The organism is Akkermansia sp. N21169 (genome assembly GCF_029854675.1).
Lineage (GTDB): Bacteria > Verrucomicrobiota > Verrucomicrobiia > Verrucomicrobiales > Akkermansiaceae > Akkermansia.
The window spans coordinates 1-57,671 of the sequence record NZ_JARWNC010000027.1; the positions used below are offsets into that span (position 1 = coordinate 1).

Genomic DNA, 57,671 nt, shown 5'->3' on the forward strand with positions numbered 1-57,671 from the left:
GGCACAATCTTTGCGGAGGCGAACACGGAACTCCGCAGCGGAGCGACCTGGGCGAGCGGCTCGCTGGGTTACCGGTACAACTTCTGATTGGAAGTCGGAAGACAAGAAAACAGGAGTCCGTCTTTCCTGTGTGGGGAAGGCGGACTCTAATCTTGTTCCGGTAAAATATTAACGCATTATTAACTGATAAAATCTAATTCTCTATTTAGTATTTAAAATAGATGACAATGAAGATGAAACGATTACTGATCCTATTTGCCTTTACCATTCATGGACTTGCCAGTGGGGCGAGTGTTCTTGTTGAAGCGGAAAGCTTTTCTGACAAAGGCGGTTGGAAAGTGGATCAACAGTTCATGGACATCATGGGATCTCCCTATCTGCTGGCACACGGTCTGGGAAAACCCGTCGCTGATGCGACGACTTATGCCCAGTTCCCCACAACGGGAAACTATACATTGTATGTGCGTACCTATAATTGGACTTCACCCTGGTACAAAGGGGAAGGGCCGGGAAAATTTACCGTTTCTGTGGATGGGAAACCGGTACAAGCTACATTGGGCATGACAGGAGATGACTGGATGTGGCAAAAGGTCGGTCAGATCAAGATCAATAACCCTCGTGTTAAAATCGTGCTGAAGGATATGACGGGTTTTGATGGCCGTTGCGATGCCTTGTTCTTTACCGATAGTGATGAAGCTCCGCCGGAATCTGCCGATGAACTGGCGAATTTCCGCAAGGCGTTGGGTGTTGGAGCCCTGAAGAAGGAGGAACGCTTCGACTTTGTCGTGTGTGGTGGTGGTTTGGCAGGCATGTGTGCGGCCGTTTCGGCAGCAAGGCTGGGGCTGAAAACTGCCTTGATCAACGATAGACCCGTCCTCGGAGGGAATAACAGCTCGGAAGTCAGGGTTCATCTTGGAGGTCGTATCGAAATCGGGCAATACCCTCGTCTGGGGAACATGATCCGTGAATTTGCTCCCATGAGGGCAGGCAATGCCAAACCGGCTGAATATTATGAGGACGAAAAGAAGCAGAAGTGGATCGAGCAGGAAAAAAATGTGACTCTCTTCCCCTCCTGCCGCGTCAATCAGGCCTCTACCGAAGGCGGCGTCATTACTTCCGTGACGGCTCAGCACATTGAAACCGGAGAAAAGATACGTTTCCTGGCTCCACTTTTCGCCGATTGCACCGGCGATGGCACTGTCGGATATCTCGCGGGCGCGGATTACCGTACGGGACGCGAAGGAGAAAATGAGTTCAAGGAAGTTACCGCTCCCTCCAAAGCGGACAAGATGACGATGGGTACCTCCGTGCAGTGGTATTCCACAACGGGTAAGGGAACAGTTGAGTTCCCGCGTTTTTCATACGGAGTTGATGTGAATGAAGACAATGCCGAGAAGGTGACGATGGGCGAATGGAATTGGGAAACCGGGATGAACATGGATCAGTTGCAGGATGCGGAGCAAATCCGTGACTACGGGCTGATGATCGTCTATTCCAACTGGTCGTTCCTGAAAAATGACTTCAGCAACAAGGAAGCCTACAGGAACCGTGATCTCTCCTGGGTGGCCTATGTGGCCGGGAAACGGGAATCCCGCCGCCTTCTGGGCGATATCATTCTGACAGAAAACGATTTGACAAAGCGGGTACCCTATCCGGACGGGACTGCTTCCTCTTCCTGGAGCGTTGACTTGCACTATCCTGATACAAACAATCTGAAAAAATTTCCCTTTTCTGCCTTCAAATCGGTGGCAAAGCATGCCGTGATTCACTATTATCCGATTCCTTATCGCTGTTTCTATTCCAGAAATGTGAAAAACCTCTTCATGGCAGGCCGCAATATCAGCGTTACCCACGTTGCCCTCGGAACTGTTCGCGTAATGAGAACAACCGCCATGATGGGCGAAGTTGTCGGAATGGCAGCCTCTATTTGCAACAAACACAAAACTTTTCCCCGCGAGGTATACAATTCGCACCTGGAGGAACTCAAAAAGCTCATGGAGGCGGGAATGGGAAAGGCAAAAGGGAAGAGTAATCAAACGTATAATCTTGGTTCAACTCTTTCCAAGTGAATACTGAGGATATCGCCTGACCACGGATTGGCGATTCAGTCGCTCAAGAATCAGCCGTAAGAGTCATCAAGAGATCTTTTTTACTGAGCTGTCCTTTCTTCACAGGAAGGGCGCTCTTGTTTTTTGCTCTTTGGACGATTTTATTAGTCACTGAATATAAGTGTTTTTTGAAATTTGTCAATCATGCGGAAATTTTTTATTTCAACAGGAAAAACGAACGAATTTGAAAAATCTGATAGAGGGATAGAAATTCGTATTACTCCCTAAATCTACGAGATTACGACTCTCTCTCATCCTTCCATCCTCGCTTGGGGCCTGCTATTCGACTGTTCAGGCTGCCACCTGGAAATGGATTGGTACAGCTACAGGCGAACTTACTACAACCGTATGGAATACATCTGCAAATTGGGATCCTGCCTTTTCCGGTAATATTAACTGTGGCCCTCAGTACCATGTCGGTACTCAATTGGATCCTTATGAGTTATTCGAATTATCAGGGGCATGGACTTGATCTTTTTCTGCTCTTACATTTGAAGGTTGTAGATTTATGATGAAAGTTAAAGAAAAAAATTTGACACTGGCTGGAGTAACTGCAAAAATTAAAGGAAAATGTTATTTAAATGTTGACGTAACTCAAGAAATATGAATTTTTTACAGCATATTTCAAGAAAAACATTCCATCCTACTCACTTTAATCCAAACATTTCGTTGCCGTTGCATGCCAGCCAGACGCACCGGGAGTAAACATGTGCACATTGCCATCCGCAACCCCGGCAATGAGCGTTCCCATTACCCGGTGCTGGAAAAAATGCAAGTCCCCGGCAGGACTTGATTTTTGGTAGGCATATGCTCTGACATACTTGTCCTGGGCATTTTTGACCACCAGATTCCCTTTATTGTCAAATTGATAGGACCAACCACTCTTTTCTTTCCACGTACCAAGCAAACGTTTGTCCGGCCACGAGAAACCGGGCTTCCCTGCCCCTTCGAAACGAATGCCCCAAGCCTTTTTCAGCGATTCAATATATGTATGAAGCTTCAAGGCTTGATCGCCATGGCCCGCCTGCGACTCTTTTTCCTGTATCTGTAACAGATCTTGAATGTATTTTTCCTGCAAGGGAACACACTGGCGGTTGTACTTTTCCACATATTCGCAACGAAGAGAGGTCAACGGACTGCTTTCTTCAATTCCTCTGGATTTCTGTCTTTCATTTTCATCTTCAATCCGTTGTAGAGTGGAAAAGCTATTCCCGCAAAATTGAGCGACGGACTGATCCCCGTACAACAGCCACACCCGGTGATAATTTCCCGTAAAAACGAGAATTTCAGACGATGATTTGGCGGTATCCACAGACTCGTTCGTCGTCATTTCCTGTCCGTTCCCTCGAATCTGGTAATGAGTTCCCTCCGCATCCACCCAGTGTTTGATATTCAGCCGCTCTTCGTTCCATCGCCCTGTAAAAGCACACGCTGAAGCCTTCATCAAAAAATGGGGATCCTTTGCGGTATTCTCCAATTCATCCTTGATCTGGCGAGCCAAGTCGATATCCGACATCGCTATGCACTTCTGAAGCGAAGCCTGGAGTTTCGCCCGATAATCGGCAGTAATCCTGGCTCCCACTTCATCATATTCCCGATTGAACGATTCCGACAACCGAGAAGCGGACGAAGGGACATCCCCTTCAGCGCCTCGGGAGGCACAACAAAAGCAAAACAGGAACATGAAAAGAAACAGGAAGGATTTCATGATATCGATTTCATTATCCAATGAACACAATCGGTAATCAGGAAGCGGAATACATGGCAATTCTCTGCCAGAAGGTATTGTTAGGCTCGAACATATACATCTTGTTCCCTACACGGGCAATATAACGGACAGGTTCATACAGGTTCGACCGAACCCGAAACACGTTGCCATGGGGAGATACGCCATCCAAAGTCAACGTCAATTGCGTCTTTCCGTCCTTGGTATGTGCCACCATATTTCCCCTGTTATCCAGTTTGTAATACCAATCGCTGGTTGTTTCCCTCCATACACCTGGGAAAGTTTTACGAAACCTTTCCGCATCGGAAAGAGCCGGGACATAAGCCATATATCGATTCGTCTTCGGCAAATTCTCCATATACCGGGAAAGTTCCATAGCTCCGTCGATATCCCCCCGGACCGTAAGTTCCTTCTGCATCTTTTGCAATAACTGAGTGAATTTGGAGGCCAATGGAGCGCACAGACGGGTGCAAATGGAATAGTGGGATGACAGCAAACCGTCTATATCAGCCATATCTCCCAGCATCGCCTCGGGAGACACCGAACCCGCTTTGCGATTCAAGCGGGTAATCCGATCATTCCCGAACATGACCGAGCGATCCGTTTCAAACCTGATCCAAACACACGATCCCTTTTCAGAGACCAGAATATCGCCCACCGACAAGAAAGGATCCAGCCCAAAATCCGGACGCACATCGGAAGACCATGCCCAATAATCATAATGCATCCGGTCAGAGCCGAGCCTATGTAAGCGGTTATTATGATGCTCCACCCAGTCTCCGCCGAAAAAGCCGGGACCGGCAGCCACATTCCAATAAACGGGATTGATAGGATCTGCCGTCCGTTTATCAAGCAGTTCCTTAATCTTAACCGCCCGATCCATCATTCCAAGAGCTACATACTTCTCCTGAAGAGCCTGCAGTTTGCGTACATGGTCTGCATCCGCCCGGGCACAGACGGAAGCACACCGTCCGATAAATTGAGATTCCAACGTAGCTACCTTCTCCGGAGCTGACTCCCCAGGGAAAGCGGCAACCAAAGCGCAACAGGCTAATATAAGGAATTTGAAATTCACCATGACTTATTATCAATATAGAAAAAAAGCGAGACAGGTCAATAAAAACAGCAAGTCGTTTTGCTCCCTTGGAGATCCCAAAAACAACATGGCATGCCTTGCATTCCGACAGACTCTTCTACATTAAGAATTCATCGTTTAGTGCGCTTAAATCATCAATCTTAGGACAAAAAAGGGACTGACCCGTTTGACGGCATTGAGGAAATACCGGACACGACGGTCAACCAGGAAGCCCTCTACCGTAACGGATACTGGATGAACTTTTAGTTGCTTTCTATGTAAGAAATACATTAACATCGCGTAATTAAAAAACAAAACGGATCTTTCTCTCCTCTGAAACGACACAAAAAAATGAAAAAAAACATATTCATCATCATGCTTGCCGCATGGGCCGTTTCTCCGCTAATGGGACAGGATGTTCAGCAAATTGCAGATACTCTTTCCATTCCGCAGATCAAAGCCGGAACAAAGCGATTTCCTATGCCAGTAGCTCCCGGTGCCCAGATTAAAATTTTGGGAGCTGACTATGAGCAAATCATTAACAGCAAGGGTGATATATCACCCGTCATTTCAGATACACCGGTCAATATCAGCTTCAAAGTAACCAAGGACGGCAAAGAGGCCATCAGCAAAGACTATGAAATCATACTCAAGGCCCCCGAAGCCGAACAGGGCAACCCCAAACCCCATGTCATTCCGGAGATTTTGCAATGGAAGGGAGGCCAGGGAGAATATAAACCGGGCGATACCATCACCATCGCCTGCCGGGAAAATGAGTTTTCGAAACTTGTTGCAGCCGATATGGAAGACGTGCTGGGCCGTAAGGTCAAGCTCGTTTCCCCAGGATCCAAAGCGGACATTTCTTTTTCCCTGTTGAAAGGAAGCAATATCGGCCAGGAAGGCTATAAACTTTTTGTAACTGCCAACGGTATCCGTATTGAAGCGGTTTCCATAACCGGTCTGTACTGGGGAACACGCACTCTTCTGCAAATGCTACGCCAGAATCCTGAAAGCGTGCCTTGTGGCGAAGCCGTGGATTTCCCCCGGTACCAGGTACGCGGATTCATGCTTGATATAGCTCGCACTCCCTACCCTCTCAGCTATATCAAGGAAGTAATCCGCACCATGTCCTGGTACAAGATGAACGATCTTCACCTGGTCATCAACAACAACTACATCTTTCATGAACAATACGTAGACAAGGGACTTGATCCATTCAAGGAAAGCTACTCCGCCTTTCGTCTGGAATCCAATATGAAAGGGAAAGACGGAACGCCCCTCACGGCAAAAGACCTGTTCTACACCAAAAAGGATTTCGCAGAGCTGATTGCTTACGCCAAGCGGCACGGCGTCCATATCGTACCGGAATTCGATACTCCCGGACACGCCCTCTCCTTCACACGGGTGCGTCCGGATCTCATTTACAAAGGCCCTATGAACCATGAAAAGCGCCGCTGCGAGATGTTGGATGCAGCCAATCCGGAGACTCTCGATTTTGTAGGCAAGGTATTTGACGAGTATTTGATGAAAGATCCCAAACTGGGACGTCCGGTGTTTGCCGGGTGCGATGTAGTACACGTAGGAGCAGACGAATTCTACGGAGACAAGGAAGACTACCGCCACTTCGCCGATTTCGTGCTCAATCATGCTCTCAAGCGCGGTTATACCCCGCGTATCTGGGGAAGCCTCAGCGCCAAACCCGGCAAGACGCCCGTCGTAGTCAAGGGCGTTCAAATGAACCTCTGGAGTGCGGGATGGATGAAGGCATGGGAAGCAGTCAACCTCGGTTACAACGTTATTAATACCAACGACGGCGCACTCTACATCGTCCCCTACGCCAACTATTACCGCATGGACAGAAACCACAAGGGAATCTACGAAAACTGGATTCCCAATCGCATCGGTAATGAAACACTGCCCTCCGGCCACCCTCAGCTTATCGGTTCCACCTTTGCCATCTGGAATGATGAAACAGATCTGAAGCATTCGGGATATGCCCCCTATGATATCTGGAACACGATTTCCGGTTCCATCGATGTACTCAGCCAAAAGATGTGGGGAAAAGCCAAAACTCCGGACTCTTTCGAACAGCATCGGGAACTTGTGTCTGCCATCGGAAATGCTCCCCGTACCAATCCACTCTATAAATGGAAGAACGCACAACCGTTCTCCATTACTCCCGGAAAATTACCCCAAAAACTAGCCCGACCCTCTCTCGGCCCCAATTACCACCTTACCATGGAGCTTGAGCTGGCCTCTGCTCCGCAAGGCAAGGAACAAGTCCTGTTATCCGCTCCGGAAGGCGAGTTACTGGCTGTCATGAAGGACGGTACCATCGGTTTCAGACGTGATGATTCCCTGGAATTTTCCTTCGGGGCCAAATTACCCGTCGGGAAAAAAGTCAAACTGGAACTCATCGGAGAGCCGGAGAAGACCCAGCTCCTGATTGACGGCCAGCCTGCCGGCACCATGGTGCTTAAAAGCTTCCGCAATCCGGATGAAAACTTTGCACCTCGGACCAAAGGACTGCGTTCTACCTTTATCCTGCCTCTGCAGGTTCTCGGTTCCTCCTTCCAAGGCAAAGTGTACAACCTCAGTGTTCAGCCATAAAAGTCAAGGCCACTGATTTTACTTGTTTCCAACTACCAACGCCGCTTCACGGAATAAATTCGTGAAGCGGCGTTGGTGCATCTCATAAAAAGCAAAACTCCCACCTTACACAATCTCTGTTTCCCTGCCTGGGTTGCTGCCATATTTTCAGGACATTAGTATTGAGATAGATGCACAGGAAGCATAGAGTTCTTGCCTGTATGAGCAGAATCGAACAATATGCCAATCCGCAAGTGCTGGATCTCGTGGCGTATGAACCGGGAAAACCGATCGAAGAAACAGCCCGCGAACTGGGTCTAAAACCCGAAGATATCGTCAAACTGGCTTCCAATGAGAACCCTCTGGGGCCGTCTCCGAAGGCTATCGAAGCCATTCGAAAAATTGCCGGGCAAGTCCATATCTACCCCGATGGCGCCGCATTCAGACTCCGCTCCGCCATCGCCGACCGTTACGGCGTCCGCTTTGAGGAAACGGCTGTCGGCAGCGGCAGCAGCGAAATCATCGAACTCGTCTGCCATGCCTTCTTGAACAAAGACACGGAGGTCGTTGCCGCCCGTCACGCTTTTTCCATGTATCCCATCATGGCCAAATTGTTCGGAGCCTCCTATGTAGAAGTCCCCAACAAACCGGATTGGACCCACGATCTGCAGGGTTTCCTCCATGCAATCACGGACAAAACGCGTATCGTCTTCATCACCAATCCGACCAATCCCATCGGCACAGTCGTCACCCAACAAGAAATCGACGATTTCATGGTCAAAGTCCCCGATCATGTCGTCGTTTGTTTTGACGAAGCCTACCACGAGTTCTGCGACTCTCCCGCAGACACGTTGAAATATGTCCGAGAAGGTCGCAACGTCGTTGTCCTGCGCACTTTCTCCAAGGTATACGGCCTCGCTGGTCTCCGCATCGGTTTCGGGCTGGCTCCCCAATCCATCTGTTCCCTCCTGCACAAGACAAGAACGCCCTTCAACGCTCATATCGTCGCCCAGGAAGCGGCTCTCGCCGCTCTGGAAGACCAAGAGCATATCCGCAGGACAGTTGACAATAACCGTAAAGAAATGAAGCGCTACGAACAGGCTTTTGCCGACATGGGGCTGGAATGGATCCCGAGCCAGGGCAACTTCGTCCTCGTCAAAGTGGGAGAAGGTCGCAAGGTCTTCCAGGACATGCTCCGACAAGGCGTCATCACACGTGCCCAGGACGGATACGGCCTACCGGAATGGATCCGCATCACCATCGGCTTGCCGCAGGAAAATACCAAGTGCCTGGAGGTACTTAGAGCTGTCCTCGGCAAATAAGTCGTCATACATTCCCGCCCAACCGAAACAGACGAAAACAGAACTGCTTCCAATCATCCCCGGAGTCCGGCAAGGATCCGGGGATGTTTTTAAGCAGCCGGAGTCGGCAGAATCGTCCCTTTTTCCATCTTCCGAGCCACCAAACCGGCTCCGACCGTTGCCAGTCCACCGATCAGGAACACGGCCTGGGGCCCCCCCGTATACGTCCAAATCAGCCCGCCGATAATGCCGTAGGCAATAGATGCCACATGGTTCACGGCGATTCCCGTGTAAATGCAAGAGCTGATATCCTCTGGTTTTTCACTGATGCGGGCCACATAGGTACTGCGGGCCATCCCCATGGCAAACAAGAGGTTGTCCAGAACGAAACAAGCAGTCACCACCCCAACTGCCCACTGATGGGAAAGAACAGACGGGGCAAAAGCATATGCCAGGCAAAGAAGGGAAAGAGCAATGCTATCGAAAATCGTCACATTGCGCTCACCATACTTCTTGATACTCCAACCAATCAACGGTTGAGTCACCAACCCGATGACCCCGGCCAGCAAAAGCGTACGTCCCATCTGAGTTGGGCTCTGTTGCAGAGTACTGACCATCAGCCAGAATCCGAATGTCAGATACAATTGTTTGCGGATACCGTGCAGAATTTCCAGTGAATAATACACCTTGTAGCGCTTGCGGAACATAAAACACTCCCGCCATCCCCTGCGCTTCGGAAACACAGGAGTTTTCACGCGGGAAAGAAACAATGCGGCAACCAGGCACACCAAAGCCGTCACCGTAAAATCAACCCCGAACGAAGTGTTGAATTTCCATTTAATCCACACCACCAGAGCCCCCAGCAATGAGGCAGCCGTTCCCAGCGCCTTCATCTGCCCCAGTCTGAGGCTCCTGTTTTCCGGACGTGCCGTGTGCATGACGATGGAATCAATCGTCCCCATCAGAATATGCTGACCAAGACTCACCAGCATGATCCATGCCGACAACGTCCACATGCTGCACGCATCATCCAGCCGGGAAAGTACCAGCATACCCGCCGTCATCAACAGACACGCCACGGAAGCTATGCGTACCTCATTCATAAAAAACAGGGCACTTGTCACAAATAGAGTCAAAATGCCCGGCAACTCACGGGGCAACTCCAGAAAACCACGTTCCTCGGCATTCAAATGATGAGCGTCACGCAAGAAATTACTAAACACCAAATCGTACATTCCCGCTCCGTACTGACCCAAAAATAAAGCGATCAGGACAAAAACCATCGTTTTGCGAATTACTGGACTGCCGGTCATTGCGGAGCGACTATCCCACAGCATCTTCCGAGAAGCAAAAGTATTTCATACAGCCTAACAGAAAGTCGTCTACCATTGTCTCATTTCCATGAGACTCTGGTCCCTCCATCCATCATACCTTGATTCCGCAGGACTTGTCGCCCTATGGAGGGAGGGGCTTCTCGCCAGGAAAGTCCTCTCCGGAAATACACGAGGCTACCGCAACCATCCTCAATTGGAACGGTTCAAACACCACCCCGATCCCGTCGATCTCCTCGACGGGTACCTCACCTGCGTTTACGAAGAAGCCATCCGCCGAGGATTCCGTTTCAACAAGGATAAAATCCACTGCCATGACCTCACCCGGCACATCCCGCTACCCGGCGGGCAGTTGGACTACGAATTCCGGCATCTCATGGACAAACTGAAATTTCGCACCCCGCACCAATGGTTTAAACTCAGGGAAATATCCGTTGTACAACCGCATCCTTTGTTCTACATTATAGAGGGTTCCGTCTGCGACTGGGAAATTATCGATAGAAGCCGATCGTCATGAAACTGTTCTCCACCATCCGTTCTTCCATCCGCCGGGCAGGCGTCATCGACATTCATGTCCCGCCCATGCCGGACTTCGACCTGAACCGTTATACAGGGCATTGGTACGAAATCGCCCGCCTGGATCATTTCTTCGAACGCGGACTGGCACGAGTCACTGCCAATTACACCCGGAGGGAAGACGGCAAAATACTCGTCATCAACCGAGGATACGACCCTGTTCAAAAATGCTGGAAGGAAAACCAGGCTACCGCCATCCAACAAAAACCGTCGAACTACTTCCGCGTATATTTCGTCCCCCTCATCGGAGGGGCATATCGCATCCTCGGACTCGACAAGGACTACAAATGGGCCGTCATCTCGGGGGGGAGGTCCGATTATCTGTGGTTTCTCTCCAGAATGCCATCTGTTTCCTCCGAAACCTGGGACACCATGGTGGAAATCGCCAGAAACTCCGGATACAACATTGCCGAACTCATTCCTGTCAGCCAGGGAGCCCAACCGCCTTCCGACATGCCGGAAAACACTCCGTCCCATCGCATGACATAAGGCCTCATTTTGGACTTGTTCCAACCATCCGGGAACCGTAGCTTTCCCTGGTCGAGGACATGAATACTCCCCTTCCACACACCGTTCCCGGGTACTATCGTCTTTCTGCCTGCGCCTTCTACTTTATTCAGGGTCTCGTCTTCGCCAGCTGGGCAAGCCGCATTCCCGACATCAAACAAGCCCTTCATCTCAACGATGCCGCACTGGGCAGCCTCCTCTTCATTATCCCTTTAGGACAAATGACAGCCATGGCCTTTTCAGGTTATGCCGTCGGTAAATACGGCAGCCGGAAAATGGTCACCCTCGCCGCGATCCTTTACCCGGGTACCCTCATTCTACTGGGGCTGGCACGAAATGTCACTGAATTGACGGCAGCTCTCTTCCTCTTCGGGATGGCGGCCAACCTTAGCAACATTTCCATCAATACACAGGGCGTCGGCGTCGAACGTCTCTACAAACGCAGCATCATGGCAAGATTTCACGGATTGTGGAGTCTGGCCGGATTTATAGGCGGTCTCATCAGTACCTGGATGGTCAGTTGTCATCTTAAGCCTCTGGAACACTTCTGTTTCATCTTTGCCTTCTGTATCGTCCTCCTTCTCGCCATGCATCCCTTCATGCTCCCCCGGGACCCTAAAACAAACGGAGCAACAACACCAAACGGCAAAAAGAAAATCTTCACCAAACCGGACAAATACGTCTTCCTTCTGGGAGTCATTGCTTTCGGCAGCATGGTCTCCGAAGGAACCATGTTCGACTGGAGCGGCGTTTACTTCGAAAGCGTCATCAATCCCGGCCCCGACCTTGTCCGCCTCGGTTACATTGCCTTCATGTGTACCATGGCTATAGGGCGCTTTACAGCCGACCGCCTGATCATCCGTTTCGGCGTCATCCCCATCCTCCAGATCAGCGGCGTCACCATAGCCGCCGGTCTCATTCTTTCCGTCCTTTATCCTCACATCATTGTCTCGTCGCTCGGATTTGCCCTCGTCGGCTTCGGCACGTCATCCATTATTCCCATGTGTTACAGTCTGGCCGGACGTTCCAAAGCCATGATCCCCAGCGTCGCCATCGCAACCGTATCCAGCATCGGTTTCCTGGGATTCCTGATCGGCCCCCCCATCATTGGCTTCATCGCCCATGCCTCCAGCCTCCGCTGGTCCTTTGTCCTGATTGCTGTCATCGGCTTCATGACCACGCTCATCGCGCCGAAACTCAGGAAGTTTTAAAACATGGGGACATACCCATGACGCAGTTTCGAGGTATCCATGCAAGATTTGTTTGGCCCGAGCCCAGTTCATGTGCTAATAACAAGAAGAGACATCCGTATCTTGCCCCTTACAATGAAAAACTCCCTATTTACACTCACACTGCTTGCCTCGTGCTCCATCGCATCGCAGGCAACCGCCTCATCCGACCATCCCACTTCCAACTACCTTTGGTACGAGCAACCCGCCAAGCTTTACGGACATTCTCCCATGGGACGGGAAAATTTAAAGACTGCCGGTAACAACAACGGGAATCCATGGGAATCCGAAGCCCTGCCTATTGGAAACGGGCGCATCGGAGCCATGGTCTTTGGAGGCGATAAAATCGAACGGCTCGCCCTCAACGAAATCAGTCTATGGACCGGCGGAAGCGTATCCACGGATGCTTACAACTATGGTCCCAAGTCCGGAAAGGAAGATTTTGGTGCTTACCAACCCTTCGGAGACCTGCTCATCACTTTCCATAACGACCAGCCCACCGAAAACTACGAACGCAGCCTCGACCTTACCACCGGCATCGCAAAAACAAGTTACACCAGCAACGGAGTCAATTACACCCGCGAAGTCTTCGCCAGCTATCCCCACCAGGTCATCGTCATGACCTGTAAAGCCGATAAACCCGGTCAGCTCAACGCCGACTTCATCCTCAAACCCGCTCACGACGCCAAAGTCACAGCCGTCAGCTCCGGGCAAAACAACAAGCTCACCATCTCCGGAACCCTGGCAAACGGAGAAGAATTTGAAGGAGTCGTCAGCATTATCCCCAAAGGAGGTACCGTTACTGCTACCGGCGGATCCAAAAACGTTTCCGTCACATACGAAAAACGTTACGCCGAATGCAATCTGGATACCATCCCCAAACTTGTCGTCAAAAACGGCAGCGAATGCATCGTTATTCTTTCCATGGCAACCGACTACGTCATGGACCATTCCAAAAACTGGAAAGGCGAATCGCCCCAGAAGAAAAATAACTTTTATATGGCAAAAGCTCTGCGAACCCCTATTGCCGAGCTAAAGAAAGCCCACATCGACAACTACAAAGCTCTCTTCGACCGCGTCAAACTTAACCTCGGCAAAACCGACGCCGAACTTGCCTCTCTTCCCACCGACAAGCGCCTGAAAGCTTACAAAACCCGCCTGGATAACAACACCACGAAGGGAGCTGGTCAAGAACGCCTCTATACGGTGGAAACCAACGATCCGGAACTAGAGGAAACTCTCTTCCAGTACGGACGCTACATGCTCATCTCCGGTTCTCGTCCCGGAAACCTCCCCGTCAACCTGCAAGGTCTTTGGAACGATATGGTCTCGCCTCCATGGGCCAGTGACTATCACAATAACATCAACGTCCAAATGTGCTATTGGGGAGCAGAACCGGCAAACCTCTCCGAATGCCATATCCCGCTTGTCAACTACATCAACGCGATGCAGGATCCGCTCCGCAACTTCACCAAAAAGCAATTCAAGCCTGAAAACGGCAAAGAAACGCGCGGATGGACCGTCCGTACCTCCCAAAACATCTTCGGAGGACATGCCTGGCAATGGAATATTCCCAGTAACGCATGGTACGCTCGCCACCTCTGGGATCATTTCGCCTTCACCTGCGACAAAAACTACCTTAAAAATGTCGCCTATCCTATCATGAAGGAAGTTTCCGAATTCTGGGAAGACAATCTCAAAGAACTCGGAGACAAGGGTGAAGGTTTCTTCAGTGCCGAAAAAAATATCAATCGAGAAGAACTTGCCGACATCAAAAAAGGCACTCTCGTCGCTCCGAAGGCATGGTCTCCGGAACACGGGCCGCGTGAAGATGGAGTCTCCCACGACCAGCAACTCATTTGGGATGTCTTCACCAATACTATCACCGCCGGCAATGTCCTCGGAGGAAACCAGGCTTTCTCCAAAGAACTCGCTGAAAAACGCGACCGCCTTGCCAAGCCAAAAATCGGCAAGGAAGGCAATCTTCAGGAATGGATGATCGACCGCATCGCCAGAACCGACCACCGCCACACATCCCATCTGTACGCTGTTTATCCCGGCAACGAAATCAGTATGGAAAAAACGCCCGAACTCGCCAAAGCAGCCCGCAATTCCCTCGAATGGCGCGGTACGACCGGCGACTCCCGCCGTTCCTGGACCTGGCCATGGAGAACAGCCCTCTGGGCTCGTTTCAAAGAAGGCGACCGCGCCCACGATATGGTCGCAGGCCTCCTCCATCACAATATTCTTCCCAACATGCTGGCTAACCACGCCCCCATGCAAATGGACGGTACCTATGGTATCACCGGAGCCATGTGCGAAATGCTCGTCCAGTCCCACACGGGAGATTTCACTAAAATGCCTGAAATATCCCTCTTGCCCTCCCCAGCCAAATCATGGCCAAGTGGTTCAGTCAAAGGCCTCAAAGCCCGCGGAAACATCACCGTCGACTTCGATTGGAAGGATGGAAAAGTGACCACCTACAAACTCACGTCCCCTCTTCGCCGTCCTGTCAAACTCACCGTCAACGGCGAAACTAAAACAGTCACACCCGAAGAATCGAACATCAAGAAGTAACGACTTCACAGTCTCACACTTCCACTCTCATCCACAAGAGCTGCCCCTCCCATCCTCGGAGAGGCAGCTCTTTCGGTTTTTGTAAACCACCCAACAATTTTTACATCACATACTCCGCAAACTGTAATACCTAGCTGTAACACCTAGCCAAATTCCCCGAAAAGGAAAAGCCCGTAAGTTTTTGTACTTACGGGCTTTATGATGGCATCTCCTGCTGGATTCGAACCAGCGACCCACTGCTTAGAAGGCAGTTGCTCTATCCAACTGAGCTAAGGAGACGTTGAACGGGAGACAATATACAGAAGAGAAAGTCGGATGGCAAGTCTGAAGCCAGGGGCATGAAGTTTCGTATTTTATGCAGTCGTCCAAGGCGAATAGAGAAGAACCAGGGGTTCTTGATAGGAGAACATGAGGGAACGCTCTTCGGGGGTGGCATCCAGATATCCTTGGAGATGAAGAAGGCCGTGGACCATGTAACGGAACAATTCCCGCTCCCAGGGTTCTCCGAAAGTTGCGGCCTGACGAAAGGCAGTATCGAGACTGATGATGAGCTCTCCCATTCCATCCCCATGGGGGAAAGTAATAACGTCGGTTGCGGAAGGATCGTTCAGGAATCTGGCATGAATATCGGCAATGGTCTGATCGTCAACGATGGATATTTCCACTGTTTCCAATTCGCCCAGAACATGATCCGGTCCACGAGGTATTTTGAGAATATCATCCAGGCAATGCTCTAAAGCTCGCGCCAAATCCCGCAGCAAGTCACCGGACAAGCAAGAATTTTCAACGTGGGAATAAAGTTCCAGAGCTGGTTTCATCATTCGGATTTACCTCCCGGTATCGGGTAGTTGGCCAAAATGGAAGGATCGCTCTTTCCCGGAGGTACGGAGGATTCTACGGTCTCCGACTTAGACTCCGCAGCAGGGATAGCAAGAGACTCTTTCCCCTCATCTTCCGACGGTTCCGAGGTATTTCCCTTCCCATCTTCTGCATTCAATTTTTCGAGACAGTCCGGAGTCTTGTCTGAGTCAGGAGAAACCTCGTCCTGCCGTTTTTCCTCCAGCGCGATATCAGGATCAACGGATTTTTCTGTCGAGGGAGAAGCATTGGAGGGAGAATCGGATTGTTCTTCTGCTTTTTCCGATGCACCATCCTCTTTGTCGGGAGAATCTTCCACAGATAATGTCTGGGATTCTTGCTTCTGGCTGCCTTTCTTTTCTTCCTGAGGATAGGCAATGCGGCTGTGGCGCATGTTTTTGATTGTGGAGAGGAAAACATCTCGCACGGTTTTCAAATCGCCGAAGGTCAGTCCGCTGGCATCCAGATGACCATCCACAATCCGCGCCTTGATGACCTTGTCAATCATCTCGCGAAGGGCTTCCATCGTCGGCTCATGCAAGGAACGAGTCGCACTTTCCACGACATCAGCAAGGCTGACGATACCAATTTCACGCGTCTGGGGACTGGGACCGGAATAGCGGAAGTTTTCTTCCAGCACTTCGGGGACATCATCGGCATTGGCTTGACCTTTCTCTACTTTTTCGAGCATTTCCTTTCGGTATTCCATAGCCTTCCTGTAGAAGAAATAGGCAAGAGTGGTACCATGGTGCTGCTGGATGACATCGATAATCTGGCGATTGAGTTTGTTTTCCTGGGCTAAGGCAACCCCTTCGGAGACATGTCCCATAATAATTCTGGCACTCATGTTCGGTGTCAGTTCATCGTGTGGATTGGGTTCCCCATCGGAAATATTTTCGATGAAATACTGAGGATATTTTAGTTTCCCGATATCATGGTAATAGGATGCAACACGGCAGTAGTTGGCATTGGCTCCAATCGCTTCCGCAGCCGCTTCGGCCAGCTGGGCCACCATGAGGCAGTGGTGGAAAGTCCCAGGAGCCGTTAATTGCATTTCCTTGAGCAGTTTGTGATTCATGTCGGAAAGTTCCAGCCATGAAATAGGTGTAACAATCTTGAAAAGAGCTTCCATGACGGGCAGAACACCACTAATCAAAATGGCCAGAATAATGCTGACCCCGAAGGAAGCAAAAATTTCATATGCCAGAATATCTATCTCAGACCTTGCGACATTGAAGTTGATTGTATTCAACATGGAGCCCATCAGAAAGACGACGACTCCCGACAACAACCCGGCCCTCAACAACTGAGCCCGGCTGCGTAGATTACGGGAAAGGAGCACGGTAAGCATTCCGCTGAGCATACTCACAGCCATATAGTTCATCCGGTATTCGTCGGAGACAAAGGCAAAACCGAGGAGTGAGACGGCAAAAGTGGCAAATGATCCCATGGCCGGACCAACCAGGACAGTGGCTACCATAGGAGCCAGGATGTACGGCAAGATCATCCGGGAGATAGCCAGAGAACTTTCGTCATTGTCCATCAAACTCCGTATGAGAACAATCAAGCCCAAATGAATAAGAATACTTCCCCATGTAACAGTAAAGACCTTGTTACTCCAAAAACGGGAACCGGACGCAATCCAGTACACGGGCAGCAATGCTACAGACATGCCGAGCAGCCACAAATCGGAACGAATCACCCCCCAGGTCGTCAAGTCCTTGTTAATGGGACTTCCTGTAAAAATGATGAGCAGAAAAGCCATCATGAAGAAAATCTGGGCAAAAAGCAGAATTTTATTCTGGTTCATGCGCTCAGCCCAGCTGTCCCCATACGCAGTGGCAGTATGGGGAGAGGAAACGGATCTTGTTTCCACGGGGTCATTTCCTCCTTTGATCATTGGACTTTGGTGAAACATGGTTTTATAAGTTCGGCAAAAGGAAGGTCAATACTCCATTGCAGAGAGAGACGCTCCATTCGCATTCCGTTCAACGGGACGCTCAATGAGAATCCTCGTTAAGATCGGGTATCTTCCCCAGTCGATCCATTTCCTCTTCGATCATGGGATTGACACCGCACTCCAGCATTTCTTTGGCAACCCGCAAGGCATTACTAACAGCCAGGCCGGACGATCCACCATGGGCGATGATAGACACACCATTAACACCCAAAAGAGGGCTTCCTCCCACACTTTCGTAGGAAAGACGATCCTTCATGGCCCGGAAGGCACCGGAGCATATGGCGGCGCCGGCCATACGGATAGGAGATTTCTTGATTTCCCTCTTCAGCCAGTTAGAGAAAGCTTTGGCAGTTGCTTCGCAGGTTTTGAGAAGAACGTTTCCTGTGAAACCGTCCGTCAGAACGACATCCACTTCGTGTTCAAACAAATCATGGCCTTCCACATTGCCGAGGAAGTCGAAAGGCAGGCGTCCCTGTTCTTCCATATGCTTGAGAAGGTGGAATGTCGCCTTGGCAAATTCATTACCCTTCTCGTCTTCCGAACCGTTGCTCATCAGACCTACCTTGGGACGAGGCTTTTTGTAAATCTTGTTGGCAAGAACGCTGGCCATCACGGCATAGCCGACCACATGGCGCGGCTTGGCGTCGGGATTTGCCCCCGTGTCCGTTACATTGCAGACTCCGTAGTCATTCGGCAACTGGGAGACGATGCCGGCGCGTTCGACACCTTTAAGCAAACGCAGTTTAATAGTTGAGGCAGCAACGGCAGCCCCTGTATTACCAGCGCTGACAACGGCTTCCGCCTCACCCGACTTCACCAGGTCCACAGCTACCGACATAGATGAATTTTTCTTCTGCCGGACGGCTAGGAGACCGGATTCGTTCATCTCCACCACTTCCATGGCTGGCACGATTTCGATGCGAGGACCGGACAAGCCTGCCGCATCGCAAGCTGCACGAACAACCTCCTCCCGACCAACCATGTAGATTTTATCGATCTTGGGGAATGCGTCCAAAGCTCGTTGGGCGCCTTCAATATTGATACCGGGGGCGTGGTCTCCCCCCATCACGTCGAGTGCTATTTTCATTCAGCCAATAATCCTCTTTGTTCGCGGACGTATAGCAAAAAAACAGGCCGCTATGCAAAGCAAAACGGCCGGAGAGATGAAAAAGAAGCGACGGAATCTCCCGGATCCCGCCGAATAGGTAACAGACAGTACGATCAGGCTTCCGCCTTAACCGTGATTTCCTTGCCTCCGCGGGTCGTATAAGTGCCGCAAACAGGACATGCGGTGTGACCGGGGACGCTACTGCCACACTTGGGGCACTGGCGGAGCTTGGGAGCACGCCAAGCCTGAGCGGCAAGGCGGGATCTCTGCTTCATCTTGGACGTTCTGCGTTTGGGTGCTGCCATGACTTTAAATCGTTAGTTGGTGAATTTACTGGTCACCGAGGGCATCAAGGGCGTCCCATACGCCTCTTTCACCGTTCGGGGCAGAAGTGTTTACACCTGTTTCCCCCTGTTTGTCCACTCCAAAATGCTCATTTTTCATGACACAGGCTTTGGATGTATCGGAATCTTCACAATGCGGGTAGGCTGGGAACTCAAGTATAATCTCTTCCCTCAAGGCATCTGAAACGTCCACAATATTTTGATTATCAATTTCTATACTCGTTGCAAAATCATTCAGGGGCAGAGTCATTGGGAAATACTCAAGACACCTGACACAACGAAATTCAAACGGAGCCGAAATTTTACCTTGGAGGAAAAGTTCCCCCTCAAACCGACGGGCTGTCAGGTTAAAGCTCAAATTGCCGATTGAATGGACTTCATCGTCATCAATGCCGAAGATTTCTCCATCCAGCTCACCGGAAAATACCTTGCCTTCTTCCGGAAGAGTTTCTAAATCGATACGAAGTCTTTTCATACCTGCTGGGTACACCAAGATAGAGAACTTGGCAAGAAGGGATCATGGCTCAGAGAGCTACCATGGGAAGAATCCCGTCAACATAAACTCAATCCGAGTATAATCATGAGGGGGAAAATTGCTCTTGACGAAGTCTATCTGCACCAGCATAGGTTACAGCAATTCCCTGTCCTTCCGTTCCATGCTTTCCATTCAAGAAATTCTGTGTGTGATGATCAGCGGCGCCATTGGCGTACTGGCTCGCTATCTGATCTCCATCTGGGCCGTCTCGAAAATTGGCACGGGATTTCCGTACGGAACATTCATTGTCAACATTGCCGGATGTTTCATCATGGGGGTGTTCATGGTTCTTTCTACGGAACGATTCATTGCGAGCCCGTATGCCAAACTCATTGTCGGAGTCGGTTTCCTGGGAGGATTGACCACGTTCGGCTCCTTCAGTTACGAGACGCTTTACTTGTTTCAAAACGGCCAGATTCTCAAAGCCGGGTTGAATTTGTTCGGCAATGTCGGCATCGGCTTGTTCGCTACTCTGGCGGGCGCCGCCCTGACCCGGCTGGCCTTGTAAACGAATATGACCGCGGATTTGCCTGCAATCCGCGGTCATAAAGAAACAATCGGCCCGCCAACAATCCAGCCGAAACATCTTCCTAGCCCGGAGGCCATTGAAGAGAACGACCTCCCAGAATGTGCAGGTGAAGATGAGGAACAGCTTCTCCGGCATCGGGACCGTTGTTGATCACAACCCGGAAACCACCTTCGTCAAGTCCTTCCTGACGGGCTATATCTCCTACCTTGAGCATCAGATGCCCTAAAATCACCGCATCGTCAGCCGTAGCTTTCTCGATACGGGCAATCGGTTTGCGAGGGACGAGGAGGAGATGAGTCGGCGCTTTCGGATCAATGTCCCGGAAGCAACAGCACATGTCGTCCTGATATACGATGGAAGCAGGAATCTCCCCATCGTAGATTTTTTCAAATAATGTTTTTTCGCTCATAATAAATTGTTTCAGAATATACAGCTCGTTACTTCCGGGAGAAGGAGGCACGTCTCAGGCGATCCATCATCGCCGCACCGAGACCGTTCTCGGGCAGGGATTCCGCCACAATAATGTCTATTGATTCGTCTTCATCCATCTGACGCATCAGTGCAAACAGGCGCACGGCAGCTTCCGACAATCGACCGCTGCCCGGGCTTAATACGTAAACCTTGTCCCATGAACAGGAATCCACCAGGGGAGAGTCCCCCTCGAAAGTCAATAAACCGTATCTGACACCTTCTTCGGGCTCAAAAGCTTCGTCCTTCGGCAAAAGGATCATCTTTTTACCCGGGGCATAATGGCTGGACAACTGCCCCGGTGCATTCAACACGACTTGATTTTCAGGATTTTCCTTCTTCTTGGAGGGTTTCTTGCGAATGACCTTAACCAGGTTCCTAAACTGTTCTCTCGTTACAGGCCCTTCACGAAGAAGTTCCACGGCAGGTTTGCCTTTTTCATCAAGAACGGGTTTAACGATCGTACTTTCCAGCCCTTCTGAACAAGCTCCGGCATCAAGGACCATTTCTATCCTGCCACCCAGTTCCTTGATGACGGCAGCAGCACTCGTCGGACTGATACGGCCGAATCTGTTGGCGCTCGGCGCTGCAATAGGATTTCCCAATGCCTTGGCTACACCACGCATCACGGGATGGGCCGATACGCGGACGGCCACCGTATCCAGCCCGCCCGTCACAATATCCGGCACTGCATCCGTCTTGGGAAGAACCATGGTAAACGGTCCCGGCCAAAACTCGCGGGACAATTTTTCGACAACTTCCTTGAGAGCATCAGGAATATTTGCCACGCGCGGCAAATCGCGGGCACTCGCCAGATGTACAATTAACGGATCGAACTTCGGACGCTCCTTCGTATCGAACACTTTAGCCACCGCATCAGGATTCAGGGCATCCGCTCCGAGGCCATACACGGTTTCCGTTGGAAGGGCGACAAGTTCGCCTTTCCCCAAAGTTTCAGCGGCAAGAACGTAAAGCTTGCGGTTGTCCTCCAGGGAATCTACCTCATAAATCCGGGTTTCCATACGCATATCCATGCATCATGAAGCACTCTGCGTCAAGTCCACTGACACCGAAGAACGGCTTTACCGGCGTTTCTTGATTGACCGTCCGCATCTACTCCATCATCATATTTGAGCATTGTAAATACTCCGCATGAAAAAGACTCCCTTCACAAAACTCATTTTACCTCTTGCCGGAATGGCGGCCTTCCTGGGATTCTCCCAGCTTGCCCGTTCCTCGGAAAGCTTCGAAACCGCTCCGCAAGGAGCGCTATCCAGTTTCCAGTCGCAATATGGGACCATAACCAGCGCTCCGGATAATGCCGCTATCATCGGCAAGGCAAAATCCGGCAAGAATGGCCTCCGCATTCTGGGAGGCACAGGGAAAAGCATCAAACTCGACTTGAAGGACTCTCCCAAAGTCGATGTTTCCATGAATGCCTGGGCCGAACGCTGGACATCCAAACCTCCGTTTCAACTGACTATCACGGCAGAAACGCCATCCGGCGAGAAAACCATTTACCAGAACAGCGACTCCATCAAAACCGGAGGGCTCAATTCCAAAATCGAGGCCCAGATTCCCGCAGGAACCAAGTCCCTTACATTCAGCCTGAATTCTGCTGATAACGGAGGCATGATCATGGATGACCTGTATATTGTTCCTTCCTCTCCAATGGTATTCAAGGAGATCTCAAGCAATGCCCCGGTCATTCCCGCCATGATCAGAAGAGACTTTAACCCGGTACTTCGGATCGACATTGCTACAGAAGGCGGTTTGAAGCCTTTGGAATTGACGGATGTCTATCTCAAATTCGACGGAACAACCGACATGAAAGACATTAAATCCGTCCAACTCGTCCGCGGAAATGAAAAACCCGGCGATCAGGCCGGTGAACCTTTCGGCGCGCCCGTCACCCCCAACGGATCATCCAAAGATCTGCGTCTAACCGGCAAAATGCCATTGGAATCGGGTATCAACAGTTTCTGGGTCAATGTCCTGCTCAAGGATACAGCCAATATAGGCCACCATATTTCACTCAAGGCAACAGGTGCTATCGTAGGCCGCAAACCCGCTAAGATCCAAGAACCGGCAGTAGCCAACCAAAGGATCGGCTACACGGTCGCCCAACCGGGAGACAAAGTCACACCTGGAAATAGAGTCTCCAAGTCATTCCGTATCCCGGGCCTCGTCCGTACCAATCAAGGAACACTCATTGCCGTCTACGACATTCGCTACAACCACCATGGTGATCTTCCGGCAGATATTGACGTAGGCATCCGTCGTTCCGAAGACGGGGGACAAACATGGTCACCCCTTCAAATCGCCCTTTCCTGCAAAACTCTAACGGGTAAAAAAACAAGCGACGGATGCGGAGATCCATCCATCCTCGTCGATCGCAAAACCGGCCGTATCTGGGTCGCCGGAGTCTGGAGCCGGGGGTTCCATCCCATCTGGAACAGTAAACCCGGATCTACAGCCCCAGACGATTGTGGACAATTTGTTCTGGCATACAGTGACGACGACGGGAAGACATGGTCTGATCCAATCAATATTACCGAACAAGTTAAAAACATCGAAACCGGTACCGATTCCGACTGGGGCGCCCTGTTCCAAGGCCCCGGTAATGGCATTTGCCTGAAAGACGGCACTCTCGTCTTCCCCGCCCAATACTGGGCCGTAGACAAAGTCGGCGAAAACAAAACGGCACGCCGAGGACACTCCACCATCGTTTATTCCCAAGATCACGGCAAGACCTGGCACTGCGGAACGGGCTTCCGTCCCAACACATCCGAATGCCAGGTAGTCGAACTTAAGGACGGTTCCATCATGATCAATGCCCGCGATGAATCCCGCAGCGGGTACAGGGTCGTGTACGTCACGAAAGATCTCGGGAAAACGTGGACAGAACACCCGTCCTCGCAAAACAAAAACGGCAAGGGACTCATGGAACCGGGGGCATGCCAGGCCAGCATCGAACGCGTCTTCGACAACGGCCCGGCCAAAGATGCCTTTTTCTTCTCCAACCCCGCCAGCCATAGTGGGCGCAACCATATGACGATCAAAGCATCCATGAACGAAGGCGCTACTTGGCCGGAGAAATTCAGCCATCTTTACGACGAACGCCCCGGCTTTGGTTACTCCGCCCTCTGCCCGGTAGACTCCCAGCACATCGGAGTTTTATATGAAGGCAATAATGGGTTCATCTATTTCCTCAAATTCCCGTACAAGGAACTATTGGCTCAATAAACCGATATCTTATCACAACGTTTCCTCCGGTTCCCTCCGGAGGAAACGTTTTTCACCGGCTTCCTTTCTCAGGCAGATTGCACATGCGATTCATTTCTTTGACACTCACTCGTTTCTGCAGTAAAGAAGCCAGCCATTCATCCGTTTCCGGAAGACGATTGTATTTCACCAATGCTGCCGGATTCGTCAACCGTGTAAACAAAAGTCGTTTACAGGAATCCAAAGAAACGCTCTTCACTCCATATCCCATACCCTGATTGGAAGACCAGAACCGGAGAGTCGGTTTCCCTGCCTTATCCCGTTCCAAACCGAGGAAAACGACAAAATGCCCAAATTCCCGGGATCCTATTTCATCTGTCCAGAAAATCTTGAGGAAATCTCCCGGAAAAGCTTTGGATACATCCGTAAAATTCACGCCGAATCCCAAATCTCTAGCCCATTTCGCCATTCCCGGACCATTGGCATTCATCCTTCCCCAGGCGCCGCAACCATCCGGTTGGGGAAACCTCGGGGCCAAATATTGCCACACATTGCCGGGTAAACGCATCCCGATCGCCTTTTCCCAATGCTGCAGAGTCAGCAGAAAAACAAAATAAGCGGCCTCCGAGCAAAACGACGGAGTCGCCTTCCGGGGATTCAGGCGAAGATTCTCCGCACGGGCATTCCATGAGACCGCCTCCGTACACATCCGTTCCAGAGCTTCCCGGGAAGTGGAGTAGCCTCCTCCCCGGGGCATGGATGCCACCGCCTTGAGTACCATTGCATTCAGATTCACACGCGGAACAGGTTTGGATGCGGCAGTTGCGGTTCTTGAAGAAGTCTCCACGCGAGGAGCCGCCTGTAACTGGACAGACGTCAACAAAACACCTGAGAGGATAACCATGATCAAGCGGACAAAAGACATCGATATAATCTTATACAATCCAGTCTCCATCCACCAAGTCCATTCCGTGCCTTCAGCAATAAATGCAGAACCGAAATAATACGTCAAAAACTCCTTTCCATCCCATTTTTCAATTGATATGTTTCCTTAGTAACCGTTCCCGACGTCGTCATGAAATTATTTACCTCCCTCCTGACATTTGTACTCGTCTTTGCAAATTTCCCCTCCCTCGCACAAGCCCGGGATTCCTCATCTACACGGCAAAAGCCCAATATCATTTTCTTCCTCGTTGACGACATGGGATGGCAGGATACATCGCTCCCTTTCTGGTACGACAAGCAGGGGAAGCCCAAAAAGACTTTCCTCAACAAACGGTACAGAACCCCCAATATGGAAAAACTAGGGCAGCAGGGCATGGTCTTCACCAATGCCTACGCACAACCCGTCTGTTCTCCCACACGTGTCAGCCTGATGTCCGGTATGAATGCAGCCCGCCACCGAGTCACCAACTGGACTCTTCAGCGCGACGTCAGTACGGATGCTTCCAGTCCGGTCGTACTTCCCCCCGGTGATTGGAATATCAACGGCATCCAGCCCGCCGGCACCAAACCCAGCGGAAAAACCAAAAAGCCACTCACGGGAGAGCCTATTTCCTACACAATGAAAAAGCCCTATGTGGCAGCAACCGGTCTCCCCTTCCTCCTCAAGCAACAGGGCTATACAACCATCCACTGCGGCAAGGCCCACTGGGGTACGCGCGACACCCCCGGGGCGGATCCGCTCAACTTCGGCTTTGACTTCAACATCGCCGGCACGGAAATCGGTGGCCCCGCCGACTACAGAGGCTCCCAGAAATACGGGAAAGGGCCCTTCCACGTTTGCGGACTCGACGAAAATAATTATTACGAAAACGATACCTTCCTCACGGAAGCACTCACCCGGGAAGCACTCAGCAGGCTGGATGCCATCCGCAAGGATCCGAATACTGCCAAGAAACCCTTCTACCTCTACATGTCGCATTACGCCATCCATGCTCCATTCGATCAAAGAGGGTATGACAAACGCTTTGCCGACAACTATAAGGATCCCAAGGACGGCAAACCCTGGTCGGACAATGAAAAACGGTATGCCGGCCTCATCGAAGGCATGGACAAGAGCCTGGGAGACATCATGGACTACCTCCGGGCCAACAATCTGGACAAGAACACCATCATCCTCTTCATGGGAGACAACGGCGGCCTTGCCATCAGCGGACGACTGGGCAACCAGCTCGCCAACTTCCCTCTTTCATTCGGTAAAGGCTCCGGAAGGGAAGGAGGCATCCGAGAACCGATGATCGTCTCTTGGCCAGGTGTCACCAAAGCCGGTTCCCGAACCGATACTCCCGTCATTGTAGAAGACTTCTTCCCGAGCATTCTGGAAATGGCAGGGGTCAGGAATCCCCGCACGGAACAAAAGATAGACGGTATCAGTTTCGTGCCGCTCTTGAAGGGACAAAAAACCGCCCAGAACCGCCCCCTGCTCTTCCATACTCCCAACATCTGGGGAGAAGGAGCCTCAAACCACAGTTGTTATTCACCCTTCTCCGCCATCCGGCAAGGGGATTGGAAACTGATCTACTGGCATCCGACCCAGAAGTTCGAACTATTCAACATTGAAGAAGACATCAGCGAAACCAACAATCTGGCAGAGAAATATCCCGATCGCGTGCGCTCCATGGCATCGACCATGACGAAACTGCTCAAAGAGCGCAATGCTCAAATGCCCACCTATAAGGCCGGAAATGCATTCGGGGTTCCAGCCGGAACCCCGGTACCGTGGCCGGACAAAGCTTCCATAAATATCACGAAACCCTAAGTCCTGCCCCTGCTTCTTACAATGACGCAAGCCATGCATCCAAAGAATAAGCTCCCGGACCAGTCAGGCACAAGGCAAGTGCAGCTCCTGCAAAAAGGATGTGATACTCGATTCCTTCCCCAGCCTGCTTGCCGGACCAATTGCTGAAAAATCCATTCCGGACATGAAGACGCATGGCCGTCAGCATCAGAATAGCACACCCCAGGGCGGCAAGACGTGTCATTAATCCCAGAACAAGAGCTGCAGGAGCCAAAAATTCCGTCAGCATGGCCACAACAGCCAATGGAGCAGGAATGCCCATATTCCGGGTAAATGCCTCATAGGTGCCGCTCCATCCGCCACCGCCGAACGCGCCCAACACTTTCTGGGCGCCATGAGGCCACAATACAACTGCAAGAGTAATCCTCAAAACGAGTTGCCCTACTGATTCCATATTTCCGAACAAGATTTGATTGAACCATTCCATCGTCATTTTTCTTTCTCCGGTTATCTTGACGGAATAGACATATCCACCTCTCCGGTCGTTCAACGCCTGCTCTTTCTTCCTTCGTATTCTTTTCCGGGCAGAAATGCGCCAGAACGATTATGTCTGAGAAATGGCAATCATCCTGAAGATATTCATGATAGAAAATTCCAAAAGCCCTTCCCCTCGATTCCGACAGGCAGGGCAATTATCTTCCCAAGTTTCTTCTTCCCGTATGAACATCACATCTCAAAAACTCGCCTATTGGTTCATCACCAAGGCAGAGTCCATTGACAGGCCCCTGACGCCAGCCAAGTTAATTCACCTGTCAGTACTGGCCTGCCACGAATATCTGCGCGACTTCGGTATCCCCCTTATGAACGAATCCACCGAAGCATGGGAAAACGGGCCCGTTCTGCCTACCCTCTATCACGAATACAAGGAACAAGGATTCTGCCATCCTATCGAACATACCAGCCGTCGGCAATCGCCCCTCGAACATGACGATCAAATAGAGGCTTTCCTTGAAAGTATCTGGAACAAATACGACAAGTACACAGCACGCCAGTTAGCCCGGGCCTCCACCCGCCCCGGTACTCCATGGGACATCACCATTCATTCCTCGGAATCATTTCGCCATCCTGCAATTGGAGAATCTGCCATCCTTGCTTATTATTCCTCTCTCCGTCCCTGAAAATCACACGAACGCTATCAAGAGCCATGCCAAGAATCATCGAAATCTGCGCCAATTCCGCCCAAAGTTGTCTGGAAGCCGAATTGGGAGGAGCCGCTCGCGTCGAACTCTGCGCCGGAATCCCGGAAGGCGGGACAACGCCCAGTTATGGTGAAATCCTGACAACCCGGGAACTGGTCAACCATATCGCTATCCATGTGATCATCCGTCCGCGTGGAGGAGATTTCCTGTATACAGAGGCTGAAATCCGCTCCATGCTGCACGATATCGAAATATGCCGCCAGCTCTGCATCCAAGGAGTCGTGTTCGGTTGCCTCACCAAAGAGGGAGATCTCGACATGCCCCTGATGAAACGCCTCAAGGAAGCAGCCGGCCCCCTCTCCGTCACCTGCCACCGTGCCTTCGACGTTTGCCGGGATCCATTCCAGGCTCTGGAACAACTCATTGATCTGGGATGCGACAGAGTACTGACTTCGGGCCAGCAACCCGACGCAGTCAAAGGCATTCCCATGATCTCCCGCCTCGTACAGCAAGCAGGAGACCGCATCATCGTCATGCCGGGATGCGGAGTCAGGGAGACCAACATCGCTCAAATTGAATCGGAAACGGGAGCCAGGGAATTCCACACTTCGGCTCGCAGTACAATTTTCAGCAAAATGGAATTCCGCAATGAAAATGTTCCCATGGGCAGTTGCGCCGTTACCTCCGAATTTGAAACCGTCGAAACGGATCGCAACAAAGTTGCCGCCTGTGTCAATGCGTAAACAGCCTCGCATTTTCCCGATAAAATACAAAAATGCCGCTATCTTCAGGGTTTCAGCTTGAATCCTGAGCCTCATTAGTCCTTTAATGAGGACGATATGAGATTTATACTCCTTCTCCTGTTGCTCATCTCCGGGGGACTTGGCTATTGGTTCCACGAATCCTACAGGAAAGAAGCGGGCATTCCCGAGCTTCAACTAAAAATCCGACAAGCAGGAAGCGACCTGGAACGCATCGATTCCGATATGAAACGCGTCCACGATGAAATCCTGAAACTCGACAAAGCATTGGCCGAAAAAAAAGAAGAATTCGTCGAACAACGCAATATTCAGGAGATAGCCATCCAGGGCAAACGGGGAAAACTCATCCAAAAACAAAAGTCTCTGGACGAACATCGCCTCCTCGTCGACAAAAAATACAAAAAGCTTCAGGAAAACCTCAATGACAAGATCCAATCCCTCCGCGGCGAACTGGATGCTACTATAGCCAAAGACAGAGAAGCCATCTTCAACCGGGAACGCAGGGAAAACAATGTCTCCCATGCCAGCAAGGTAAATCCAAACTGGCCGGCACAGAAAGCCAGGCTCGTCGCCAATATGAACGCAAAACATGACCGATTGAAGAAGATTCAGGAAAAAGAGGAAAACAAACTGATCTTCCAACTCGAACAAGCCGAAAAGACCTACAGGGCATTCCAGGCAAAAAACAACAGAAACCAGCAGGAGATCTCCAGAGAGATCGACAATCTCTCTTCCATCCAACAGGAGGCGGACGAAACAACCTCTTTCCAACATACAAAAAACCCAGTTCCCTCAGTCAGCTCTCCCCTCCTGCAGAAACGAACCGACCTCGCCCTCCAGCAGAAAAAGCTCCAAAATAAATATGATATCCTCAATCGCGAGGCTAATTACAAAATGCAGAAGGCACTTGAAGAAAAAGAGGCCAAACTCGCCAATATCAAGACATGGACTTACATCATCTGCGGATTTTGGGGACTTCTGACCCTATTCGCCTTCAGCGGAAGCTCCCGCCGAGAAGCATGAAATCACGCCCATAGCAGGCATGAAGAATATTCTATCTAACATTACTCTATCCAACATAAGCGATCATACACTCCTACACTGTATAGGCGGAAGCCATGCCTATGGATTGAATACCCGTGATTCCGATCTTGATATTCGAGGAGTTTATCAGGCTCCCATCAAGAATTATTTGATGCGACAATATCGGGAGGTCGTTCAAGATCAGAAGTCCGACATCCTGTTTACGGAATTGGGAAAATACCTCAGCCAACTCTGCGACAACACGCCTTCCGCTCTGGAACTGCTGTACACGGAGAAAGATTGCACCAAATACAGGCATCCCTTGTTTGACGAGATGATGAACAACATAGCCATCCTCTCTAAAAAATGCCGGTACACTTATGGACAATATGCTTACATGCAGGTCAAAAAAGCAACTAGTATCAACAAAAAAGCAGTTCATCCAGTCGAGAGATGCAAAGGATTGGATGAATTCTCATATGTTCTGGACAGACAATATACCTATCCTTTCCGCCAATGGTTTGAGGAATATAGACACACTCATCCCGAAGCAACTCAAGAGACTCTGGCACTATGCAAGCTTGATCATGCGGAAAACATGTATTGCATCTATGAATACCCTTCCAAGGGTATTTTTTCCAAGACAAGGGATAATGTTATCCTGACATCCGTACCCTCCGAAAGCAAAATCGTCGGATATATCTCCATCAACTTTCAGGAATATGCCAGACACTGCCGGGAATATCGGGAGTATCAGGAATGGCTGGCAAAACGGAATGAAAAGCGCTTCATTACCAACTGCAATACCATTGTTTCGGGAACATATTATGATACCAAGAACATGATGCATACATTCCGCATCATGGAAACCGCTATCGAAATCGCCCGGGAAGGCAGAATTTTCGTCAATCGATCCCAAGATCGAGATTTCCTTCTATCCATCAGGAACGGACAATACAAATACGAAGAACTTCTGAAAATGATCGACGATAAGAACGAAGAAATGATTGAAGCATTTGAACATTCAACTCTCCCCGAAACACCGGAAACAAACGGTATCAAAGAATATCTTCTAGAGTTTTACGGCCTGTAGTTCGCCCTTGCTTTTTTTCGGCAACTCGTCAAAAAGCCATCTTTCCTCAACTATTCAATTTCCCATAAGAGGAAAATGCAAACAAGCCTGCGACGGTTTCCCGAGCAGGCTTGTTTACACAAAAAATCAAAATAACATAATAAACTTGACTCAACCCTGCTTGCGGGTCTTGTCAATAATGGATGCCACCGTTTCAGAAGGTTGGGCACCCTTAGAAATCCAAGAATCAACCTTGGCAAGATCAATAGTATAGTTAATGCCTTCTTTCATCGGATCGTAAGATCCGACCTGTTCGATGAAACGACCATCGCGACGAGCGCGGCTATCCGTGACGACGATTTTGTAGTACGGGCGATCCTTGGAGCCCTGACGGGTGAGTCTGATTGCTACTGCCATATCAATTATAGTGAAAGATGTTGTCCGCCCACCCATGTTACAGCAATTGCAACACAAGTGTTCAGTTCCTGAGCGGGTGCGAATGTATCGTCTATTCTCGGAGCTTTGTCAATAGCTGAGTTTTTGTTTTTTCCTGACCTCAGCTTCAAAATAAGCATTAGTTGTTGTCCATAAACAACTTTGAAGTAAATAACAAAAGACCGAAAAGAAGCAGAGCCAAAGCAAATATCCGGTCGATCGCCACCGTATACTTCGCATACAAGCACCGAACAGGCGCCCACTGGAAAGCCCAGGCCCACAAAATCCATCCAATGGCACACGTCACAACGGTCAGAGCCACGACAAACACGGTATACCCCGCACTATGGGGGACATTCAGCAAGGGAGCGGAGAGGGACATGAAAAACAATGTGCACTTGGGATTAGTCACATTGCAAATCATGGCATCGCGGTACACCCCCCAGCGGGAAAGGGACGGCTCTTCCGCTTCTTCCGTCGCATCGCCGCCAACAAAGGCTCCTTTCTTCGGCCAAATTTTCCATGCAAGATACACCATCCAGCAGCCGGCCAAATAGTAAAACAAACTGCCCCATGCACTCTGTAAAAGAGCCGAGCCGACCGTACAAGCCAAGGCAGCCTGAAAAATGGCTCCCGTAGCAATACCGAGCGAAACAGCCACTCCTGCCTTCAGACCATGGGCAAGACTCGTCCGGGTTACCAGCGTTTGATCCGGCCCTGGACTCGCCTGAGACATCAGAAGATAGGCTACAAATGTCAATTCAGGGATGAAATTCATATGGATGCACGAGGATGCGCCATACGATACGCATCCGCCAGCCGGGATCGCGTCACATGGGTATAGATTTGCGTTGTAGAGAGAGATGCATGCCCCAGAAGTTCTTGAACGGAGCGCAAGTCCGCCCCGGCATCCAGCATATGCGTCGCAAATGTGTGTCTCAGTTTGTGAGGAGAGATATCAAAGGGAATTGATGATGCCTTAACGTACTTTTTCAAAAGAAGTTCCACAGAACGACCACTCAGCCTTTTCCCGAGCCGGGAGATGAAGAGGGGGGATGTTTCCGGCAAATGGGCGCGACGGACATATTCATCCAACGCCGCCAAGGCGGGATCTCCGACGGGGAGGATACGCTGCTTGTTTCCCTTGCCTGTCACTCGCAGAATTTTCCGGTTGTGATTGACGCTTCTGACATCAAGGGACACCAGCTCGCTGAGCCGCAAACCACAGGAATAAAACAATTCAAGCACTGCCGCATCACGATAGGGCAGCCAGTCGGGAGACGACGGAGACAGAGGCAGACGGTAAGGCAATTCCAACAATTCCAGCATCTGGTCGATGGAAAGGAAAACCGGCAACTGGACGTGTTTTTTAGGCAGGGACACTTCAGCCATCGGGTTGGTCTCCACATACCCTCTTCTCAACAGGAAACGGAATAACGAGCGCAAAGCGGAAAAACGCAATCGCAACGTTGCAGACGATTTTTCCCCCATCAAACCAGTCATCAGCCATCCTCGGAAGTCATCTGCCGAACATGCCTGCCAGGAGGAAAAACGTTCCCCCATCCATTCCCGGAACAATCGCAAAGACCGGGTATACGTTTCGTGCGTATGCGAACTAGCCTGCTTTTCCACCAGCAGATACCGAAGAAACTCTTCCTCTTCCCGAGACATGGACATTACTATGCAATCCCTTCTCAGGAAAGGCAACCGGGAATTTACTCGTTTCCCTCTTCTTCCGTTTGAAGCAAGGTATAACCTTCCTCCAAGCTTTCCATCAACTCCGTATCGTAGGTTTCTTGAATAAACAGGTCAATGTCATCCATATCGGCACTATCATCCTCCTGTTTCTCACGAATCCGGCGAATGGACTCAAGAGCCGCTTTTCGTTCTTCATCGCTCAAAAGGCCATCACCGTCCTTATCATACAGGGCTAGCATGGCTTTCGCCTTGTCAGCGTACAATTTGCGAGAATCTCTAATCACGACATCCACTTCATCCCGGGACAACACACCATCGCCATCGGAATCATACTTCTTCAGAATCAACGATTGAGCCAGTAAAAACAAGGAAGGCCTGACCAAAAACTTTTTCTTGTGCGAATTTTCTACAACAATCCGGGGAATAGGGGGCGGAGGCAACACATCCCGGCCATTTTCTCCGACGGGACGGGGATGAGTCTTTTTCCCGGCTGTTCCCGCTTCATTCCGGTCTTCCTGGCGAAAATGCACCTCGGCTGCCTGTCTTTGTTGTTTAAATTGATCGTGCAGTTTCTTCTTCTCTTCAACGGAAAGTTTGCCGTCTTTGTCTAAATCAAATTTTTCAATGAACTTCCTGCGAGCTTCCTGGCGATTCTCCTCCGCATCCTTGAGCAGGATTTTCTTTTCCCCGGCATCAATAACGTCATCGCCATTAGTATCGTATTTTTTCAAGATGATATCCCTGATCATCAACAACTGGGCCAATCGGTCGGCACGGGAGGGCGGCGGCGGAGGGCCAGGAACGTCATCCCCCAGAGCCGGCAAAAGCCCGCAACAAGCCAGGATGACAACAGACAGCCTCCGGACGACACGATTTTTCATCAGTTGATTCCTCATGCTCTTGTTTTCGTAAACACCGTAATTGAAGGAGGGTTGCATAAAAAGCAAAATTTGTTCCTATCCTATCCGTGCAATTCCGCCAGCCGAAGCATCAAATGAAAAAGGCCGGTCTCGCCCATGCGAACCGGCCTCAAGATTGATTAAATGATTGCTGGAGGATTACTTCTTGTCATCCTGCTTAAGTTCGGCGTCCTTCTTGATGACGTGAACGATAGCGCTCTTTTCAAACTTCATGTTCACCCCTTCGGCCACCTGGACAGTCACCGTATTGGTATCCACGTAAATGACGGAGCCATGGATACCGGCACTGGTAATGACTTTGTCGCCTTTTCTCAGACTGTTCTGACGTTCCTGCTGTTCCTTCTGGGCTTTGCGCTGGGGACGGATCAGGAGTACCCAGAACAACAAGGCCATGACTACGATAAGAATAACCGGATGGATACCACCACTAGATGCTTGTTCCGAAGCTGAGGCCTGTGCCAGGACAGCGGCTTGTGCTAAGATATGATTCATGAGATTTCGTTATTTTTGTAGCGCGCGATAAAGGCATCCTTGAAGGAGCCGAAGGTTCCGGACACTATGGCAGCACGCGCCTGCGCCATCATCCGCAGATAGAATTCAAGATTTTGGAAAGAAAGCAACCTTAAAGCGAGTATTTCACCCGCTTTGAACAAATGCCTGACATACGCCCGGGAAAAACGAGCCACCGACGGGTGTCCTTCCGGGTCGATCGGGCGGGTATCCGCAGCCCATCTCTGGTTCTTGATATGCATGGGACCATCGGGAGTCAGGGCAACACCGTGCCGTGCCAAACGAGTTGGCATCACGCAGTCGAACATGTCCACCCCGCGGGAGATCATTTCCAAAATCTGAGGAGGCGTGCCCAGCCCCATCGCATAACGGGGTTTGTCCTCCGGCAACCAGGGGACCGCATGATCAATGGCACGGAGCATTTCTTCTTCCGGCTCGCCGACCGAAACCCCTCCGATCGCGTAACCGTCGAAGTTCATGGCAGCCAATTCCTCGGCGCACTGCCGGCGCAAGTCCTCATAGATAGATCCCTGGACAATTCCGAAATGGTGCTGGCGTCCATCACCCGAACGCGGTTTATATTCCTCAATCCACGCCTTGCATCGTCTGGCCCAGCGAAGCGTATAGCCCAAGGATTTTTCAGCGTATTTACGGTCACAGGGATAAGGGGGACACTCGTCGAAAAGCATCGCGATATCGCTGCCGAGGTTGGCCTGGATTTCCATGGATTTCTCCGGGCTAAGCATCATGTATGCACCGTCCAGATGGTTGGAAAACCGGACTCCTTCTTCGGTAATCTTGCGAAGCTTGGCCAGGGACCAGACCTGGAACCCTCCGGAATCCGTCAAGATAGGCTTGTTCCAGTCGATAAACCGATGCAGCCCCCCCATTTCGCGAACAAGGACATCCCCTGGACGAAGACAAAGATGGTAGGTATTGCCAAGGATAATCTGCGCTCCCAGAGCCTCCAGATCATCGGGATGCAGGGTTTTGACGGAACCTTGCGTTCCTACCGGCATGAAAATGGGAGTTTCCACAACGCCATGGGGAAGGACCAGGCGACCGCACCTGGCTGAACTGGAGGGATCCCGCGCTAGAAGAGTAAAGGACATATGTGATAAAATCGAAGGAGCTATTCCCGGAAACCACAACCGGAAGGTAATCCGGGGAAGTCGTTGTCATTACCTCATTTCGGAGGCAAAAGCAATACCCGGTTTCCCCTGCCCGGCAGAGCTCTCCTCTCCGGCATTCACTTCTTTCTGCCGGCGTTCATGTTTTTCAAAGCTTCCTCCGCGAGTTTGCGGCGGTGTTCCATCCGTTCGGCAATCCGCTGTTCAAGCCCGTTGGTCGTTGGCGTATAATAGTGGCGGCCTTCAGGCAAATAAGCCTGTGGGACATAACCTTCCGGAAAGTCGTGGGCGTAAAGATATTGCATTTTTACTTCATCGGTTCCTCCGGCTGCAGCCAGTTTTTTTCGAGTCGGCGTCCTCAAATGTTCCGGGACGGCCAGAGTCGCCCCATGTCTCACATCCTCCAGAGCGGCGGCAATGCCCATGTAGGCAGAGTTACTCTTGGGGGCGGTCGCCAGATAAACGGCGGCATGGGCCAGAGGAATGCGGGCTTCCGGCATGCCGAGCATCTCTGCAGCCCGGGCGGCATCAATGGCAACGCGCAAAGCATTCGAATCCGCCAGACCTACATCTTCCGAGGCGGCAATGACGATACGCCGGGCAATAAACCGGACATCTTCTCCGGCTTCCAGCATTGTTGCCAGCCAATACAGGGCGGCATCGGGATCGGAGCCACGCATGGATTTGATAAAAGCCGAAATCGTATCGTAATGCCCGTCTCCTGCACGATCGTATTTAATCGCCTTCCGTTGGATGGATTCTTCGGCTGCAACCAAATCGACATGAACCGTACCATCCGGCCCGGGTGACGTCGATAGAACAGCGACTTCCAGTGCCGTCAACGCCTTGCGGACATCGCCATCCGCCATTGCAGCCAAGTGTTCGAGAGCATCAGTATCCACAACCGGGTTGAACGAAGCCAGTCCTCGTTCCTTGTCACTCAAGGCACGAACGAGCAAGGCTTTCAGATCATCGGAGGGAACGGATTCCAAGGGGAACACCTGCGAGCGAGACAAAAGAGGGGAATTGATCGCAAAATAAGGATTTTCCGTCGTCGCTCCAATAAAACGCACAGTTCCCTTTTCCAAATAAGGAAGGAGGACATCCTGCTGAGCTTTGTTAAAGCGATGAAGCTCATCTACAAAAAGAATCGTTTTCTTTCCCTGGACACTCATCCGCATTTGCGCCTGGGCAATGCGCTCCCTCACTTCGGCCACATTGGACTCCACACCGTTGAGCATGACGAAAAACGAATCCGTCGTTCTGGCAATAACCGAAGCCAGAGTCGTCTTCCCCACACCGGGAGGGCCGTACAGGATCAGAGATGTAAATCTGTCCGTTTCAATCGCCCTCCGAAGCAACTTACCCGGGGCCAATACGTGCCTCTGCCCCGCCACTTCCTCCAAGGTACGGGGACGCATCCTCGCAGCAAGAGGCATCGGGGGCAAAGCATCGCCGGGCTTGCTCTCTTGCTCCTCCGGCTCATCATTCAAACTGAACAGATCCATCCGGAGGGAAACCTAGCATGTCCCCCCGCTCCGGACAAGCCGATTAGAGGACTGTCCGAAGCAGAGGGAGAAAAAATAAGGCGTTATTTCTTCAAGAGGCCCTGTTCGATCGGGCGGCCCGTCCAGACTTGAGGCTGCTTGAGTTCAAGCAATTTGGCAATCGTCGCAGTGATATCATATACCATCGTACTGTCCGTGATCTTTTCATTTCTCTTAATCCCGGGGCCAGCCATGATGAAGGGAGTTCTGACTTCGCTCAATGTAATTCCTCCATGGTTTTTGCCTTTACCGCCATGGTCGGAAGCGAAAAAGATAGCCATTTTCCCGTTCATCGGACTTTTTTTGACAGCTTGAACCAGCTCTCCCACTACCTTGTCCGCCGTCTTGCAGGCTTCTTCATACTCCTTGCTTTCCCAGCCATACTTGTGCCCGGCGCCATCGGTAATGTCCAGATGGATAAAAATAAACTGAGGGTTCCGCTTCAGGAACGACTCCGTCAACTTGACAATTTCATCAGGTTTGGCGTTCTTGGATTCGGAAATAGCATCCTCTTCCATCAAATACTTGATACCTTCCCAATCGTAGAAACATCCAGTCACGGCGGTTGGCCGCTGGTCACGAAGAATACCGAAAATACCTGGGTACTGTCCGTAATTGCCAATTTCCCGAGAAGGAAGTTCAGGAGACTTACTACCCCATTTCGTAAAACCATGGAGTTCCGTCGGCGAACCGGAAAGCATCGACTTCCAGTTGATGGCACTTGAAGAAGGCAACACGCTCCGCATCTCCGTGGTAGATGCACCGCTCTTCTCCAACGCCGTCAGATTGGGCAGATCTTTCTTGTACTTGTTATACATTTCGGCACTGAAGCCATCAACACCGATCAGGATAACAGGAGTCGGAGCCGCCATGGAAACACTCCCCAGGCAAAGAACCGCCAAAACGGTCATTGTTACATGTTTAATATTCATATTAAGGTAATTTACGAATGTGAACACCGACACCTTTCAGTAAAAAATCATTTTTTGGGGACTCGGGTAAATTGACACTAAGTTGTCGGTCCGTTCACGGAGCTATCTTTACCCCCGTCCATGCGATACAGCACATATAAATACCGGAAGAGGGCAGAATTTCCGTATGGCTACTTGTCAAACCGGATGCATTCGGGCAGGATGCCCCCAGTCATGCGCAAACGACGAGTAGTCATCTTAGGATCGACAGGATCCATCGGGACCAGTGCCCTCAAAGTCGCCCGCGACATCCCCGACCGCATGGAAGTCGTCGGGCTTGCCGCCTGTTCAAGCGTCAAAGCCCTGGCAGAACAAATTCATGAAACGGGAGTCAAGAGGGTAGCCCTTTTCGATGCTACCAAAAAAGAGGAACTGGCGGCATTAATCTCCCCGGACGTCACGATTTTCACAGGGGAAGAAGGACTCTGTGAACTGGCTCGTACAGAAGAAGCCGATATGGTGCTGATCTCCATTATCGGCACAGCAGGATTACAACCTGCACTAACCGCCATTGAAGCCGGCAAAGATCTTGCCATCGCCAGTAAGGAAATCCTGGTAATGGCTGGAGAAGTAGTCATGACCGCCGCTCGCAAGGCCGGTATCAACGTCTTGCCCGTAGACAGCGAACACAATGCCATCTACCAGTGCCTGCAGGTGGATCACAGAGGCCCCGACCAGGTGTCGCGCCTCATTCTGACGGCATCCGGAGGACCATTCCGCACTTGGGATAAAAACGCCCTTGCCTCCGTCACTCTGGAACAGGCATTGCAACATCCCACCTGGAACATGGGACGCAAAATAACCATCGACTCCGCCACCATGTTCAACAAGGGGCTGGAAATGATCGAAGCCCGCTGGCTTTTCGATATTCCAATGGACCGCGTGGACGTCATCGTCCATCCCCAAAGCATCGTTCACTCCATGGTAGAATACGTCGATGGCTCCGTCATCGCCCAAATGAGCGAATCCGATATGTGTTTCCCGATCCAGTATGCCGTCACCTGGCCGGATCGAGTCTCCAATACCCTCACTCCGCTGGATTTCCGCCAACTTGGCAGCCTCGTTTTCGAAGCACCACGAGAAGACGCTTTCCCGGCGCTGACACTCGCCCGCCGGGCGGGGGAACTCAGCGGAACCATGCCGGCCGTCATGAACGCAGCCAACGAAATCGCCGTCGAAGCCTTCATGAACCGCCGTCTCGGATTCACTCAAATCTGGGACGTCGTCGGCCAGGTCATGAACGCCCATGATCCAATTGACCCCATGGGACGCCTGGAACCGATCCTGAAAGCCGATGCCTGGGCTCGCTCCACCGCTGCCGGCATCTGCGCCTCACTTGCCACATCCAGCGTCTGAACACTGCTCTTCCATGAACTCTCCGGACGGACGTCTGCCACGCATTGATTTTTTGGACGCACTCCGGGGGCTGGCCCTGCTGGGTATCGTACTCGTTCATGCGCACGACCACTTCAACCTTTACGTCTATCCGCCCTGTCCGGACGGATGGCTTGGGGAAGTCAACCGCTGGGCCGAGTTCGTCTATTCCACCTTTCTGGTCAGCAAAGCATTTCTCCTCTTCGCCTTCCTGTTCGGGATGAGTTTTTTTCTGCAACTGGACCGAGCCGGAAAAGCCGGTGTGGACTTCCGGAGTAAATTTATCTGGCGATTGGCCCTGCTGTTCTGCATCGGTCTGGTTCACTGTCTGTTCTACGACGGAGACATCCTGACCGTCTTCGCCGTTCTGGGGCTTCTGCTCATCCCATTGTATTCCGTCAGATCATGGATTCTGCTTGCTCTGGTACTCGTCCTTACAGCCAGGTTACCCCTCATATTAGATATCATTCATGGATTGATCTCTCCGGACTGGACACCGGAACACACCTACAACGGATTCTTTCTGCTCCATGACCATATGACCGCCCCCTCCCGGGAAAGCGTGTATGCCGGAAATTCCCTAATCGCAACCATCAAGTGGAATTTCATCTACGGACAAGAGGGCAAATGGGCCTTTCTCGTCAATAGTCCTCGCGGCATTCAAACCATCGCCATGTTCATTCTGGGACTTTGGTGTGGTAAAATGAGATTTTTCGAAAACCTGGGAACACGCACACGCATGTTCCGCAATGCCGCCTGCATCTTCCTGGCATGCTGGATTTTCCTTACCGTAATACCCATGCCCCATGTGACATCTACCGAAATAGATAGGTACCTTGTCGATTTGACGACAAGTTGGGCCAACCTGCTCTACTCGGCCGGATTCGTCTGTTCCCTGGCCTGCTTGAGCGGCCTTGGAAAGACTACCCGCATGATACGTCTGCTGGCTCCCATCGGCAAAGCCACCCTCACCTGCTACGTCAGCCAGACACTCATCCTGACGTTCTTCATGTTCGGATGGGGTCTCGGGTTGGCTCCCCGATGGAATGCACTGGAATCCATGTGTGCCGGAGCAGCAGTCTTTGCCATCCAATGCCTTTTTTTCCGCGTATGGTTCAAATATTATCTGTACGGCCCTTTGGAATGGCTTTGGAGATCGGGTACGCGCCTGGAGTGGCAACCTCTACGACGCCCCAAAAGCCCCCGAAGTTAATGAAAAAACAGGGAGAGGAAGGGATGAGATGCCTCATATCACCCCGGTCTTCTCCGTATTACGGATCCAGACTGTCATCAATCAAGTCGGCAAACGCCTTGCGAAGACGCATCGTCGTCGCGCCCGGAAAGAGCCGACGGCCATCAATCATGGCCACCGGTTGAACCTCGCACAACGACGAGGTCAGAAAGACTTCTTCCAATGATTGGAGAGAGGAAAAGGGTTCATATGCCTCTACGCATGCAATCCCCAAAGACCGGCATAATTCCATGACAAGCCCCCGCGTCACCCCCGGAAAGGCCCCTCCCTCCAGCGGGCATGTCTTCACCACCCCGTCCTGCACCCAGAACACGTTGGAGATGGTACCGGAACAAATCTGTCCGGAAGTATTCGCCAGCAAAGCTTCCCCCATGCCCTTCCCGACAGCTTCGGCAAGAATCATCATGTTTTCAATATAGGAAAGAGTCTTGATCCCCTTGAAGGGACTCTTGTCATTGCGCATATAGGAAGAAGTCATTACGGAACACGTATCGCCCTGGCGTCCTCCGGGAACAGCGGCCACCATAACGGTACAGGGAGCCCCGCAGCGCAAGAGTCCCAGCAGAGAAAGACCGGAAGTCACCGCAATACGGATACACATGGGATCAGCCAATTTGTTCCTCTCAATCACCGTACGGACAGCCTGGAAAAGTTCCTCCTTGGACGGGATACTATCCACATTCATGCCCATCGCCTCGGCGGAAGCCATCAATCGCGCGTGATGACGGGAAAAAGCGAACGGCATCCGGTCATACGTCACCAAGGATTCAAAACAGCCGTCGCCAACGGAAAACCCCAGGTCAAAAGGAGAGATACGCGCTTCGTCTTCGGAAAGAATTTCCCCGTTGAGCCATACGATTCGGTTGGATGCCATAGTTGAGTTCTGTAAAAGTTCGATTTTTTCCATTGGAGCTTAAAATGGACGACTATTCAAGCGAGTTATGATCCAATTGAAAGAAAAGTTGCGTTCTTCTTACTTGCCACCTCCACCCGTCAAGGTGTAAAGAATGTTACCCCGTCCACAATCCGGGCACTACCTCGCACAAGAAACTATCCTCCCACCAACTCAACCATGCTCGAATTTTTAAGAAAACACACGCTCGTCGTCATGGGCGCCATGGTTCTGGTCTTTTTTGGACTGGTCTTTATCGAATCCCGCACGAACACTACATTTTCCACCGGAGGACCCGCTCGCGTCAAGGTTGGCAATATCTCCTATACTGACAAGGATTTGAACAGAATTGCCGAGATGGGCATTCGGGTTGCCAGTCAGGTTCCCAGCCTATTCAATTTCATCCAGCTCCTGGCGGCGGCTCCCAGCAATGAAACCGGGGCTTACGATGCATCACTCGCTTTCCTTGCCAACTACGGCATTATTAAACAGGAAGCGGAACGCTACGGCATCTACCCCAGCTCCGAGGAAATCGACGAAACGATCAAGGGCATGCCGGAATTCTGCAAGGAAGATGGAACTTTCAACCCCGAAGCCTACCGGGAACTTGTCTCTATGCGCGGTAAAAACGCCATCGGCGAAGTGGAAGAATCCCTGCGGGAAGTCGTTGCCACATGGATTCGTTTCAACCGCCTGGAAAGCATCCTGACGGATGGAATCTCCATGAACGAAGAATTCGTCAAAGACTACATCCAGTCCATGACCCAGGACATCACCGTCAACGTCGCCACTCTCAACAAGGAAGACTTCCGTCCCAAGACCGAACCAGGCGAAGAAGAGATCAAAGCCTTTTGGGAAAAGCGCAGCAAAAATTACCTCAGCGACGAAATTCGCGATCTGACCGTGTACATCTTCACACCCAAGGCCAAAATCGTGGACAAGGCCGATACCAAAATTCCAGCGGCAACACTGGAAGTACTCAATGTGGTCGAACCCCTCTGGGAAAAGATCACTGACGCCAATGGCAAAAATCTCGATGAAGTCATAACCTCCGCGACCAAGGATTTCGAATCCCTGATGACGGTCTCTCGTGAACAATTCGACAACATCACGATGGACAATGCCCCCGACTCACTCAAACTGCCCCTGAATCCGGCTGCCGGAGCCATGCAAAAGAGCCTTATCGAAACGGCGTTCTCCATCGACAAGCACATTGACGCGGAACCGCCCACTCCCATCGCAAACGATGCTTCCGGAGCGCCTGCCATTATCAAAAAGAAAAAGCCGGACGCAGAAGGTATTACGGCCGAACGCATTTCCAACACCCTTGTTCTTGACGACGGTCGTATCGCCCTCGTCTGCGTCAACAAGATTGTTCCGATAGCCCCCCTGCCCTACAATCAGGCCCGTGCCGCCGCCCGCGCCGACTACTTGGACCAACTCACGACAACAACCATGGAAAACGCGGGCAAAGCCTTGAAGGAAAAACTTGATCAGGAAGGGACCGACATTGAAAAGTTCAAAGCTGCCGCTACCGCAGCCGGAGCCAAACTCTCTTTCTGGGGGCCATACAACAAACAACATATTCCCGACAATATGCCTGACGGTCTTACCATTTTCGATGCCGTTCGTAAGGTCAATGTCGGAGAATCCACGGAACCCGTTACAGTGGGAGGTTCCGTCATTATTGCCCAGTTAACCAAGAAGACAATCACGGATACCCCGGAAAACAAAGCCATTGAAACTTACATGACCCATGGCTTCAATGACGTCATTAAAAGAATGATCCTCATGGACTGGCTCGCCAACTGCTATACACGCTACAAGGTCACCTTCCAAGCCAGAGGGAATTATTAAACCCGTCAACACCATTTGCCCCCCATCATGAGCTTCCTTCCCTACCAAGCACGCTTTATCGTCGGAACGGAAGCTTGTGAACGTTTCAGTTTTTACGGACTCAAGAGCATTCTGGCCCTGTACATGGTCGGTGCTCTGGCTCTTTCCGAGGAATATTCCATCGCGACGGTCCATTTGTTCGTCGCCATCGTTTATTTGACGCCTTTGATCGGAGCCTGGATTGCCGACAACCTGCTGGGACGTTATAAAACCATTCTCACCATCTCCCTGCTTTACTGCATCGGCCACGGCGTACTTGCCATGGCCGATCTTTTCCCGGACATTGAATCCCGCCGGATGATTCTTTACATAGGACTGATTATCATTGGCTTGGGAGCAGGAGGCATCAAACCCTGCGTTTCCGCCTTCATCGGCGACCAGATCACGGACAAGTCGCCAAAAATGATGACCCGTGCTTACAATGTCTTCTACTGGTCTATCAATCTGGGTTCCCTGTTTTCCTTCATTGTCGTCCCGGCAGTCAAAGACGAATTCGGCTGGAGCTGGGCTTTCGCCATCCCCGGCATTTTCATGGCCTTGGCTACATTCTGTTTCTGGAGCGGGCGGAAGCACTACGTCATGTATCCGCCTACCAAACAGAGAGAAGGAGCCAGCCGTACAAGCATGTGGAAAGTACTCTTCCATGCCATTTCCCATAGAGGTTGGAATTCGGCCATCACCACCTTCGGACCAACACCGGTCAAGGACTTACGGCAGATTCTCAATATCCTGACCATTTTCATTTTCGTGATTCCGTTCTGGTCCCTGTTCGACCAAACAGCATCTTCCTGGGTCATTCAGGGAAGTAATATGACCCCCATGCACATTCCCTTGCCATGGGGTACCTGGTCCGTAGGTCCGGAGCAGATCCAATCCGCCAATCCGTTGATCGTCATGATCCTTGTTCCGGTCATTTCAACGTTGATCTACCCCTACATCGGCAAATGGGTGCGCCCGCTGTTCCGCATGGGGAGCGGCATTTTTCTTTCCTCCATTTCCTTCGTCATTGTTGCATGGATTCAAAGTCGCCTCGATCAGGGAGAACAGCTCTCCATCGCCTGGCAGCTTCTTCCCTATGTCATCCTGACCGTTTCGGAAATTCTCCTGAGTACGACCGGACTCGAATTCGCCTATACCCAGGCGCCGGCTCGAGTCAAAAGCATCATCTCCAGTTTCTGGAATCTGACGACTTTTGCCGGCAACATGCTCGTCTTCATCATCACGTATATCATCGCCTTTGTGACGGATAGTCATGCGGTATCCGTCGAGGGATTCATGACATATGCAGCCATGGCTGCCCTAGTCAGCGGCTTTTTTGCCATCTCCGCCAAGTTTTACATGAAGAGGAAGCAGACCATCGACGCCATTCCGGAAGACGCGGAAGTTTAAGGACTCCCAATTTCCCAGGATCTCACTTACTCCTCGGAAATTCCTTGAAGGTGAAAGAATTTCCCGTTCTTTTCGTATTTCTTCGTGTTATGCGATACTATTCTCTGACACGACTGGCCATGAGCGTCATGGTCGCAACCTCGTTGACAGGGCTCATTCCTGCAGCACATGCGGAAAAAGAAGCCACGCTCAATGATCAATTGATCGTCAACAATCCCGGTCCGGCAGCGCTGGTTGCCCCAAGCCAGGCTCTCTTCTTCCCTCCCATGCTGAAGTGGGAAAGCTGGGATTACTCTCCCATGTGGTCCAAAAAACCACAGGCTATTTCCAAGGACTTGCCGAAGGACTGGAAAACAAAAGTCGATTTTGATGTCGCCTACGGTCGCTCACAGGCAATCGTCAAAATTCCCGAAGGGACCGATCTATACGGGCAGGGGCTCGTCACCGGCCCACTGCGCCGCAACAACACCAAAATAGCAGTCTGGAACACAGACAACTACGGCTACGGTACCGACCACGGACGGCGCCTCTACCAAGGCCATCCCTGGGTCATGGGAGTTCGCCCGGATGGAACGGCATTCGGCGTCCTGGCGGACACGACATGGCGTTCTATTCTGGAAACGACGGACAAGGAAATTATTTTCGACTCGGAAGGCCCAGTCTTCCCCGTTCTCGTCATTGAGGGCAACAACCCTCTGGACGTTCTGCGCCAGCTGGCCGATCGTACCGGACATACGCCCATGCCCCCCCTGTGGTCGCTCGGATACCAGCAATGCAGGTGGTCCTACGAAAGCGAATCCAAGGGACTTAACATCGCCCGCGAATTCCGCAAGCGCCAAATACCCGCCGACGTCATCTGGATGGATATCGATTACATGGATGACTACCGTGTTTTTACTTTCAGCAAAAAGAGATTCCCCAATCCAAAAGCCTACAGCGACGCTCTGCACGAACTGAACTTCAAAGGTGTCTGGATGATTGATCCGGGAGTCAAAAACGACCCGAATTACTCTGTTCTCAAATCCGGTGACGAACAAGACGTCTGGGTCAAAAAGCCCGATCAGAAAACGGACTTCATCGGTCCTGTCTGGCCCGGCGATTGCAAATTTCCCGATTTTACCCGTGAAGGTACCCGTATCTGGTGGGCCGGGTTGTACCACGATTTCATCCGGAACAACGGCGTTGACGGCATCTGGAATGACATGAACGAACCGGCTGTCTTCAATTTCCCGGGACATACCATGCCCGTGGACAATTTCCACCGGGGCGACAAGAACATCCAACCCGGTCCCCATCTTAAATATCACAATATCTACGGTATGCTCATGATGTCCGCCACGCGAGACGGCATGATGCAGGCCAATCCGGAGAAGAGGCCCTTCCTGCTTTCCCGCTCCAATTTCATGGGCGGACAGCGCTATGGCGCCACCTGGACCGGAGATAACCTGTCCAACGCCGGACATATGCGGATGTCCATCCCGATGACACTCACTCTCGGCCTTTCCGGGCAGCCCTTCAACGGACCGGACATGGGGGGATTCGGCAACAATGCCTCCAAGGAAATGTACGAACAGTGGATCAGTTTTGGCACGATGTTCCCGTTCTGCCGCAACCATGCCAGTAAAGGTACCCAAAACAAAGAACCATGGGCCTATGGACCTGAAGCGGAACAAGTAGCCAAAACGGCCATTGAACGCCGTTATCGCCTGCTTCCCTACATGTACACTCAGTTCTGGCGTTCCACCCAGGACGGACGTCCCGTCATGCAGCCGACCTTCTTTGCCGACCCGTCCGACAAATCGTTGCGCGCCGAAGAGTCTACCTTCCTCGTCGGTGGTGATTTGCTCGTCATTCCGACCATTGCGGAAAATCCAGCCTTACCCAAAGGCAACTGGCTTCCGGTAAACATCCTGGAAACGCAGGAAGACGCCAGCCCCAAACAGGCCACAGTCAAAGTGAGGCCCGGTGCTATTGTCCCTCTTGGTAAAGTCGTACAGCATACGGCGGAACCCATGCTGGAAACAACAACTCTCGTCATCAATCTTGATGAAAATGGCAAGGCTTCCGGCGAACTCTACCAGGATGCCGGAGACGGCTACGGATTCCAGGACGGAGATTATTGCCTGACTGCCTACACGGCGGAAAAGACACCTGAAGGAGTTATCGTCACTACTGAGATCAAAGAAGGCAAACGCCCGACCGCTACTCAAAAAATTGTAGCCCGTCTGCTGACTCCCGAAGGAGAAAAACGCGCCGAGAGTGTCCCTGGGCAGAAACTCCTCATCAATCTCTAATGTCATTTTCCTTCTTCGAAGGTTAACGACTTCCTCAAAACCCGCATTCCTCCAACTTGGGAATGCGGGTTTTTTCGAGTCTGTACTTTCCGAATCATTCAATTCTTTGTGAGGCTGCTCCGTTTTTTGCTTCATGACGCAACTCGATCCCTCCAGCCAATCCCAGAATCCCCCCTTGCCTGGGTAAAATAAATATGATATACTAAGGGAGAGGGTTTGTCCATTTCTGGACTACCCTCTTTCCCATCATGAACTCTGATCACGTTATCCTCATCAAACGCATATTTGTCTATAGTCTGGGTCTTTTCATATTAGCGCTCGGCGTATCGTTCTCCATCGCATCCAATCTGGGAGTTTCTCCCGTCAATACGGTTCCCTATGTCATCAGCCGAATTACGCACTTGGAGATGGGAATATGTACTACGGTTGTATTCATAGGGTTCATCCTTCTGCAATTCTTCATTCTGGGGAAAGAGTTCAAGCTCCAAAGTATTTTTCAAATCATCTGTGCTGCCTTGTTCGGTTCGTTCGTTTCCCTGGCGCAATTGTGTACATCGTGGCTTCCCGAATGCACCGGATACGGGCTGCAAGCTCTGTATCTTGCCATCAGCATGATCCTGGTTGCCCTGGGAATTCTGTTTTACTTGAGCGCCGGGATTTTATCCCTGCCGGGAGAAGGAGTCATGCAAGCAGTATCCCGGAAAACCGGCCTGCCCCTTTCAACGTGTAAAATCATGTTCGACACCGTATCCGTAGCAGCCGCGGCAGCCCTGTCCCTTTTCTTTTTCACCTATCTGGACGGCATCCGGGAAGGGACTGTTCTGGCAGCCTTCGGAGTCGGCTGGTTCCTCAAAATCTTCGCCAACCAATGGAAGGAAAATATCCTGCGTTTTCTCGAGAAAACCGGGCAGTCGGAAGAAAGCGCATCCGCTTGATTCCCCGCATACGGCTTGACCTTGCCTTCCTGTACATGTAAAAATAACATAAAGTAATAATTGTATGAAACCAGTCACATTCAACTGTACCGTTCTGCGAGACGGGCATCAGTCCCTGGCAGCAACCCGCATGCCCACTGAAGTCATGCTGCCTATCGCTTCCATCCTCGATACCATGGGCTTCAGCGCTCTGGAAACCTGGGGAGGAGCCACCATTGATTCCGGGCTGAGATTCCTGGGTGAATTTCCCTTCGACCGATTGGATGCTCTGAAAAAAGCAGCCCCCAAAACGCCGCATATGATGCTGTTGCGCGGCCAGAACATAGTCGGCTACACCAACTATGCCGACGACGTCGTCGAAGCCTTCATCAAAATGAGTGCCAAACACGGCATGAATATCTTCCGTATTTTCGACTGCGTGAACGACCCGCGCAACATGGAAACCTCCATCCGCACCGCCAAGGCTTGCGGCTGCCAGGCACACGGCACAATCTGCTACACAACATCCCCGGTCCATACGACGGAAAGCTTCGTCAAAATGGGGTGCGAACTTGCAGAAATGGGAGCCGACGCAATTGTCCTGAAAGACATGGCAGGGCTAGTCCCCCCCCACGTCACGGCGGAAATCGTCTCCTCCCTGAAGAAGAACATCTCCATCCCCGTCTGGTTCCATACGCACGATACGGCCGGATTGGGAGCTTCCTCTATCCTCAGCGCCATCGACGCCGGGCTGGATGCTGCCGACGTTTCCATCTCTCCGTTCGCTAACGGAACCGGTCAGCCGGACTGCCTCCGCATGCTTGCCTTGCTGGAAGGCAATCCCAGGAAACCCGAATTCGATCTGGAAAAACTCCACGAAATCCAGGAACTCCTCAAACCCATCTACGCCAGCCTGTCCAAGTACACCTCGCACAAAAACGAAATCGTCGATTCCGATACCCTGCGTTACCAAGTACCCGGAGGCATGCTCTCCAACTTCCGTACCCAGTTGAAGGAACAAGGCATGAGCGACAAATTCGACGAAGTTTTTGCCGAAATTCCCGTTGTTCGCAAGGCTCTCGGCTGGATTCCCTTGGTGACACCTACTTCCCAAATCGTCGGTGTTCAGGCCATGCTCAACGTCAAATTCGGACGTTGGAAAAACATCACGCCGCAAGCAGCCGATATTTCTCTCGGCTACTATGGCAGAACAACGGCTCCCGTCGATCCGGAAGTCCAGAAACTCTGCGCCGAAAAAATGGGCAAGGATCCGATCACCTGCCGACCTGCCGACCTGATTAAGCCCGGCATGGCAGACCTCCGCAAAAAACTCGCTGAAAAAGGCATGCCTACCACGGACGAGTACTGCGTCATCTACGCTATGTTCCCACAGCAGCTTGAAGAATACCACAAGAATCCCGGTCCAAAACCGGAACCTGCCGCCGCTCCGGCCCCTGCAGCGACAACGGGAGCAGCTACTCTAAACCTCAACCTCCAAGGAAGGACTTATTCCGTCCAGATTGAAGAACTGTAAGCAATTACAGATTTTTCTCCCCCCCCCTGCGTTTGCACGGCACATATGCTCAAGCACATCCGCCACATCATCCTGATTGCAGCTCTATTGCTCGCCTTTGCGGGTAATGTGGCTAGGCTTGGCGTATGTCCGTGCAGCGAGGGTTTCCTGGGTTTATTTGTTGGCGACTGCCCCTGCAATACATGCAGTGCCGTCAGTCCGGAATGCCATGGATGCCAGCATGCATCCCCCTGCCTCTCCTCTATTCATGGAGCAGTCGATGCAGCAAACACCAAGGGGCACCATGCCATCGGAGAAACTCCCTGCCCCAACAAGATGCTTGAAGGATCAGGCCCTCTCCTTCAAGTGTCAGAAATTTCCATTCCTAAATTTCTTCTGACGCCCGTTATTGTGCCGGAATGGCAAAATTGGTCGTCCATTATCCTTTTTCCTTCGCAGGAATTCGTTTTTGAGATTCCTCTGCCGCCTCTTATTGAACAGGGAATTTCTCCCTATACAGGCTACAGTCGCCCTGTTTTGGCATAGGAATACGGGCATTTGCCCGGCAGAATAAGCTTCTCCCGTTGATCAAAAGATCGGAGGAAGCTTTGTGCCGCATTGCAGAATCCCTCCGGGTGCAGGGTTTCCCCCACTGATCCGGAAAAACCATGTCTCTTTTCGTTTTATTTCTTTCTTCTACAACTATCTTCATCATATCATGAACACAGCTCTATTATGCCTAGGCGCAGGAGCCATGACCCTGCTGGGATCATGCGTCTCCTACAAAGACTCCCCCATTGATCTGGTCCGGGAGGAACAAGCATGGAAGCAACAGTCGCTTGCCGTCCAGGGAACCAAACCGCTCAATCTTGGGAAAATTCAGAAAATCGGTCTCGTGTTGAATGCCGATCTCAATCAGGCAAGACTGAAACTGGCTCACAGCAGCAATGTCGCCCAACAATCCGGGTGGTGGAACGATCCCTCCATATCCTTTGACGCCAAACAATCGCTGGAGGACGTTTCCGTGATCAATCTGGATGCCGGATTGGCTTTCACCATTCCCGTCACCGGCATCCCCTCCCTGGAAAAGAAAACAGCCGAACAATACAAGGAATCCGATTACTGGGCCCTCCGTCAGGCAGAACTTACCTACCTCTCCACCATAGAGCAGGAATGGAAACAGCTCGGCATAGTTCGCAAGCGAAAAGAATTGATTGCACAACGAGTCCGCGAAATGAAGGATGAGGACGCCCGGTTTTCTCAACTTTACAAACTCGGGGAAATCGATGCGGCTACCCGGCAGCTTACCACGAAAAACTACAACACAGCTGTCAGAGACCTTCAAACGGCCGAACAGGATGAACTCGCCCAACGCATGTCCCTGATCAAGCAGGCGGGATTTCATCCTGCCGCCGCCTCAGTTTTCCGCCTGGATACTTCCTGCCCAATGAACGTTCCGAAAGCCGTAACCGTACCGAGTCCGGGAGAACTTGTCTCTTCCCCGCAAATCAAGAGCGGAATGGCGGCCTATGCAGCTGACGAAATCCAGCTCAAGACGGAAATCCGCAGGCAATTCCCCGAGCTGGAGTTAGGCCCGGCCTTCACTCGTGATGACGGAGAAAAAGAACTGGGTGGCAGCATCGGTTTCAACATTCCACTTTGGAACCACAATCGCAAGGCAATCGCCGAAGCGGAAGGCACGCGCAATTCCTCCCGCCAAGCTACCATCGCCCTCTGGAGGGAACTGTTGCAAAACTCCCGGGAACTCGCCCAGGAACAACAACTTGTCCGCAGCCATTGCCAGGATGAATTGAATCGTCTGAACCTCTTCTCCTCCAATCTGGTCAAACTGGAACAACTCTACAAGATCGGAGAAACAAGCCTGGCCGACCTCGCCGAAGCCCGTCAACAGGTCTATGAAAGCCGGATTTCTTTTCTCGACTCACTTTCCAAACTCACCCGTACACAGACATCCCTTCGTTATCTAATACCCCCGTCTTCCCTTGCCCGTTAACATCAACCTTTCCCATTTCAATCCATGAACATTTCAAGATTAATCTTCAATTCCTGCCTGGGGATGGCAAGCATCCTCAGCCTCTCCACCATGGTCCAGGCACAAAACAACCATCCAACCGAACCGCTTCCCGCCAAGGAACAACCGCACAAGCATATCGATGGAGAAGACCACGACCACGACCACGACCACGACCACGACCATGATCATGAAGCCGACTCTAAGGATGACGACCACGACCATGAGGCCAGCAAGGGATTAGCCGACATCGTCCCCGTTCACATAGATGCCAAAGCCATCCATGCCCTCGACATGAAAATTGAAAAAGTCGTTGCGCAGCCTCATGCAGCCACTAAAAGCTACTACGGACAATTGGAAATTCCTCCCTCCGCCGTACAAACATTTTCCCTGCCTTCATCCGGCCGTGTAATCCCACATGTCCAATCCGCACAAAAGGTAAAAAAAGGAGATGTCCTCTACACTCTGGAATCACCCGACATTGTTGACTTAGCCGGTAAAGTCCGCGATGCGGAAGCCTCACTGAAACGGGCGGAAGCGGAACTCCTCACCCTGACCGCTCGCCGCGACCAGCTCGAAAAAATCGGTACCCGCAACAGCGAACTGGATACCAGCATCCGTTTCAAGGAAGCGGAAATCCCCGGACTTCGTTCCACTCTGGAAACCGCCCGCAACCAATTCCAGATCGCCACCTCCGGCGGTACCATGGAAGGAAACCTTCTCGTTGTCCGGGCCCCCATTGACGGAAGTGTCCAATCCGTCGATACCAATCACAACGCCTGGGAGGAACAAGGTGTCCCCATCCTCGTCATGACGGAACCCGGCAAACTGGAATTCAAAGCAACAGCATATGCTTCCGACTCTCTCCGCCACTCGGCGGCACACCTGGTCCTAACTTCTCCCGACGGCAAAAAATCCATCATCCTCAATGGCACTACACGTATATCCGCCCAGATCAATCCGGAGAATCAGACCCGCACGATCTACTTCGTACCGGATAAAGTACCGACGGAAGCTTATGCAGGACAAGTTGCCCGTCTGGAACTGAATGAACCGGCAGACGCCCGGGAAGGGTTCATATCTGTCCCCAACAGCGCCATTGTCAAAGTCGGAATCAACGATGTCGTTTTTCTCCGTGACAAGGACGATGACGATCTCTTCCTCATGGTAAAGGTAGAAACGCTTCCTTCCCGCCGCGGCATGACTCCCGTCAAAGGCATCAAGGAAGGCCAGCTGCTCGTCACCCAAGGAGGATATGAACTCAAGTACGTCCTTCCGGAAGGCAACGGTCCCAAAAAGGCGGCCGGCCACTTCCATGCGGACGGAAAGTTCCATGAAGGCGAACACTAAACGCACGCGCTCATGAATACTCTGGTTGCTTTTTGCCTTAACAACAGAATCACCGTCCTGATCCTGACGGCAGCCCTGGCTGCCATCTCCCTGTTCGTGGCCAAGAATATCCCTGTAGATGTCTTCCCCGAATTGAAAGTTCCCCGTGTCACCATCCAAACCGAAGCCGGCGGCCTTTCTGCCGAAGAAGTGGAACAATACGTCACGATCCCCATCGAATCCGCCATGAATGGCACCGCCGGAGTCAAGAGCGTCCGCTCGTCCTCCGGTGCCGGGCTCTCTTTCGTCTGGGTTGACTTTGACTGGAACATGGACATCTACCTCGCCCGGCAGATCATCGCCGAACGCCTGGCGGCCATCCGCTCATCACTCCCCGAAGGATGCGATCCGGAGATGGCCCCCATTGTTTCCGTCACAGGGGAAATCATGCTCATTGCCCTGTGGGGAGACAAAGACGTCTCCCAACTGGATCTACGCCAGATAGCCGAATACAAGCTCCGCAACCGCCTGCTGGCCATCCCGGGAGTAGGGCAGGTTACTGTCCTTGGCGGACGCCTGCCCGAATACCAGGTCGTGTACAAGCCGGATCGTCTGAAACAGGCAGGAGTCACCGTCAACGATCTCAAAGAAGCCGTTGCCCAATCCCAGTCATCCATCCCGGCCGGATATCTGGAAGATGTAGCCGGGCAGGAAGTCCCCATCCAGCAACAGACGCGCATTGCCGATCCGGAACAGATTCGACGCACGCTCATCCCTTCCCACCCATCGGGAGTTCTCAAGGTTGAAGACGTAGCCGATGTCACCATCGACGGAGCTCCACGCCGGGGCAATGCCGGCTTCATGGGGAAGGATGCCGTTGTCCTCTCCGTTCAAAAAGTCCCCGGAGCCAACACCCTAAAATTGACGGCAGCCCTCGACAAGGCAGTTCAGGAATTCTCTAAAAGCCAGCTTCCTCCGGGAATGCACATCACGGAAGAAGCCTACCGCCAGGCAGACTTCATCGATATGTCTCTGAAAAACGGAACGGAAACGCTTTTTTCCGTCGGTCTCGTCGTAGTCATCGTCATCCTGCTTACCTTGTTAAACATTAGGACAGCCTTGATTACGCTCATAACCATGCCGTTGTCCGTCCTCTTTGCCCTGCTCTTCTTCCCGGTGTGTGGCCTGGCCATCAACATCATGACCCTGGGCGGCCTGGCCGTAGCAGTCGGAGATGTTGTTGACAACGCCATCATCTTTGTGGAAATCGCCTGGCGTTACCTGGAACGCAATGCTGCTCTGCCCGAAACCGAACGCAAGAGCAAATTCGAAGTTGTCATGCAAGCCAAACAGGAAATCCTCGGCTCCATCAACTACTCCACGCTCATCATCCTGCTGGTGTTCGCTCCGGTATTGTTCCTCTCCGGCTTGGAAGGTCAGTTCTTCCAGCCTCTGGGCATCGCCTATCTTCTGGCTCTCATCGCCTCCCTCGTCGTAGCAATCACCCTCGTTCCCACCTTGTGCCTCATGTTCTTCAAACCCCGCAAGAACCGGAAGGAAGGATCCGGAAACGAGGACACCATCAGCGTCAAACTTATCAAGAGGATCTACCAGCCTGTTCTGGCCTTCTCCCTGAAACGCTCCAAAATCGTCTGTTCCATCATGGCGATCATCACTATACTGTCCCTGTGGCTGGCCAGTACGTTCGGTACCAGTTTCCTCCCCCCATTCAACGAAGACTGCTACACCGTCTTCGTCAACACCGTACCGGGCACCTCGCTGGCTGAAACGGAACGCATCTCGGGGAAAGTCATGGATGATATCAAAGAGATTCCCGGAGTCATTACCGTCACTCAGCGGACGGGCCGAGCCGAAAACGATGAGCACGCCGAACCCGTCAGCGCATCGGAACTTCTCGTCCGTGTCGATCTCGGCTTCGACCAGAAGGAACTCTACAAGAACATCAAAAAGACTATTGACGGCATCCCCGGTACCAGTGCCATGATCGGCTACCCGCTGGCACACCGCATTAGTGCCGCCTTGTCTGGCTCCAACTCGGACATCGCTATCAACATCTACGGACAAGACCTCCCCCAGATACGACAGGCAGCCAAAAAGGCCAAGGAAATCCTCGATTCATTGCCGGAAGTCGCCGATGCCCGCGCGAACCGCGAAGTCATGGTAGATACCGCCCGCATCGACTACAACCAGGAAGCCCTGTCACACTACGGTTTGACGGTTGCCGATGCCGCCGAACAAGTCTCCACGGCACTCAACGGTCAAAAAATCGGCGAAGTCATCAAAAACCAGGACCACTGGAACATCGTCATGCGTCTTGATCCATCCATCAAAACAACCATGGAGGATATCAAGAATCTGGAACTCCTCGCCCCCAACGGCAAGAGTGTCCGTCTACGCAACGTTGCCCAAGTATACCGGGAAGAAGTCACCAATCTCATTCTACGCGATAATACCATGCGGAAGGCCATGATCTCCTGCAACCCCGCCAAGGACTCCAACCTCGGAGACTTGGCCAAGGCTTGCCGGGCCAAGCTGGATCCCGCCATGAACGCCTTGGGCTGTACGGTCGATTATGACGGTACGATCAAGGCAAGGGAATCCGCCTCGGAGCGCCTTCTGATCCTCGGCATCGTCGTGATGGTGCTAATTGTCCTCCTGCTCTCCACCGCACTGGGCAGCGTCCGCCGCGCCATGTTGACACTGGTAAATGTTCCGTTGTGCCTCGTCGGCGGCATCATTGCTGTTTTCGTCGTTTCACCGGGAACAATCACCTCGGTCTTCCACGGCACCTACATTCCTCCGATCCTCTCGGTCGCATCCATCGTGGGCTTTGTGACGGTCATTGGTTTCGCCATTCGAAGCGGTCTGATCCTGTTGAACCGTTACCGTGACCTGGAGCATGCAGGATATACCATCGATCAAGCCATCTTCAAGGGATCCCTCGAACGTGTCGTTCCGATCATCATGACCTCCCTGACAACGATTCTTGCCTTGCTTCCTTTAATCTGGGCCATTGACAAACCCGGAGGCGAATTGCTCGGCCCCCTGGCCATCGTCCAGTTCGGCGGATTGACGACAGCCACCCTGCTCAACCTGATCATCATTCCGGCCACTGCCAAAATCTTCTCCCGCTGGATCCGGCAGCGCCGTGAAGACCTGGAAGAAAAATAACAAAATAGGATAGAGACGTTTGTCTATCTCGCCCCAACCGCCTCCGGTCCTTCTCCATGAAAACCGGAGGCGGTTTGTTCTTTGTTTTTACAAAACCGTTTTTCCTGTTATAGGATGGAGAAAAATAAAGAATTTCGTTCCATGGCCTTCCAAACAAACTCTCCTTCATGATCACCTCCGAAGACATCCAGGAACTTCAGGACAAAGGGTTAATCACCCCTGAACAGGCCCGGAACATTGCCCTAGCTTACGGTTTCGTTTCCGCACAACCGACAATTGATCAAGAAAAGGATACTGAGGCAGAACAGGCAGAGCCCATCCTTTCCTCCGACCTCCCAACCATCCGGAGAGACGATACACAGTCGCTCCTGAAAAAAACAACGGCAGAGTCCCCTTCCTCCCCTCAGATTCCTCTCGCCAAGCCCGAATCCATGCCTCGGAAGCAGGTCAATTACCTGGCAATCCTCTTCGCCACGCTGGGAGGATTACTCACTCTGGGAGGCATCTCAACTCTTGCCGTCACGTATTGGTGGGATATCCCGGCATGGATCAAGCTCCTGGGAGCCATCCTCGTAATGTATGCTTTCTGGGGAGTGGGATTCTACTTCCGTGAATTCAGGAAAACGGCAGTTAAAACCGGGTATGCCTGCTGCATGGTCGGAGCCTGTATGTGGGGTGTCTGCAACAAATTGTTTGCTTATCTGTACCACGTATCCACTCTGCCATCCAATGGGGTTTTGACCTTCCTGATAGGCATTCTTCCCTTTCCCTGGATCATCCGTCTCCGAGGATTATTCCTACTGTTCGTCGCCTCATGTTTTCTGTGGGCAGGGCTCATTATTTACGAAAACCCCGGGACACCGTCGACCTATTTCCTCATTCCGGGGATGTCCATAGCCTATTCCGGACTGGGCTATCTGTTCAAGCAACCACGCCTGGCCGGAGGAGCCTACCGGCTTTACGCCCCCCTGGCAAATATCTGCGGTACGTGGTTTTTCGCAGCAGGCTATCCACTAAGCGTATTTTATGTCCCGGCATGGACACCGTGGGGTATTGCCTGCATGCTGGTTCCCTGCATTCTGTTCATCCGGGCATCCATACGCAAAAACATATCGACCCAGGCGGCATCCCTATTGTCGCTGCTGATATTCCTCATCCTGTCTTTCAAGAATAATCTTCCGGAACAATCCGGAGTTCCCATCCTCCTGCATTTGCTGTTCTTGAGCCTGCCGCTCGCCATGGGCCTTTTCATCAAACTCCTGCAAACGGCACAAGACAAGGACTTGCGAAGAATCACGAACGCAGGCATCTGGCTGGGCGTGGTCACAGCCATGGCAATAGCTTCCTTCCAGTACCAATGGCACCATGATCCCGGCGCCTTATTCATCTCCACAGGAATCAGACTTCCATCGTTCCACCTGGAACATGCCATCACCTTCCCCCAAATACTCCAATATCTCATCCTGTGGATATTCCCGGCCATCATCCTGAAAATAGGAAGTAAACAAAAATCCTTCCCCAACTATGCCCTGGCTCTTTCCT

47 protein-coding genes and 1 tRNA gene (1 of these 48 running past the window's edge) are annotated in these 57,671 nt (G+C 51.5%); 26 read left to right on the forward strand and 22 right to left on the reverse strand.

The annotated features are described in order from the left end of the window. Window positions 1-233: 233 nt before the first annotated feature. Window positions 234-2,069, forward strand: coding sequence for an FAD-dependent oxidoreductase (locus QET40_RS01775; protein ID WP_280125455.1), 1,836 nt, complete (start codon window positions 234-236; stop codon window positions 2,067-2,069). 691 nt (window positions 2,070-2,760) lie between these two features. Here the strand turns inward: QET40_RS01775 and QET40_RS01780 are convergent. Next, window positions 2,761-3,420, reverse strand: coding sequence for a hypothetical protein (locus QET40_RS01780; protein WP_280125456.1), 660 nt, complete (start codon window positions 3,418-3,420; stop codon window positions 2,761-2,763). Between the two features lie 433 nt (window positions 3,421-3,853). Then, complete coding sequence (locus QET40_RS01785; RefSeq protein WP_280125457.1) at window positions 3,854-4,912, reverse strand: hypothetical protein; 1,059 nt, start codon at window positions 4,910-4,912, stop codon at window positions 3,854-3,856. 348 nt (window positions 4,913-5,260) lie between these two features. On the opposite strand from QET40_RS01785, the gene QET40_RS01790 reads away from it, so the two are divergent. Both QET40_RS01790 and hisC read left to right on the forward strand, forming a co-directional pair. Beyond that, window positions 5,261-7,519 carry a family 20 glycosylhydrolase gene (locus QET40_RS01790; protein ID WP_280125458.1) on the forward strand — a complete coding sequence of 753 codons (2,259 nt, stop codon included), beginning with the start codon at window positions 5,261-5,263 and terminating at the stop codon, window positions 7,517-7,519. 200 nt (window positions 7,520-7,719) lie between these two features. Continuing rightward, the gene (gene hisC, locus QET40_RS01795) at window positions 7,720-8,820 is read left to right on the forward strand and encodes a histidinol-phosphate transaminase (protein ID WP_280125459.1); all 1,101 of its coding nucleotides are present in this window, start codon (window positions 7,720-7,722) and stop codon (window positions 8,818-8,820) included. Window positions 8,821-8,909: 89 nt separating this feature from the next. On the opposite strand, the gene QET40_RS01800 is transcribed toward hisC, so the two are convergent. Beyond that, window positions 8,910-10,112 (reverse strand): MFS transporter, encoded by a 1,203-nt coding sequence (locus QET40_RS01800; protein WP_280125460.1) that lies wholly within the window; start codon window positions 10,110-10,112, stop codon window positions 8,910-8,912. A gap of 88 nt (window positions 10,113-10,200) precedes the next feature. Here QET40_RS01800 and QET40_RS01805 point away from each other — a divergent pair, with 88 nt between their 5' ends. From QET40_RS01805 to QET40_RS01820, 4 genes are all read left to right on the forward strand, one after another. After that, window positions 10,201-10,647, forward strand: coding sequence for a pyrimidine dimer DNA glycosylase/endonuclease V (locus QET40_RS01805; RefSeq protein ID WP_280125461.1), 447 nt, complete (start codon window positions 10,201-10,203; stop codon window positions 10,645-10,647). After that, window positions 10,644-11,195 carry a lipocalin family protein gene (locus QET40_RS01810; RefSeq protein WP_280125462.1) on the forward strand — a complete coding sequence of 184 codons (552 nt, stop codon included), beginning with the start codon at window positions 10,644-10,646 and terminating at the stop codon, window positions 11,193-11,195. The genes QET40_RS01805 and QET40_RS01810 overlap by 4 nt, the downstream gene beginning before the upstream one ends. A gap of 59 nt (window positions 11,196-11,254) precedes the next feature. Beyond that, window positions 11,255-12,424 (forward strand): MFS transporter, encoded by a 1,170-nt coding sequence (locus QET40_RS01815; RefSeq protein WP_280125463.1) that lies wholly within the window; start codon window positions 11,255-11,257, stop codon window positions 12,422-12,424. 114 nt (window positions 12,425-12,538) lie between these two features. Continuing rightward, window positions 12,539-15,019: a glycoside hydrolase family 95 protein gene (locus QET40_RS01820; RefSeq protein WP_280125464.1), complete on the forward strand. Its 2,481-nt coding sequence runs from the start codon at window positions 12,539-12,541 to the stop codon at window positions 15,017-15,019. Between the two features lie 202 nt (window positions 15,020-15,221). Here the strand turns inward: QET40_RS01820 and QET40_RS01825 are convergent. The 6 genes from QET40_RS01825 to QET40_RS01850 form a co-directional block, all read right to left on the reverse strand. Further along, window positions 15,222-15,298 (reverse strand) — tRNA-Arg (locus tag QET40_RS01825). Between the two features lie 74 nt (window positions 15,299-15,372). Continuing rightward, the gene (ybeY, locus tag QET40_RS01830) at window positions 15,373-15,840 is read right to left on the reverse strand and encodes an rRNA maturation RNase YbeY (protein ID WP_280125465.1); all 468 of its coding nucleotides are present in this window, start codon (window positions 15,838-15,840) and stop codon (window positions 15,373-15,375) included. Continuing rightward, window positions 15,837-17,795 carry an HDIG domain-containing metalloprotein gene (locus QET40_RS01835; RefSeq protein ID WP_280125466.1) on the reverse strand — a complete coding sequence of 653 codons (1,959 nt, stop codon included), beginning with the start codon at window positions 17,793-17,795 and terminating at the stop codon, window positions 15,837-15,839. The genes ybeY and QET40_RS01835 overlap by 4 nt, the downstream gene beginning before the upstream one ends. An 82-nt stretch (window positions 17,796-17,877) precedes the next feature. After that, a complete protein-coding gene (gene plsX, locus QET40_RS01840) occupies window positions 17,878-18,924 on the reverse strand; it encodes a phosphate acyltransferase PlsX (protein WP_280125467.1) in 1,047 nt (348 codons plus the stop codon). 134 nt (window positions 18,925-19,058) lie between these two features. Continuing rightward, entirely contained in the window at window positions 19,059-19,250 is a 192-nt protein-coding gene (rpmF, locus tag QET40_RS01845) for a 50S ribosomal protein L32 (protein WP_280125468.1), read from the reverse strand. A 25-nt stretch (window positions 19,251-19,275) separates the two neighbouring features. Beyond that, entirely contained in the window at window positions 19,276-19,764 is a 489-nt protein-coding gene (locus QET40_RS01850) for a hypothetical protein (RefSeq protein ID WP_280125469.1), read from the reverse strand. 181 nt (window positions 19,765-19,945) lie between these two features. On the opposite strand from QET40_RS01850, the gene crcB reads away from it, so the two are divergent. Continuing rightward, entirely contained in the window at window positions 19,946-20,332 is a 387-nt protein-coding gene (crcB, locus tag QET40_RS01855; protein WP_280125470.1) for a fluoride efflux transporter CrcB, read from the forward strand. Between the two features lie 82 nt (window positions 20,333-20,414). Here crcB and QET40_RS01860 read toward each other — a convergent pair whose 3' ends face one another. Both QET40_RS01860 and QET40_RS01865 read right to left on the reverse strand, forming a co-directional pair. Next, a complete protein-coding gene (locus QET40_RS01860; protein WP_280125471.1) occupies window positions 20,415-20,762 on the reverse strand; it encodes a histidine triad nucleotide-binding protein in 348 nt (115 codons plus the stop codon). A gap of 28 nt (window positions 20,763-20,790) precedes the next feature. Next, window positions 20,791-21,855 carry an L-threonylcarbamoyladenylate synthase gene (locus QET40_RS01865; RefSeq protein WP_280125472.1) on the reverse strand — a complete coding sequence of 355 codons (1,065 nt, stop codon included), beginning with the start codon at window positions 21,853-21,855 and terminating at the stop codon, window positions 20,791-20,793. 118 nt (window positions 21,856-21,973) lie between these two features. On the opposite strand from QET40_RS01865, the gene QET40_RS01870 reads away from it, so the two are divergent. Continuing rightward, window positions 21,974-24,067, forward strand: a complete 2,094-nt coding sequence (locus QET40_RS01870) for an exo-alpha-sialidase (RefSeq protein ID WP_280125473.1) — start codon at window positions 21,974-21,976, stop codon at window positions 24,065-24,067. 52 nt (window positions 24,068-24,119) lie between these two features. On the opposite strand, the gene QET40_RS01875 is transcribed toward QET40_RS01870, so the two are convergent. Beyond that, window positions 24,120-24,950: a hypothetical protein gene (locus QET40_RS01875; protein WP_280125474.1), complete on the reverse strand. Its 831-nt coding sequence runs from the start codon at window positions 24,948-24,950 to the stop codon at window positions 24,120-24,122. A gap of 171 nt (window positions 24,951-25,121) precedes the next feature. Here QET40_RS01875 and QET40_RS01880 point away from each other — a divergent pair, with 171 nt between their 5' ends. Then, entirely contained in the window at window positions 25,122-26,807 is a 1,686-nt protein-coding gene (locus QET40_RS01880) for a sulfatase (protein ID WP_280125475.1), read from the forward strand. A gap of 16 nt (window positions 26,808-26,823) precedes the next feature. Here QET40_RS01880 and QET40_RS01885 read toward each other — a convergent pair whose 3' ends face one another. Beyond that, complete coding sequence (locus QET40_RS01885) at window positions 26,824-27,240, reverse strand: DoxX family protein (RefSeq protein WP_280125476.1); 417 nt, start codon at window positions 27,238-27,240, stop codon at window positions 26,824-26,826. Between the two features lie 265 nt (window positions 27,241-27,505). Here QET40_RS01885 and QET40_RS01890 point away from each other — a divergent pair, with 265 nt between their 5' ends. The 4 genes from QET40_RS01890 (at window position 27,506) to QET40_RS01905 (ending at window position 30,862) form a co-directional block, all read left to right on the forward strand. Continuing rightward, complete coding sequence (locus tag QET40_RS01890; RefSeq protein ID WP_280125477.1) at window positions 27,506-27,964, forward strand: type II toxin-antitoxin system antitoxin SocA domain-containing protein; 459 nt, start codon at window positions 27,506-27,508, stop codon at window positions 27,962-27,964. Window positions 27,965-27,990: 26 nt separating this feature from the next. Next, a complete protein-coding gene (locus tag QET40_RS01895; RefSeq protein ID WP_280125478.1) occupies window positions 27,991-28,728 on the forward strand; it encodes a copper homeostasis protein CutC in 738 nt (245 codons plus the stop codon). Between the two features lie 96 nt (window positions 28,729-28,824). Next, a complete protein-coding gene (locus tag QET40_RS01900) occupies window positions 28,825-29,769 on the forward strand; it encodes a hypothetical protein (protein WP_280125479.1) in 945 nt (314 codons plus the stop codon). A gap of 19 nt (window positions 29,770-29,788) precedes the next feature. Then, complete coding sequence (locus QET40_RS01905) at window positions 29,789-30,862, forward strand: nucleotidyltransferase domain-containing protein (protein WP_280125480.1); 1,074 nt, start codon at window positions 29,789-29,791, stop codon at window positions 30,860-30,862. A gap of 150 nt (window positions 30,863-31,012) precedes the next feature. On the opposite strand, the gene rpsP is transcribed toward QET40_RS01905, so the two are convergent. The 8 genes from rpsP to QET40_RS01945 all read right to left on the reverse strand — a co-directional run bounded on the left by rpsP (window position 31,013) and on the right by QET40_RS01945 (window position 38,013). Then, on the reverse strand, window positions 31,013-31,258 hold the full coding sequence (gene rpsP, locus QET40_RS01910) for a 30S ribosomal protein S16 (RefSeq protein ID WP_280125481.1): 246 nt from the start codon (window positions 31,256-31,258) through the stop codon (window positions 31,013-31,015). Between the two features lie 157 nt (window positions 31,259-31,415). After that, window positions 31,416-32,054, reverse strand: a complete 639-nt coding sequence (locus QET40_RS01915) for a LysE family translocator (protein WP_280125482.1) — start codon at window positions 32,052-32,054, stop codon at window positions 31,416-31,418. Then, window positions 32,051-32,947, reverse strand: a complete 897-nt coding sequence (locus QET40_RS01920) for a tyrosine recombinase XerC (protein ID WP_280125483.1) — start codon at window positions 32,945-32,947, stop codon at window positions 32,051-32,053. The genes QET40_RS01915 and QET40_RS01920 overlap by 4 nt, the downstream gene beginning before the upstream one ends. 44 nt (window positions 32,948-32,991) lie before the next feature. Beyond that, on the reverse strand, window positions 32,992-33,912 hold the full coding sequence (locus QET40_RS01925; RefSeq protein WP_280125484.1) for a hypothetical protein: 921 nt from the start codon (window positions 33,910-33,912) through the stop codon (window positions 32,992-32,994). Window positions 33,913-34,032: 120 nt separating this feature from the next. Beyond that, a complete protein-coding gene (gene yajC, locus QET40_RS01930) occupies window positions 34,033-34,386 on the reverse strand; it encodes a preprotein translocase subunit YajC (RefSeq protein WP_280125485.1) in 354 nt (117 codons plus the stop codon). After that, complete coding sequence (gene tgt, locus QET40_RS01935; protein WP_280125486.1) at window positions 34,383-35,516, reverse strand: tRNA guanosine(34) transglycosylase Tgt; 1,134 nt, start codon at window positions 35,514-35,516, stop codon at window positions 34,383-34,385. Before tgt ends, yajC begins: the two co-directional genes overlap by 4 nt. Before the next feature lie 137 nt (window positions 35,517-35,653). After that, window positions 35,654-37,042: a replication-associated recombination protein A gene (locus tag QET40_RS01940; RefSeq protein WP_280125487.1), complete on the reverse strand. Its 1,389-nt coding sequence runs from the start codon at window positions 37,040-37,042 to the stop codon at window positions 35,654-35,656. A gap of 83 nt (window positions 37,043-37,125) precedes the next feature. Next, complete coding sequence (locus tag QET40_RS01945; RefSeq protein WP_280125488.1) at window positions 37,126-38,013, reverse strand: alkaline phosphatase; 888 nt, start codon at window positions 38,011-38,013, stop codon at window positions 37,126-37,128. A gap of 213 nt (window positions 38,014-38,226) precedes the next feature. On the opposite strand from QET40_RS01945, the gene QET40_RS01950 reads away from it, so the two are divergent. Next, complete coding sequence (locus QET40_RS01950; protein ID WP_280125489.1) at window positions 38,227-39,408, forward strand: 1-deoxy-D-xylulose-5-phosphate reductoisomerase; 1,182 nt, start codon at window positions 38,227-38,229, stop codon at window positions 39,406-39,408. A 13-nt stretch (window positions 39,409-39,421) separates the two neighbouring features. Further along, a complete protein-coding gene (locus QET40_RS01955; RefSeq protein ID WP_280125490.1) occupies window positions 39,422-40,639 on the forward strand; it encodes a DUF418 domain-containing protein in 1,218 nt (405 codons plus the stop codon). Window positions 40,640-40,697: 58 nt separating this feature from the next. Here the strand turns inward: QET40_RS01955 and QET40_RS01960 are convergent, their stop codons facing one another. Then, window positions 40,698-41,552 (reverse strand): aminotransferase class IV, encoded by an 855-nt coding sequence (locus QET40_RS01960; protein ID WP_280125491.1) that lies wholly within the window; start codon window positions 41,550-41,552, stop codon window positions 40,698-40,700. 198 nt (window positions 41,553-41,750) lie between these two features. On the opposite strand from QET40_RS01960, the gene QET40_RS01965 reads away from it, so the two are divergent. The 10 genes from QET40_RS01965 to QET40_RS02010 form a co-directional block, all read left to right on the forward strand. Continuing rightward, entirely contained in the window at window positions 41,751-43,427 is a 1,677-nt protein-coding gene (locus QET40_RS01965) for a peptidylprolyl isomerase (RefSeq protein WP_280125492.1), read from the forward strand. A gap of 27 nt (window positions 43,428-43,454) precedes the next feature. Beyond that, on the forward strand, window positions 43,455-44,855 hold the full coding sequence (locus QET40_RS01970) for an MFS transporter (protein WP_280125493.1): 1,401 nt from the start codon (window positions 43,455-43,457) through the stop codon (window positions 44,853-44,855). An 89-nt stretch (window positions 44,856-44,944) separates the two neighbouring features. Then, entirely contained in the window at window positions 44,945-47,149 is a 2,205-nt protein-coding gene (locus QET40_RS01975; RefSeq protein WP_280125494.1) for a TIM-barrel domain-containing protein, read from the forward strand. 248 nt (window positions 47,150-47,397) lie between these two features. Further along, window positions 47,398-48,084 (forward strand): DUF6198 family protein, encoded by a 687-nt coding sequence (locus tag QET40_RS01980; protein ID WP_280125495.1) that lies wholly within the window; start codon window positions 47,398-47,400, stop codon window positions 48,082-48,084. A gap of 64 nt (window positions 48,085-48,148) precedes the next feature. After that, a complete protein-coding gene (locus QET40_RS01985; RefSeq protein ID WP_280125496.1) occupies window positions 48,149-49,597 on the forward strand; it encodes a pyruvate carboxylase subunit B in 1,449 nt (482 codons plus the stop codon). 45 nt (window positions 49,598-49,642) lie between these two features. Next, entirely contained in the window at window positions 49,643-50,122 is a 480-nt protein-coding gene (locus QET40_RS01990) for a hypothetical protein (RefSeq protein WP_280125497.1), read from the forward strand. A gap of 172 nt (window positions 50,123-50,294) precedes the next feature. After that, complete coding sequence (locus QET40_RS01995) at window positions 50,295-51,590, forward strand: TolC family protein (protein WP_280125498.1); 1,296 nt, start codon at window positions 50,295-50,297, stop codon at window positions 51,588-51,590. A 24-nt stretch (window positions 51,591-51,614) separates the two neighbouring features. Then, a complete protein-coding gene (locus tag QET40_RS02000) occupies window positions 51,615-52,958 on the forward strand; it encodes an efflux RND transporter periplasmic adaptor subunit (RefSeq protein ID WP_280125499.1) in 1,344 nt (447 codons plus the stop codon). A 12-nt stretch (window positions 52,959-52,970) separates the two neighbouring features. Continuing rightward, window positions 52,971-56,129 carry an efflux RND transporter permease subunit gene (locus QET40_RS02005; protein WP_280125500.1) on the forward strand — a complete coding sequence of 1,053 codons (3,159 nt, stop codon included), beginning with the start codon at window positions 52,971-52,973 and terminating at the stop codon, window positions 56,127-56,129. Window positions 56,130-56,296: 167 nt separating this feature from the next. Further along, window positions 56,297-57,671, forward strand: the 5' portion of a protein-coding gene (locus QET40_RS02010; RefSeq protein WP_280125501.1) for a DUF2157 domain-containing protein. The gene runs 500 nt beyond the window's last position; the window shows 1,375 of its 1,875 coding nt (coding positions 1-1,375); its start codon is at window positions 56,297-56,299; its stop codon lies beyond the right edge, outside the window.

Excerpts from the sequence above, each read along its gene's own strand:
- QET40_RS01805 (WP_280125461.1), top strand. The coding sequence starts at position 10,201 with ATGAGACTCTGGTCCCTCCATCCATCATACCTTGATTCCGCAGGACTT.
- QET40_RS01835 (WP_280125466.1), bottom strand. The coding sequence starts at position 17,795 with ATGTTTCACCAAAGTCCAATGATCAAAGGAGGAAATGACCCCGTGGAA.
- QET40_RS01925 (WP_280125484.1), bottom strand. The coding sequence starts at position 33,912 with ATGCAACCCTCCTTCAATTACGGTGTTTACGAAAACAAGAGCATGAGG.
- QET40_RS01775 (WP_280125455.1), top strand. The coding sequence starts at position 234 with ATGAAACGATTACTGATCCTATTTGCCTTTACCATTCATGGACTTGCC.
- QET40_RS01895 (WP_280125478.1), top strand. The coding sequence starts at position 27,991 with ATGCCAAGAATCATCGAAATCTGCGCCAATTCCGCCCAAAGTTGTCTG.
- QET40_RS01945 (WP_280125488.1), bottom strand. The coding sequence starts at position 38,013 with ATGAATATTAAACATGTAACAATGACCGTTTTGGCGGTTCTTTGCCTG.
- QET40_RS01990 (WP_280125497.1), top strand. The coding sequence starts at position 49,643 with ATGCTCAAGCACATCCGCCACATCATCCTGATTGCAGCTCTATTGCTC.
- QET40_RS01905 (WP_280125480.1), top strand. The coding sequence starts at position 29,789 with ATGAAGAATATTCTATCTAACATTACTCTATCCAACATAAGCGATCAT.
- QET40_RS01920 (WP_280125483.1), bottom strand. The coding sequence starts at position 32,947 with ATGTCTCGGGAAGAGGAAGAGTTTCTTCGGTATCTGCTGGTGGAAAAG.
- tgt (WP_280125486.1), bottom strand. The coding sequence starts at position 35,516 with ATGTCCTTTACTCTTCTAGCGCGGGATCCCTCCAGTTCAGCCAGGTGC.
- yajC (WP_280125485.1), bottom strand. The coding sequence starts at position 34,386 with ATGAATCATATCTTAGCACAAGCCGCTGTCCTGGCACAGGCCTCAGCT.
- QET40_RS01865 (WP_280125472.1), bottom strand. The coding sequence starts at position 21,855 with ATGGATATGCGTATGGAAACCCGGATTTATGAGGTAGATTCCCTGGAG.
- QET40_RS01880 (WP_280125475.1), top strand. The coding sequence starts at position 25,122 with ATGAAATTATTTACCTCCCTCCTGACATTTGTACTCGTCTTTGCAAAT.
- QET40_RS02000 (WP_280125499.1), top strand. The coding sequence starts at position 51,615 with ATGAACATTTCAAGATTAATCTTCAATTCCTGCCTGGGGATGGCAAGC.
- QET40_RS01860 (WP_280125471.1), bottom strand. The coding sequence starts at position 20,762 with ATGAGCGAAAAAACATTATTTGAAAAAATCTACGATGGGGAGATTCCT.
- QET40_RS01785 (WP_280125457.1), bottom strand. The coding sequence starts at position 4,912 with ATGGTGAATTTCAAATTCCTTATATTAGCCTGTTGCGCTTTGGTTGCC.
- QET40_RS01875 (WP_280125474.1), bottom strand. The coding sequence starts at position 24,950 with ATGGTTATCCTCTCAGGTGTTTTGTTGACGTCTGTCCAGTTACAGGCG.
- QET40_RS01975 (WP_280125494.1), top strand. The coding sequence starts at position 44,945 with ATGCGATACTATTCTCTGACACGACTGGCCATGAGCGTCATGGTCGCA.
- QET40_RS01815 (WP_280125463.1), top strand. The coding sequence starts at position 11,255 with ATGAATACTCCCCTTCCACACACCGTTCCCGGGTACTATCGTCTTTCT.
- QET40_RS01915 (WP_280125482.1), bottom strand. The coding sequence starts at position 32,054 with ATGAATTTCATCCCTGAATTGACATTTGTAGCCTATCTTCTGATGTCT.
- QET40_RS01870 (WP_280125473.1), top strand. The coding sequence starts at position 21,974 with ATGAAAAAGACTCCCTTCACAAAACTCATTTTACCTCTTGCCGGAATG.
- rpsP (WP_280125481.1), bottom strand. The coding sequence starts at position 31,258 with ATGGCAGTAGCAATCAGACTCACCCGTCAGGGCTCCAAGGATCGCCCG.
- QET40_RS01800 (WP_280125460.1), bottom strand. The coding sequence starts at position 10,112 with ATGACCGGCAGTCCAGTAATTCGCAAAACGATGGTTTTTGTCCTGATC.
- QET40_RS01985 (WP_280125496.1), top strand. The coding sequence starts at position 48,149 with ATGAAACCAGTCACATTCAACTGTACCGTTCTGCGAGACGGGCATCAG.
- QET40_RS01820 (WP_280125464.1), top strand. The coding sequence starts at position 12,539 with ATGAAAAACTCCCTATTTACACTCACACTGCTTGCCTCGTGCTCCATC.
- QET40_RS01890 (WP_280125477.1), top strand. The coding sequence starts at position 27,506 with ATGAACATCACATCTCAAAAACTCGCCTATTGGTTCATCACCAAGGCA.
- QET40_RS01900 (WP_280125479.1), top strand. The coding sequence starts at position 28,825 with ATGAGATTTATACTCCTTCTCCTGTTGCTCATCTCCGGGGGACTTGGC.
- QET40_RS01970 (WP_280125493.1), top strand. The coding sequence starts at position 43,455 with ATGAGCTTCCTTCCCTACCAAGCACGCTTTATCGTCGGAACGGAAGCT.
- QET40_RS02005 (WP_280125500.1), top strand. The coding sequence starts at position 52,971 with ATGAATACTCTGGTTGCTTTTTGCCTTAACAACAGAATCACCGTCCTG.
- plsX (WP_280125467.1), bottom strand. The coding sequence starts at position 18,924 with ATGAAAATAGCACTCGACGTGATGGGGGGAGACCACGCCCCCGGTATC.
- QET40_RS01955 (WP_280125490.1), top strand. The coding sequence starts at position 39,422 with ATGAACTCTCCGGACGGACGTCTGCCACGCATTGATTTTTTGGACGCA.
- QET40_RS01980 (WP_280125495.1), top strand. The coding sequence starts at position 47,398 with ATGAACTCTGATCACGTTATCCTCATCAAACGCATATTTGTCTATAGT.
- QET40_RS01810 (WP_280125462.1), top strand. The coding sequence starts at position 10,644 with ATGAAACTGTTCTCCACCATCCGTTCTTCCATCCGCCGGGCAGGCGTC.
- crcB (WP_280125470.1), top strand. The coding sequence starts at position 19,946 with ATGCTTTCCATTCAAGAAATTCTGTGTGTGATGATCAGCGGCGCCATT.
- QET40_RS01960 (WP_280125491.1), bottom strand. The coding sequence starts at position 41,552 with ATGGCATCCAACCGAATCGTATGGCTCAACGGGGAAATTCTTTCCGAA.
- hisC (WP_280125459.1), top strand. The coding sequence starts at position 7,720 with ATGAGCAGAATCGAACAATATGCCAATCCGCAAGTGCTGGATCTCGTG.
- QET40_RS01790 (WP_280125458.1), top strand. The coding sequence starts at position 5,261 with ATGAAAAAAAACATATTCATCATCATGCTTGCCGCATGGGCCGTTTCT.
- ybeY (WP_280125465.1), bottom strand. The coding sequence starts at position 15,840 with ATGATGAAACCAGCTCTGGAACTTTATTCCCACGTTGAAAATTCTTGC.
- QET40_RS01850 (WP_280125469.1), bottom strand. The coding sequence starts at position 19,764 with ATGAAAAGACTTCGTATCGATTTAGAAACTCTTCCGGAAGAAGGCAAG.
- QET40_RS01885 (WP_280125476.1), bottom strand. The coding sequence starts at position 27,240 with ATGGAATCAGTAGGGCAACTCGTTTTGAGGATTACTCTTGCAGTTGTA.
- QET40_RS01950 (WP_280125489.1), top strand. The coding sequence starts at position 38,227 with ATGCGCAAACGACGAGTAGTCATCTTAGGATCGACAGGATCCATCGGG.
- rpmF (WP_280125468.1), bottom strand. The coding sequence starts at position 19,250 with ATGGCAGCACCCAAACGCAGAACGTCCAAGATGAAGCAGAGATCCCGC.
- QET40_RS01965 (WP_280125492.1), top strand. The coding sequence starts at position 41,751 with ATGCTCGAATTTTTAAGAAAACACACGCTCGTCGTCATGGGCGCCATG.
- QET40_RS01940 (WP_280125487.1), bottom strand. The coding sequence starts at position 37,042 with ATGGATCTGTTCAGTTTGAATGATGAGCCGGAGGAGCAAGAGAGCAAG.
- QET40_RS01995 (WP_280125498.1), top strand. The coding sequence starts at position 50,295 with ATGAACACAGCTCTATTATGCCTAGGCGCAGGAGCCATGACCCTGCTG.